The organism is Streptomyces sp. NPDC050509 (assembly GCF_044457965.1).
Taxonomy (GTDB): domain Bacteria; phylum Actinomycetota; class Actinomycetes; order Streptomycetales; family Streptomycetaceae; genus Streptomyces.
In genome coordinates this window covers 56,942-110,478 of record NZ_JBITHL010000011.1, presented here as the reverse complement: position 1 = coordinate 110,478, position 53,537 = coordinate 56,942, and the positions used below count along the sequence as shown (strand labels likewise).

Here is a 53,537-nt window from a genome sequence, read left to right as displayed (position 1 = left end):
GCCGGGGCACTCGGTGGCCGGCCGGTCCTGGTGGCCGCTGATCATCTGCACGTCCATGGTCACGCCGTCGACGGGGTTGACGAAGGTCACGGCGGCCTGGGGATCAAAGCCGTGGTACTCGGACAGGGCCGCGAGCAGGGCGGTCAGCGAGGCACGGGCCGCGGAGGTGGGGCCCTGGTCGGTGAAGGTGCCCAGGAGGGCGACGCCGCCCGATGGCGACGACGGCGCAGGCGACGGTCTCGACCAGGTGCTGTCCCAGGGGTCGTCTTCAAAACTGATCGAGTGATGGGAGATCATGTCGGGTGTGGTGCGTCGTCATGAGCTGTCGGATGCGGAGTGGGCCGTGCTGTCACGGTTGTTGCCGAGTTCGGGGACTGCGGGGCGGCCCCGGGCGGACGACCGGGTGGTGCTGAACGGGACCGTGCGGAAGCTCCGGACCGGCTCCGCCCGGCGGGACGTGCCGGAACGCTGCGGTTCCTGGCAGACCCTTTTTACACGCGTTTCCGCAGGTGGGCGCTGGACGGTACCTTCTCCCGCACGCTGAAGGCGATCCAGACGGAGAGGGACGCGGCCGGTGACATCGACTGACTGGTGTCGGTGGACTCCACGATCGTGCGGGCCCATCAGCACGCGACGGGCGGGAAAAGGGGGCGGTCGACCGGGACGAAGCGGGTGCTCACGCCATCGGCCGGTCCCGAGGAGGACTGAGCACCAAGATCCACCTGGCCTGCGACGGCCGGGGCCGCCCTCTCGGCTTCATCCTGACGGGCGTCAACACCAACGACGGCACCCGCTTCGAGCACGTTATGGACGCCGTTCGAGTCCCGCGCACCGGCCCGGGCCGGCCCCGCACCCGGCCCGACCACGTCATCGCCGACAAGGGCTACAGCTCCCGCAGGATCCGCGCCCACCTGCGTCGGCGCGGCATCCCCCACACCATTGCCGAACCCGCCGGCGGTGGCGCTGTTCGGGGACCACTCCGGCCTCCGGGGCGCTCAAGCCAGCTTCGTCCACCGGTGGTTCACCGACCCGGACGCCCGGGAGCCGTATCCCGAAGCTGATCACGGGGGCCAGTCCCGGGCCTTCGTCGCCGACCTGCGGGCAGCCGCCGCCCGACGAGATGCCGAAGACACCGAAGCCGGCTCGATGATCACCTCGCTGCTCAGCACCTCCCCCGAATTCGCTGCCCTGTGGGCCGACCACGACGTGGCGTTCCGGCGCGACGACCGCAAACGCCTCAACCACCCCGTCCTCGGTCTCATCGAGGTCAACTGCCTCAACCGGTTCAGCGAGGACGGCCGACAACGGCTCCTCTGGTTCACCCCCGCGGCCGGCACCGACAGCGCCGACTTCCTCGAACTGCTCGCCGTCCTCGGCACCCACAAGGTCACCGGTCCGACGCGCTGACGACCTGCCGCGCGTAAATCCTTCAGCGCAGTGCTGCGACGAGCAGGATCGAACCGTGACCCGATCCACGCGAGCGCCTCGATTGAACCCAACCATGAGCGATCCCGTTGTCATCCTTGAGAGCTGGGCGTCATACCACTACGCCTGAGCCCTGCCGAGGCAACCGACGGCTCACAGCCTGACCCGCGACTCCGCACAGCCGAGAGCCGCGCTCATCCGACCGAGTGATTGAGCTCGTTGCTCCCGCTGGAACCGGAAACACTGTCCAGGCGAAGCATCCGAGAGGGGGCTGTACCGGCAGTCGGTCCCGACTCCCCGGTGTGGTCGACATGATCAGGGCTGCGCTGCCGCACAGCCCGTAAGAAAGGCAATTCCGTATGTTCGCTGAAGGTACTTCCTCCCGATCGCTGCGTGTCGGGCTTTCCTCGCTGGCGACCGCTGGGGTGTTCTTGGCCGGCGCCACACCCGCGACGGCGGCCTCCTCCCCGAGCGTGGCGCCGGGCAGCGAGCTGACCTCACTGGTCGGCCTCGCCGCCGAGCGGATCCTGCTCGCCAACAAGGTCGCCGCGGCCAAGTTCGGCACCGATACGCCGATCGAGGACCCGGCGCGGGAGCAACAGGTGCTCGACCAGGCCACGGCCCTCGCCATCGAAGCCGGTCTGGACACGGGTGAGACCGTGGACTTTTTCCGGGCACAGATCGACATGAGCAAGGTCGTGCAGCAGGGACTGTACGACCTGTGGACCGAGCATCCGGACCAGGCACCGACGGAGCGTCCCGACCTGGCCACCGAGGTCCGTCCCGAGCTGGACCGGATCACTGCTGAGTTCATCGACCAACTGGTGGCCAAGCAGAAGCTGCGCGGCGGAACTCTCCGGTGCCATGTCGCGCTGGTTCGCGCCGAGAAGACCGCCGACCACCAGTACGATCTCGACCGTCTGCACGAGCGTGCCTTGTGGGGTGCGATCAAACCGGTGTGTGCCGGCTGAGTTTGAATTCTCCACCTCGCGCGTCACCCGCCCCGGCGAGAGGCTCCGCTTCTGGAGGCGTGCGGGACGGCCGTCCTCCCACGCTTCGCGATGTGGGGTAACGCGGCGTGGGAGGACGGCCGTTGTGGTCCAGGGCGCTGCCTCGCCAGGGCAGTGTGCGTAGCCAGGGCAGTGTGCGTCGCCAGGCCGTGGAGGCCGGGAGGATCGTCCCGACGATCGTCAGGTGGTGGGCGTCGCGCCGATGCGGGCAGGCCGCCGTGGTCGTGCCGGGAGTCGCCAGGGGCAGGTGTGATGCCACCCCTGGCGTTCTGCTCGATCGTCAGCGGCGGGCCTGGATCTTCAGGTCGCCGCGGGTCTGGACGCGGATGTGGTCACTCGCGAGCATGGCGTGCGGGAATCCGAGGTCGATCGCACTGACCTCGTCCAGACGAGCCGCCTGGTGCGGGGTGAGGTCGACTTCCAGAGCCCCCAGGTTTTCCCGCAGTTGCTCGGCGGTTCGAGCCCCGATGACCGGCGCTGTCACCCCCGGGTTCCGCAGGGTCCAGGCGAGCCCCACCTGAGCCGGCGTGCGACCCAGCTCATCGGCGACCTCCTTGACCACGTCCACGATGGCGAGGTTGCGCTCGGTCAATCCGCCGAGGGCCAGGTTGAGACTCTTGCGGGCGCTGTCGCTCCGGCCGGACGGCGACGTGGTCAGGTCCTGGCGGCTGTACTTGCCGGTGAGCACCCCTCCCGCCAGCGGCGACCACAGAACGGTTCCCAGCCCCAGCTCCCGCGCCATCGGGATGAGGTCACGCTCCCCGGTACGCTCCAGCAGGTTGTACTCCAACTGCAGTGCCACCAGCGGCGACCAGCCTCGTAGGTCGGCGATCGTCTGTAGGCGTGAGATCTGCCAGGCCGGGGTGTTGGAGATGGCCACATAGAGGACCTTGCCCTGACGGACCAGGTCGTCCAGACCGTGCAGGATCTCCTCCACGGGTGTGGTGGAGTCCCACACATGCAGGTAGAGCAGGTCGATGTAGTCGGTGTTCAACTGTCGCAGACTGGTTTCGACCGCCCCGAAGAGACTCTTCCGGCTCGCACCACCGGAGTTGGGGTCGTCAGGTCGGCGCAGGGTCGTGTACTTCGTGGCCAGGACCAGGCTGTCTCGCTTGTCCCGGGCGAACTCACCGAGCATGCGCTCCGATGTGCCGTTGGTGTAGGTGACCGCTGTGTCGATGAAGTTTCCGCCGCGCTCGACGTAGAGGTCGAACAACCTCCGCGCCTCGTCCCGCTCCGCGCCCCAGTTCCAGTCGTTGCCGAAGGTGGCCGCGCCGAGCGCGAGCGGCGAGACCCGCAGGCCGGAACGCCCCAGTTGCCGGTAGGTGTCGAGGGTGAGTGGCATCGTGTTCTCCAGTAGTCGTGGTTCGTGGCGTTCGAGAGGCGCGGACCGGTGGTCGGCTCGCCCGGGTTTGGTGACGTCGGCCTGCTCGTCGAACGACTCCCCCGTCCCACCGGTAACCGGTACGGGGGAGCATCCCGGCGTTGAGGAACAGCAGGTCGAGAAACCCGAAACGCTCGGACACCGTCGCCACGAGAAACGTCGGTGTCGACCAGAACGCGTGCGTCGGACTTGGACGACGAGTACGTCGCCGGGAAGCTCGGGCCCTGCTCGCGCGAGGGAATCGGGGTTCTGTCCGGTGACAGCAACCTGATAGCCACGGGCGTGCGGTAGTTCGGCGGTCGCTCCGCCGATACCGGTCGTGCTGCCGATACCGGTCGTGCTGCTGGTGATGAGCGCTGCAGGCATGGCGGGGCCTTTCGTCGAGCGGACAGGGTTCGGGCGCCACCATTAAGCGGGGAGGTCCCCGGTTACACCACTGTACACTAACCGGAGAGGTCCCCGATTCGTCCTCCACGCCCCAACCCGACACTCCCGATCGCGAAGGCCATGACACCTCCACGGAGCACCCTGCGCGCCGACGCCCAACGCAACCGAGAGCACCTGATCGCCACGGCCGCCGAGGTCTTCGCCTCCGGAAAGGCGATCTCGCTGGACGCGATCGCCAAACGCGCGGGCGTGGGAAGCGGCACCCTCTACCGGCACTTCCCCACCCGGGAGGACCTGGTCGAAGAGGTCTACCGCGACCAGATCCGCCCTCTGCGCGATGACGCGCGAGTCCTCCTGGAAACCGAACAGCCCGCGCAGGCCCTCCATGCCTGGATGCGCCGCTTCGCCGAGTGGGCGGGCGAACGGCGCGGCATCTGCGAAGCCCTGGTCGCCATGAGCGCTTCCGGACGCTTCGGCACCGGACCGGTCTGCGATGAGGTCCAGCAAGTCCTGGGGGTGGTGCTCAAGGCCGGCGCCGAAGCAGGAGAACTGCGCGGCGACATCGATCCGGTCGACGTCGGCGGCATCCTCGCCGGCGTGCTCTCCGTGGCCGGCGCGCCCGAGCAGCGCGCCCAACTCGACCGTATGCTCACCATCGTCGTCGACGGACTCAGACCGCACTGACGGCCTTACGGAGGCCCGCTCGACCGTGTGCCGGTTCGACCCGCACGATCCATCTCGCCGACGAGGGCGGACCCACACCGGCAGCACCCCGTCGCCGGACCCCACGGATCAAGTCGATGCAGAACTCGCGCGGTTCGGGATGCCCGTTCCGGCCCGCCCGCCCGAAGGGTCCCGCCACCGCGCGTCGAGGACGTGAGGAACGAGAAAGCAGCGGCAGCCCAGAGGTTGACGTTTCTCGCCGATCAGCGAGAAAGGCCGGGGTGGTCAACGCCTCAGGATCGAGATCAAGTTCTCAGATCTGGTTCTGTCCTCCGTCGACGTAGATGTTCGCGAGTCGGAGCCACCCCGCTGGACTGTCCGATCCAGTGAAGAATGAGCCTCGCCCGCGACGCTCTGAGCCGCGGCACGCGAACGATCTCCGAACTCGCCGAGGTCTCCAGCCGCTACCGCGCGATCGACCCGGCGGCGCCGGTCAGCAGCCAGTTGAGACCGAGTTCGAAGCTTGCCTCCGGATCGTCGTTGTAGAGCAGTTCGGAGAAACCGGTGTCGGCGAGGTGGGGGAGCTTGCCGGCGTCGATCTGCGCCTGGACGTATTCCGTGCCGGCCTCGCGGCGGGCGGTGTGGACGGCCTCGGTGGTGCGGCGGCGGATGCCGCCCGACAGTTCGGCCATCACATGGCCGAGCGTGAACGTGTCGACCGCGAGGATGAGCGCGCGCAGTACGGCACTGTCGGCATCCAGCGCGCGGACCGCGGCCGCGGATTCGTCCATGCGTTTGAGCGAGGCGGGGCCGCAGCAGGCGGTGCCGCCTTCGACGACCTGGACGGCGGCTGCGGCATAGCGCCGACGTACGGTCTCGCGCAGGTCAGTGCTCTGCTCAGTCATGGCGGTGACTCCTTGATGGTGGGTCGGGGTGCGAAGCGACTTGCATTGATATTTCTCGATGCAACCTTGCGTCTTGAATTGAATACCGTCAATATAGAAGTATGTCGAAACAAGAGCTGGCGGTGCTCGGCCAGGACGAGGCGGGCTGCTGCCCGACCCTGCTGACCGCGCCGATGAGCCAGGACCAGGCTGTGGAACTGGCGAAGGTGTTCAAGGCGCTGGGCGACCCGGTCCGCCTCCGCCTGCTGTCGATGATCGCCTCGCGGGCGGGCGGGGAGATCTGCGTGTGCGACCTGACCCCGGCCTTCGATCTGTCGCAGCCGACGATCTCCCATCACCTCAAGCTGCTGAAGCAGGCCGGGCTGATCGACTCCGAACGTCGCGGGACCTGGGTGTACTACCGGCTTCTGCCCGCGATGACGGACCGGCTCGCTGCCGCCCTCACCCGCGCCGGAGGGTCCGATCGCCACTCAGCGAGCGAGTCGGTCGGGGCGGCCTCGTGAACGACTCGGCCGCCGTCCCGGCCGGTTCGGTGGCCGGGAGCCTGTCGCTGGTGGACCGGTTCCTGGCGGTATGGATCCTCCTGGCGATGGCCGCCGGGCTCGGGCTTGGCCGTCTGGTACCGGGCCTTGGTGACGCACTGGCGAAGGTGACGGTCACCGGTGTCTCGCTGCCGATCGCGCTCGGTCTGCTGGTGATGATGTATCCGGTGCTGGCCAAGGTCCGCTACGACCGCCTGGAGACGGTCACCCGCGACAAACGACTTCTGACCACATCGCTGATCATCAACTGGGTACTCGGCCCGGCCGTGATGTTCGCCCTCGCCTGGATCTTCCTGCCGGACCTGCCCGAATACCGGACCGGCCTCATCATCGTGGGGCTCGCCCGCTGCATCGCCATGGTCATCATCTGGAACGACCTCGCCTGCGGTGACCGTGAGGCCGCCGCCGTGCTCGTCGCACTCAACTCCGTTTTCCAGGTGGTCACGTTCGCCGCGCTGGGCTGGTTCTACCTCTCCGTCCTGCCCGGTTGGCTCGGCCTGGAACAGACCGCCCTGGACGTGTCGGTGTGGGAGATCGCCCGCAGCGTTCTCATCTTCCTCGGCATCCCGCTGGTCGCCGGGTTCCTGACCCGCACGATGGGTGAGAAGGCCAAGGGCCGAGACTGGTACGAGACCGCGTTGGTCCCCCGCATCGCCCCGTTCGCCCTCTACGGCCTGTTGTTCACGATCGTCGTGCTGTTCGCCCTGCAAGGCGAGGCGATCGCCTCCCGGCCACTCGACGTGGTACGGATCGCGCTGCCGCTGCTGGTGTACTTCGCCATCATGTGGGCCGGGTCCATGGCCATCGGCAAGACGGTCGGCCTGGACTACCCACGGGCGACGACACTGGCGTTCACAGCGGCGGGCAACAACTTCGAGCTCGCCATCGCCGTGGCGATCGCCACCTTCGGTGCGTCCTCCGGCCAGGCCCTGGCCGGCGTTGTCGGTCCGCTCATCGAGGTGCCGGTGCTGATCGGCCTGGTCTATGTGGCCCTCGCCGCCCGCCGGTTCTTCCCCCGACCGGCTCCGGCAGGCGCCCCGTCGGCCGTTGAGGAAGGTTCCGCTCGTGTCTGACACCACCTCCGGCAAGCCGTCCGTGCTGTTCGTGTGCGTGCACAACGCCGGTCGCTCGCAGATGGCCGCGGCCTTCCTCACGCATACGTCCGGAGGCCGGGTGGAGGTCCGCTCGGCCGGGTCCGCCCCGTCCCGGACCGTGAATCCTGCTGTCATCGAGGCGATGGCCGAGGTCGGTATCGACCTGTCCGCCGAAGTGCCCAAGGTGTTGACCGTCGAGGCGGTCCAGGCGTCCGACGTCGTGATCACGATGGGCTGTGGTGACACCTGCCCGGTCTTCCCGGGCAAGCAGTACCTGGACTGGCAGCTCGCCGACCCCGCCGGTCAGGGTGTCGATGCGGTCCGCCCGATTCGCGACGCGATCGAAACGCGCATCCTCGGTCTGCTCGCCGAACTCCTTCCCGCGCGGTGATCCTGTGCCGGCGAGTGGTCAGCCGGGGATGGATACGGTCCCAGACCCTCGCGCGAGCGGTGCCATAGCGGTCGGTGACCTGAACGGTCGCGGCGTCAGGCTCGCCCCAGGTGTCAGGCTTGGAACCAGGCGCCTGCTGGCAGCCCGGTCAGCATCTGCCACGGCCGCGGTACATCGACGTTCCCGTAGTTGAGGGCGTCGTACATCGCGCCGTGCCCGCGTCGGTGCTCGGCGGTCAGCGTGAGGTCCAGTCGGAGAAGTCGTCCCGGAAGAGCGAGTGTGGTGGGGATCCACTCGGTCGCCCCCAGAGCCATCACCGGGTGATTCACATACAGGTCGATCCCTGCGATCTGCACCAACAACTCCTGCCCCATCCGTGACACTCCCGGAGGATAGGGCCCCGCACTGACAGAGGCATCAGCGACCGAGGTTGAAGAACAAGCCCAGGGCGTGTTTCGAAAGTCCCGCCTGACCCGCTACGCCTGGCACGCTCGCTGCGTTGTCGGAGTCGTCCACGCACGTCCAGGCCATCGGGGCTGACAATCCTCCGCCTTGCGATCGCGCTCGGCGTCCAAAGGACAGTTCAGTGTGCCGAGACGGAGCGAGCGGAGCGAGTGCAGTGCACCGGACGCCGCGAGCCCCGCCCTACGGGCGGACGGCACTACTTTCGAAACACGCCCTGGCGAAGGCCTCGGTCGCCAGGGGCGACCGGCTCGGGATGCGCGTCGAGCGCATCGAGCACCGCGTCGCCGTTCGCCCTCGCCCACTCGGTCAGCATGCGGATCGGATCGATCAGCGTCGCCCCGAGCGGGGTGAGTTCGTACTCGACGCGGGGCGGCACCTCGGCGTAGGCGTGGCGGCGGATGAGTCCGTGCGCCTCGAGCCGTCGGAGCGTCTGGGTGAGCATCTTGCGGGAGATGCCGCCGATCAGCTCGATCAGCTCGCCATGGCGCACCGGGCCCTCGCTGAGGCCGTAGAGCACGACCGCCGTCCACTTGTCGGCGATCAGCTCGACCGTCAGACGCCCTGGACAGTCGGCGAGAAAGGGATCACCGGGACCGAAACCGCTCATGGCGCCAACGGTACCTGCTGGTTCCTGTCGGAAACATAGCCTGGGTTCTCACCCCCTCCAAAGCACAGGAGAGTCATGCGAGTCATCACCCAGCAGACGCTCGGCGGTCCCGAGGTGCTCACCATCGTGGACGCGCCCGAGCCCCGGCCCCTGCCGACCGAGGTTCTCGTCCGCGTCAAGGCGATCGGGCTGAACCCGTTGGAGGCGCGTCTGCGTGCCGGAGAGTTCCCGCTGATCGGCCGGCCGCCGTTCGTCCTCGGCTGGGACATCAGCGGCGTGGTCGAACAGGCGCCGGGGACTTGGCGGTTCAGGCCCGGCGACGAGGTGTTCGGGATGCCGCTGTTCCCGCGGGCGGCCAACGCGTACGCCGAGGTCGTGTCGGCGCCGGCGTTGCACCTGGCACACAAGCCGGCGTCGCTCTCGCACGTCGAGGCGTCGGCGCTGCCGGTCGTCGGGCTGACGGCGTGGCAGGGCCTCGTCGACCTCGCCGGCGTGACCGAGGGCGACCGCGTCCTGATCCACGGCGGTGGCGGCGGGGTCGGCCACGTCGCGATCCAGATCGCGAAAGCGCTCGGCGCGCACGTGATCGCGACCGCCAGCGGGAGCAAGCGGAAGTTCGTCGAGGGGTTCGGCGCCGACGAGGTGATCGACTACACGGCGGTCGATTTCACCGAGGCGGTCCGCGACATCGACGTCGTGCTCGACACGATCGGCGGCGACACCGTCGAGCGGTCGCTCGAAGTGCTCCGCCCAGGCGGTCACTTGGTGACGGCGGTCGCCGAGGGGGATCCGGCGCTCACCGCCAAGTACGAGGCGGCCGGCATGCGCTTCAGCGGCATCGCGGTCGACCCCGATCCGGTCGCCATGCGAGGTCTCGTCGAACTCGTCGAACAGGGCAGACTCCGGGTCCACGTGCAGGAGACGTTCCCGTTCGAGCGCATCGCCGACGCGCACCGACTGCTCGACGGCGGTCACCTCCAGGGCAAGCTCGTCGTCACCGTCTGATCCCGTCGTGGGGGCACTGATGAACGGCCGGCGACTTCCAACCTGTGGCGACGCGGCAAGAGTTGATGAGGCGAGAGATCCGCGACGCGGCGGCTCGACTCCAGGAGAAGCCGCTGGACAACCACGACGCCACCGTTTCCTACGGAACAGTCACCGCCACATGTCCAGCCAACCGTTTGGCTCTCTTGAGATTCCGTTGCCCTGCGACCCCCTGGCGACTGATCCGGGCGGCGGACACACTCGGGCCGCCCCGTGCCCTCCCCCTTGCCATGGTGGCGGTTCCGACTGCTGCGGGGTCGACCGAGACCGTGACGACGAACGGGCTCCGGCCGCGCGCCTGGGTGGGCGTGGCCCTGAAGGCGCGCAGTGCGGGCGGCCTGCCGAAGGTGACGCGGGCTACGTCCGGCCGCATGAATCGCCCACCGTGGCCGCGCTTCGCGGGCCTGCGGGCAGCCTCGGCCGGCATCTCACCGGGGCGGGTTTTGCCCTGGTCCGTCAGGGGTGGGCCGTCCCATCATGGAGGGGCGGACCGATCGGAAGAGGTGAAGCAATGGGACGTAGGCGCAAGGTGGTTGGAAGGGTCCTGCGGAGTGCGGGGCGAGGGGAGGTGCGGATCGAAGAGGACGACAAAGGCCACCAGTGGGTGACCTGCTCCGGCTGCCGCAGAGAGGAGTACGCGCCGGGCCCCGGCTCTGCGGGGCCTCGTCAGCGCAGGCATGCGGAGGGGTGCACTCGCTGAGTGCCGGCAGTGTGTTTCGCCGGGAGGGTGATCCGGCAGTGTGTTGTCGAACGGCTCGTACGAGCCTTGCTCTATCGATCCTGGTGGGTGGGAGTCGCACGCTCGCCCCGGCCGGGTGGGGGTGTGTGGATGGCTTCAGGCGTGCAGGGTGGGCCGGTAGGTGAGTTCTTGGATGCTGCCGTCGAGTGTTCGGCTGTCGAGCAGTTCGAGGTCGAAGTCGGCCGCACCTTGGAAGATCGGGTGATCACCGGTCTGACCGGTGATCACAGGGAAGAGTGTCACCTGGACGCGGTCGACCAGGCCGGCGGCCATCAGCGTCCGGTTCAGCGACATGCTGCCGTGCGAGCGCAACGGCACCTCGGACTCCTCCTTGAGCCGGGCGACGATGTCGACGGCGTCACCGCTCACGACGGTCGCGTCCGGCCAGTCGAGAGGTCCGTCCAGGGTGGTCGACACCACCGTCGCGGGCAGGTTCATCATCCGGGTGACCCAGGGGTCACGCCCTGACTCCTCGAAGACCGGGGTCAGTACCTGCGCGAACGTCCGATAGGTGGCGGCCCCGAAGATCATCCGCTGCTCGGCCTCATACAGGGAGAGGCGGCGGTCGAGCAGTTCGGGGCCTTGCTTGCCCCAGTAGCCGCCCCAGTCGCGACTACTGGGGCGGCCGTATCCGTCGAGGGTGGAGAAGACGTCAAAGGTGTAGGTGGCGGTCATGATGCTCTCCTCGGGTGTGGTGGAGCGGGTACGTGGATTGAGACGGGACGTCACGGCGAAACTCATCGCTGTTTGACGGCGGACGTGCAGGAAGCTGTTGTGCTGAGGGGTGTTCGTCGAACGGGAGTCTCTATCGGTGATCGCTGCGGGGGCCGGGCCTGGAAGCAGGGCCCCTGGCAGCTCGGTGGGTGCGATCCGTCCGATCCGAGCCCCGGGAGGCCCTGTTGCCGCAGTTGTACGCGTCCTCCCGGGTGGAGTCGACTCGACCGGCTCGTCGTGTGGATGCCTCGCCCACCAGTACGGCAACGCCGGTGACCACGCGGAGCGTGAGCGGCGGTACCCGTCGGACATGACGGAGGCCGAGTGGTCCCGGACCCGGCCGCTGCTCCCGCTGCCTGGCCCGGCCGCAAGGCCGCGGCGGCCGGCCGGAGGGGTACGGTCACCGGCAGATGCTGGACACCCCGCGTGTCAGCAGGGCGCCGTCACCGTCCGAAGCCGGCACCACGTCAACCCGTCTGCGAGCGATCGCCCACTCCTGCCGGTCGTGCTCGGCCGCGGCCGGCTCGGCCGGGATCCGGCCGGCTTTCTCCCGCAGCTCCTCCACACGGCGACAGGCCGCAAGCTCCTGCCGCTCCAGCAGGCCGACACCGCAGCCGTGACCGCCCCCCACCGGCTGCTCGGCGGGTGGTCGCTGCCGGCGCACAGGACAGCGGTCGGCGCGCGTCCACCGGACCGACGACACGTACGGCCCCATCGGTTGCACGGAGGGGTGGTCTCGTGGGAGTCAGGAAGGTGGTGGGTCTCCGACGCGTCCGGGGACGGCCGGGAAGCGCCCGTCCCAGGCGGGCGAGCGGGGACAACGCCAGCACCGCCGGGGACAGCATCATGCCTGCGGCCGTCACCAGGAGGCTGGTGCGCAACCCCCACTCCTCAGCGAGGAATCCGCCGCAGAGAGCCGAGCGGAGCCGGCCCCATGCCCATGAACGTGATGGTACGAGGCCGGCCGAAGGGAATTCGGTACGCGGGGCATAGTCGCCGCATGGACGAACTTGATTCGGCGATCGTCCGGCATCTGCAGCTCGATGCGCGGCAAACCAACCGCGACCTCGCCCGCGCCCTCGGCATCGCCCCGTCGACCTGCCTCGAACGCGTCCGCGCACTGCGCGCCCGCGGAGTCACAGGGGCAGGTACGGCCCCGATGCCACGGCTGCGGTCCCGCTCGCTCTGCCGTTCCTCAGCCCAGTGAGAGGTCGCCCTGATCGTCCTTGATCTTCACCTTGACCCAGGCATGGCCGCTGCTGTTGCCGTCGCCGACGCCGTCGACGTTGCACTCGAACGCCCGGCCCGCCTCGACGGGGATGGAAGCGGGGCAGCTGACATCGTCGATGGTCGGGGGCTTGGCGAAGTCGGCGGAGTTGACGTTGTTCAGCACGGCCCGCGCCAGCGCGTCCTGATCCAGGACGCGCTGCGGCTGCACGGCGGGACTCCCGGCCAGCAGCATGATGGTGAAAGTGAGCGCACAACAGGCGATCAGGGCCAGGGAGAGCGCGATGACGGTACGGGCGAAGCTGCGTTGCTCAGTCACGCGGACAGTCCTATCCGGCTGTCCGTGCTCATACAACCCCCTGTGGTGACGGTCCTCGAATGGTGTCTCGAACTGGGTCGCTCACCCGGGGGTTCGCCGGACGTGGGGGCGGCCTTCGTCTGATCGTGTGCTCCGGCCAAGGTGCACGTGACCACGACGAAGGCCGTGAGGATAAGTCTGCTGCCAGATGCTGATCGGAGGGAAGCGTTCGCGGAGACGTCACGCTTCCGGGGCGAGGCCTACACGTGTCTGACCGCCCGGCGCGACGAGTTGTTCGAACTGGCGGACGCGGTGCTGTGTGCGGACGGTGCGGTGAAGTCCCCGGTGGACGTGACCCTGGTGCCCGAGCGTCGTCGTGGGCACGGAGCGATGTACGGCGGCCTGAACAACGGCCGGATCGACACCGAACGGCTGCGGACGGTGCCGGCCGGGCTGCCGCTGCCGCGCTTCGACGGCGCGCGTCTGGTCCTGGGGCCTCTCGTTTGGATCTTGCTGGGCTCGCGTGCCCGCAGTGACATCAGCCGCTGCCGCGGCGGGCGCTCCCTCACCCAGCCGGACCCCAAACGAAAGACCCTGGCGGTCGATGTGTCGCCATGGCTTCGTTCGGACGTCCCGTGCTCGGCGGAGCGCCTGTTCTGCCACGTCTACGGCCGGGCGAAGACAGCCTCGCAGTTCATCCCAACTGGGAGAAACCCGCCGCCTCCGACCCGCTCGCCCCGGCCCGCGTCCGCGTCCGCGTCCCCGTCCGCCGAGGGTTCAGGAACATCCGCGTTCACCTCGCCTGCCCGATCCGTGTTCCCAAACTCCGAGGCACCGGCCCCGGACGGCCACCCGGCTCCAAGAACAAACACCGGGCACGCCGCTACGACGTCGGCAAAACCCTCAAACGCCCCGAGACCCTCAAGGCCATCGGCAAGCCCGGACGATCCTGGTGGATGAAGAACAGCATGGGCTCAGGGGTGCATGACGATCTTTCCCACGTGCCCCCTGCGGGAGAGTTCTTCCTGGGCCTGAGCGGCCTGGTCCAGTGGGAAGGTCGCGGCGATGACGGGCTGGACCTCTGCCCGACGGGCCAGGTTCATGAGGAGGTCGAAGTGGGTGGGCGTGTGCATCGCGGATCCGATGACCTGGGCGTTGTGCAGGTAGAGGCGGCGCACATCAAAGGTCACGTCGTAGCCACCGAGTGCGCCGGCGATGACCCACCGGCCCCCTTCGCGCAGCAGCGACAGCCCCTCGCTCACCAGCTCGCCGACCACGACGTCGAGTGCGACGTCGATGCCCTCCGGGGCGGCGGCGCGGATCTGCCCGGCGATGTCTCCCGCGCGGTCGATGACTTCGTGTGCGCCTGCTTCGCGCACCGCATCGATCTTGGGTCCGCTACTGATGGCGACCACCTTCGCGCCGCGCGCACGGGCGATCTGCACCAGCGCGAGGCCGACGCCGCCGGAGGCTCCCGAGACCAGGGCGGTCTCTCCCCTCTGCAGCCGGCCTCGCTCGATCATGCCCAGCGCCGTGCCGTAGGCGGTCGGCAGCGTCGCGAGCTGGTCGTCCGTGAGCGGAGATTCCGTCACGTCGTGCACGCGCGCTACCGGCGCTGTCACGTACTCGGCGTATCCGCCGTCGCGCTCGCTCCCCATCAGTCCCACCGGGTTGGCGTCCGGCCCTTCGGTGTCGTAGATCGCGGGGTCGACGACCACGCGGCGTCCGATGAGGCTCCCCTCCACTCCGGTCCCGACGGCCACGACCCGGCCGGCCACGTCGGCGCCCTGGATGCGCGGGAAATCGATCGGGCCTCGCCATCCCGACAGCGCCTTCGGGTCGTCCGGACGGCCGTAGGCGCCCTCCCTGGTCCACAGGTCGGTGTTGTTCAGCGCTACCGCGCCGACCTGGACCAGCACCTCCCCTGCCTGAGGGGCAGGCACGGCCACCTCGGCCGGCTCAAGAACCTCAGGTCCTCCGTGTTCGGTGATGCGCACCGCACGCATGGCATCGGACACACCCATCGTTTGAACCTCCTCGCGGGTATACTGATCTGTGAACATCTCCCACCGTACACCGATCAGTGAAGGGGCCCGTCATGCAGAAAGCGCGGCCTTTGACACCGGCCGGTCGCCGCATCGTGGCGGCCGCCGAGGAGCTGTTCTACAGCCGCGGCATCACAGCGGTCGGTGTGGATCTGATCGCCGAGCACTCAGGTGTGACCAAGCGGACCCTGTACAACCAGTTCGGTTCGAAAGACCACCTCGTGGCGGCCTACCTCACGGAACGCGACCAGCGGTGGCGGTCACTTGTCCGTGCCGCCGTTGACGCCGGCAACACTCCCGCCGAGGCCGTCACCGCCCCCTTCGAGGCACTGCGGACCTGGAGCGAGACCAACACCCGCGGATGCGCCTTCATCAACGCGCTGGCCGAAATCCCGGACCCCTCGCATCCCGCGTACCGCATCGCCGCGAACCAGAAGCTCTGGCTGCTGAACCTGTTCGAGGAACTCGCCGCCGCGGCGGGCTGCTCGCACCCGGCCACCCTCGCCACTCAACTCCTCGTGCTGCACGAGGGTGCTGTCGCCACGCAGCCCCTCCCGTTCGACAGCCTTCCGGAGAGCACTGCCCTGGCACGAGTCCTGGTTCAAGCCGGCACATCGCCCCGCCGGTAGAGCGTTGGGGACAAGGTGCTGTTGTCCGGCCGGATGGGGCGGCGCGCGGAGCACCTCGCGGTTTCGGTCCGCCCAGTCCGCTCAGTCCGCCCACATACGGACCAGGAGCCGGTGCCGCAACGGCTCGTGCGGGTCGGTGAAGGCGGTTCTGCCGTGCAGCACCGCCTTGTTGCACACCAGCAAGAAGTCGCCCCGCCGCAGCGGGATTCGCAGCGCCATCCGCGGATCGGCCAGAACCCCGTCGAACGCCTCCAGGGCAGCCAGGTACTCGGCCGACAACGCCACGCCCGCCTCGCGCCGGCCACGTTCGATGTGGTGGCGGTTGTAGAACACCTCCAGCGCGTCCGACGTACTGGACCCACCGGAACGGCGCCGGAATACGGGAAAGAACCGCTCGAATCCGTCTCCCCTCCCGAAGTGCACCTTCTCGTACAGATGACGCAGGAGAGCGGGTTGTTCGGCCAGCAGCCGGTCATGGACGGCGGCTCCGCTGACCAGCATCGACTCGCCCCCGCTCGTGGCCGGCCGGACGCACAGCAGACCGAGCACGCGCGGCGGCTCCTGCTGCGGAGACCTGTCCATATGAGGTGGCAACGCGCGGTCGTCACGGTCCTGATCCGGAACCGGCACCTGTCCCCTGGCCCGCGCATCGGCCGTCACCAGCTCGTCCGTCGCTTCCCCGCAGGGCCGCACCGTACCCAGCAGCCCGCCGAACCGCCGGGCCGACTCGACGCATTCCGCGTCGGTCAACCCCTCAAGCTCCACGCCACGCACGACGGCGAAGCCGGGCCCCTCCCGCAGGCGCCGGTCGACGTACGTGGCCACATCCTCCAAGGCGTCCCGACCGGCCCTGTCGGTAACGCCGCCTCCGTACCACGGGAGTCGCACCAGCCAGTCGTCCTCCCGCAGGGACTCCCCGTCCCACAGCAAACCTCCACCAGCAGGGACGAGTTCCGTCACGCAGTGCCCCCTTGACCTTGTACGGGATCCTCAACCGACGCGGGACACAGGGATCCTGCCCCGGAAATCAGGAATGAGACCGGGCCGTCATCGTCGCGCCGGTCTACGTCGCTGTGGGGCCGGCCGCGTCAGCATGATCGAGGGTGGGCGTACCTGCCTCCTGAACTCGCCCGGGGTACGACCGTGCGCGGCGGCTGACGCCCTATGGCGCGAGCCCCACAAAGAGTGTACGTTCGTACGCTCCGGCTGTAGGGTCCCCGCATGAGTGTTGACGTACTGCGCCGGCCCGCTTCGGCCGAACGGCAGGCTCGCGTAGCCGTTGCCGTGCTCTTCTTCACCAACGGAGCTCTGTTCGCCAACCTTCTGCCGAGGTATCCGCAGATCAAGGCGGATCTCGACATCGGCAACGCCGCCTACGGGCTGGCCGTCGCGGCGTTCCCCGCGGGCGCCATCGCGGCCGGTCTCGCGGCCGGGGTGGCCATCCGGTGGCTGGGCTCGGCGCGGACGGCGGTGGCCGGAACCCTGGTGACCGGCGTGGGGATCCTCGCCGCGGGGCTGGCCGACTCGGTGGTGATGTTCGCGGCGGCGCTGTTCCTGGCCGGGGCGGCGGACTCGATCACCGACGTCGCGCAGAACGCCCACGGGCTGCGGGTGCAGCGCCGCTACGGACGCTCCATCATCAACTCCTTCCATGCCGTCTGGTCCATCGGCGCCGTCGTCGGTGGCTCCATGGCCGCCGCGGCGATCACGCTCGGTCTCTCGCGGGGGCAGCATCTGGCGGTCTCGGCCGTGGTGTTCGCGATCACCGCGTGCGTCGCCCTGCGGTTCTGTCTGCCGGGCCCCGACACCGAGCCGCCCGGGGAGACCGACGACGGCCGGGAGGCGGTCCGGCCGGAGCGTGCGGCAGCGGGGCCGCGCGCCGTTTACGTGCTGGCCGCGCTCGTCCTCATCGCCACGGCCGGCACGCTCGTCGAGGACGCGGGGAGTTCCTGGGCGACGCTCTACCTCTCCGACTCGCTCGACGCCTCGGTGACGCTCGCGGCCTGCGGCTTCATCGCCCTGGTGGGAGCTCAGTTCATCGGCCGCCTCCTGGGCGACCGGCTCGTCGACCGCTTCGGCCAGCGCACCGTGGCCCGCGCGGGCGGCCTCATCGCGGCGGCCGGCATGGGCCTGGCGCTGGCCGTTCCCACCGTGCCCGGCACGATCCTCGGTTTCGCCGCCGCCGGATTCGGGGTGGCGACGCTGATTCCCGCGGCGATGCACGAAGCCGACGAACTGCCCGGCCTCAAGGCCGGTTCGGGCCTGGCCATCGTCTCCTGGCTCATGCGCCTGGGCTTCCTGGTCTCCCCGCCCGTCGTCGGGCTGATCGCCGACGCCACCAGCCTCCGGGCGGGTCTGCTGGTGGTGCCCCTCGCCGGACTGCTCGCGCTCCTGCTCGCGGGAGTGCTGCAGGCCCGGAAACGGTAGGCCTCCCGGGCGTACGACGCTCGGGGCCGTACCCCGCCCCGAGTGTACGATCGTACGCATGCCGATGGACCACTTCGCCCAGGACCCCCGCACGAACCTCGAACGCATGCTGGCGGGCGATCCCTACATCGCCGACGACCCCGAGATCGCCCGTCGGCAGCAGCAAGCCGTACGCCTGGCCGCCCGCTACCAGGCCGCCTACGTCGAAGACGCCGACGCCGCGCGGCCGATCCTCGCCGAACTGCTCGGCTCCCTGGGCGAGGAGGCACACGTACGGCCACCGCTCCATGTCGACTACGGCAGCAACATCACCGTCGGCGCGCGCACCTTCGTCAACGTCAATCTGACCGCGCTGGACGTCGCGGCGATCACCATCGGCGAGGACTGCCAGATCGGGCCGAACGTCCAACTGCTCACCCCCACCCACCCCTTGGAACCGCGGCCCCGCCGCGACAAACTGGAAGCAGCCCGCCCGATCACCATCGGGAACAATGTGTGGCTCGGCGGAGGCGCCATCGTCCTGCCCGGCGTGAGCATCGGGGACAACTCCGTCATCGGCGCCGGCGCGGTGGTGACGAAGGACGTGCCCGCCGGCGTCGTCGCCGTGGGCAACCCCGCCCGCCCGGTCCGGACCCTCTGAGAGACTCCTGCCATGGCGACCGGACACACCGACCCGCGGCGGCGCGAACGTATCATCGCCGCCACCCTCGACCTCATCGCCGAGGAGGGGGTCGCCGGCGTCTCCCACCGGAAGATCGCCACGCGCGCCGGCGTCCCCCTGGGATCGATGACCTACCACTTCAGCGGCATGGAGGAATTGCTCCGGGACGCGTTCGGCCGCTTCGCCGACCACATCGTCGCCGTCTTCGACGCCCACCTCGCCGCCCCCACCGACCGCGACCAGGCATGCGAGGCGGTGACGGACCTCGTTCACGTCCTGTCCGAGGGAAGCCAGCGCGACCTCGTACTCTCCCAGGAGTTGTACACCCTCGCCGCCCGCCAACCCGTCTACCGGGAGATCACCCACGAGTGGATGCGCCGCAGCCGCGTCCACCTGGAGAAACACTTCGACCCCGACACGGCGCGCCAACTCGACGCGCTCATCGAGGGATTGACCCTCCACCGAGCCCTGTCGCGCGAACCCCACGACCGCGCACTGACCCGTGAGGCCATCGCCCGGATCACCACGACAGCGGGACGCACAGAGCCGGCCTGACCGGCGGCCCCCGCGGACCGCGGTCAGTCCGAGCCGGATCCGTCGGGCGGGTCGGCGGTGGTGGCCGCGTCCCGCAGCGCGTCCAACAGGCCGCGCAGGGCGGGCTGTTCCAGGGCGATCGCCCGTACGGCGGCGAAGATCACGCGGACCGGTTCGGGGTTGCGGACCGGTCGTACGACCACGCCGGGGTGCTGGTTGCGCAGCCCCAGCCGCGGCATCAGGCCGACGCCGAGACCGGCGGCGACGAAGCCCTGCGCGGTGGCGTAGTCCTCGCTCTGGATGACGAAGTCGGGGCTGAAGCCGGCCGCCGCGCAGGAGTCGATCACCGGCTCCAGGCAGGGCCCGGGCGGCTCGCTGCCCACCCACTGCTCGCCCGAGAGTTCGTTCAGGCCGATGCTCTCCCGGTCGGCGAGCGGGTGACCGAGGGGCAGTACGGCGGCGTACGGGTCGTCGAGGAGATGGACGAGCCGGAAGCCGTCGCCGACACGGTCCCGCGCCCCGACGACCACGGCCAGATCGGCCCGGCCCCGCGCCACGTCCTGGAACGGGTCGTCCGGGTCGGCGAGTTCGAGGTCGATACGGACCCCGGGGTGCTCGGCCCGGAGTCCGGCCAGGGCGGGCGCCACCAGGGTGGAACCGGCCGTGGCGAAGTAGCGGACCGACAGGCGGCCGGTGCGTCCGGCGCGCAGGTCGGCGAGGGCGCTCTCCGCCTGGGCGACCGCCGAGCTGATCAGGCCCGCGTGCTCGGTGAGCAGCAGTCCGGCGGCCGTGGGGCGCACCCCGCGGCCGACCCGCTCCAGCAGCGCCGTACCGGCCTGTTTCTCCAGCGCCGCCACCTGCTGGCTGACGGCGGACGGCGTGTAGCCGAGGTGGGCCGCGGCGGCGGTGACCGTACCGCTGGTGACCACCGCGCGCAGGACCTGCAGTCGCCTCACATCAAGCATGTAGCACAGCTTAACAGAACAGGTAGAACCATTTGCTTGTCCTCAAAGCTTGACTGAGGCACCTTCGAAGAGCCGGGAACGTCCGAACCAGGAACGACTGAACCGGGCACGACCGAACCGAAGACCACCAGAGCGAAAACACCGGACCGAGAACACCGGACCGAAAACACCGAACCGGGAATCACCGAACCGGGAATCACCGAACCGGGTGGAGGAACCATCGTGAACAGCAGCACACGGAGCCTGCGGGGCGGACTGCGGGTGGCCGTGCTCGCCCTGCTGTGGGGCTCGACGTTCCTCTGGATCGAGCTGGCGCTGCGGGGGCTCTCGCCGCTCCAGGTCACCTTCGTCCGATGCGCCCTCGGCGCGCTCGTCCTCCTCGTCGCCTGCTACGCGACGGGGCATCGGATGCCCCGGGGCCTCACCCTCTGGCGGCACATCGTCGTCGCGGCCTTCTTCTGCAACGCCCTGCCGTTCGCACTGTTCAGCCTGGGGCAGCAGAGCGTCGGCTCCGGTCTCGCGGGCGCTCTGAACGCCACGACCCCGCTCTGGTCGATCGCCCTGGGGCTCGCCCTCGGCACGGAACGCGGACTCCGCCCCGTACGCCTGGTGGGCCTCCTGCTCGGCTTCGCCGGCACGGTCGTCATCTTCGCCCCCTGGCAGACCACCGGGGCCACTGGCTGGGGCGCCCTCGCCATCCTCGGCGGCGCCGCCAGCTACGCCGTCGCCTTCACCTACATGGGGCGCACCCTGGTCCGTAAGGGCACCCCCACCCTCTCGCTCTCCGCGGCGCAGCTCATCGCCGCGAGCGGACTGACCGCCGTCGCCCTGCCGATCGGCGGCCTGGAGTCGATCGACCCCGGCCCGACGGCCGTGATCGCGGCCGTCGTTCTCAGCGTCTTCTGCACCGCGATCACCTTCCACCTCACCTACCGCATCGTCAACGACGAGGGCGCCACCAACGCCGCCGTGGTCGGCTACCTGCTGCCCGTCGTCTCCGTGCTGCTCGGCGCGGTCGTCCTGGGCGAGGTCATCGGCGTACGGGTGGTCCTGGGCATGGCCGTCGTCCTCGTCGGTGTCGGGATGACCCGGCGGCAGTCGGGACCGACCGCGAGTTCCACGAGTACGCCGACCCGCACCCTACCGGCCGTCCGATCCGACCCGGATGTCCCGCACCTTGACGAAAGGGCAGCTCTGGCGCCCGCGGAGGCAGCGGTCGGCGGCGTTACGGGGCAGGAGCACGGACGGCTGCGGCAGGCGCAGCGCGCGCTGGACCACGGCGCTGGAGGCCCGGCACACCATGGCCCTCGCCCGAACCCTCAGCGCCGGAACAACGTGAGCGTGCGGCCAACGAAAGCAACATAGGTGACAATGTCGGCACGAGCGCTGAGGAGAGGCCGGGCATGCGGGTAGCGGTGGCGGGCGGGACCGGGCTGGTCGGGCGGCTGGTGGTCGAGGAGCTGGCCGCGGCCGGTCAGGAGCCGGTGGTGCTGGCCCGGTCGCGAGGTGTGGACCTCGTCTCGGGTGCGGGGCTCGACGCGGCCATGACGGGCGTGGACGTGGTCGTCGACGTGAGCAACGTGACGACCATGAGCGGCAAGAAGGCCGTCTCGTTCTTCGACAGCGTCGGCCGCACTCTCCTGGCCGCCGGTGAGCGGGCCGGGGTACGCCACCATGTCGCGTTGTCGATCGTCGGCATCGACCGGGTCGGGCACGGCTACTACCAGGGGAAACTGCGTCAGGAGAGCGTGGTGAAGGGCGGTCCGACGCCGTGGACGGTGCTGCGGGCCACGCAGTTCCACGAGTTCGTGGAACAGACCCTCGACCTGGTCCCGAGTCCGCTCGCGGTGGTGCCCCGGATGCGGACCCAGCCGGTCGCGGCCCGCGAGGTCGCCCAGCACCTGGTCCGTCTCGCCCTGGCCCCGGCGCAGGGCATGGCCCCCGAGCTCGCCGGACCGCGGGTCGAGCAGCTCGTCGACCTGGCGCGCCGGCTGCTGCGGGCCACGCACCAGCGGCGCCTGCTGGTGCCGGTCCGGCTCCCCGGCGCCACGGGCGCGGCCATGGCGGGCGACGGCCAGCTTCCGACCGGACCGGGCCCCCGGGGCCGTCAGACCTTCGACGAATGGCTCGCCCACCGCAGGAGGAACCCCAGTGCTTCGCGGGAGGGCGAGTCGGGCGGGGCGGTGTAGGCGACGAGGAGTTGGGGTGGGTGTCGACGGTGAACTGCTGGACATCGAGGGTGAGCCTGCCGACGACCGGATGGGCGTAGGTCTTGGTGAGCTGTCGTGGCCCGCGTACCTGATGGCCGGCCCACCAGGTACGGAAGTCCGGCTCCCTGGCGCCGAGTTCATCGACCAGGGCGGCCGGCGCCGGGTCGTGCGGGGTGCGGCCCGCCGCCGTCCGCAGGACGGCGTCGCACTCGCGGGCGGTGCGGGGCCAGTCCGCGTACAGGGCCCGGAAGGGGGCGTCGAGAAAGGTACGCAGCAGTCCGCCGCGACCGCGCAGCGCCTCAACGACGCGATGAAGAGGCTGCGCGCCCAGCCTGCGCGCCGAATCGGGACAGCACGCGACCGGCCCGCCCCCGACGCCGACGCGCTCGTCGCGCGGGTCGGGGGCGCCGTCGCCGAGGTCCGCGCCGCCGGCGGCACCGTCGGCCCTGTCCGCGTCGCCTTCACCGAGGACGACTGGGCGGCGGTCCCCGCGACCAACAGGTCGTTCAGCGCGGTCGCCGCGGCGAAGATGCTGCACCACGAGGACACCGCCTGCCGGATCGACGAGCGGCTCGCGCCCGAGGACGGCGACAGCGTCGTACGCAAGGTCCGCTACGGCTCGTTCTCCACCACCGATCTCCACGGGCGGCTGAGCGACCGCGGCATCGACACCCTGGTGCTCGCGGGCATCAGCACCAGTGGTGTCGTACTGTCCACGCTCATCGACGCCGCCGACCGCGACTACCGCCTCTACGTCCTGTCCGACGGTGTCGCCGACCCCGACCCGGAAATCCACCGCGTCCTGCTCGACAAGGTGTTCCCGTCCCGGGCCCACGTCATCGACACCGCCGGGCTGCGCGCGCTGCTGCGGTCCGCCTGACACGGCGGACCGCAGCTCACCGCATGGGTGATCGTCAGGAATTCTCGATGGTGATGAAGGGGTCCCATTGGAAGTACCCCTGCAATTTCCGATGGCGGTCCAGGATCTGGAAGTAGAAGTGGTACACGACCTTGCCGGGCTTTTTGACGGTCGTCCGCCAGTAATGGTCCTCGTAGTTCTGCGTCACGAATTCCGGCCTGCCCTCGGACCCCTCTTTCGGCATCGGATAGATGCCGTCGATGACTTCGATCTCCGGGGTCCTGATGAGCTGGTGTCCGCTGTCGCTGCTCACGTATTTGTACAGCAGTGCCTTGTAGTCGCTGCTGAGCGACAGCGTCGTCTCCCGCCACCTGATGCTGTCCCCGGGTTCGGCCCGGAGGTTCAGCTCGGCCCCCGACGTCCCGACGATGTGGTCGTGGCGCGTCGTCATGTAGATCAGGGCGTGGTCGACCTGCGTCGGCGCCTCCGGGTTCCTCGACGCGTTGGGATTCCGCTCGACGATCGTGGCCGCGTCGAACGCGATCAGTACGTTGAGATCAGCCATTTCCTGTCCCTTCCGCAAACAAGACTTTCCTGACCAGGTTTTCCTGGCAGGACGTGCGGGTTGCCTGTCCTCAGGCCGCTCCGGAGGGTTTCGGCACCTTGTACGCCATCGCTCGCGGGTAGTCGTGCCGGTGCAGGCGTACGCGGACCAGCAGCGGTCCCGCGTTGACCGGGTCGGTCGGGTCGGTGAGGCGGGTCAGCAGGTCGTCCAGTTCTGAGGTGTGGGCGATGCTGATCCCGGTCGCCGGGGTCTCCTTGCCGGTGAAGACGTCCGCGAGGCGGTCGTAGTGCCACGGGTGGAGGACGTTGTAGAAGTCCGCGCGGTCCGGGGCGGCGGAGCCCTGCTCGGCGTAGTAGGACGGGTGCACCAGCATCTGCTCGATGCCGTAGAAGTGTCCGTTGTCCATGACGAACACCACCGACCGCAGCCCGAGCCGGGTGTGGGTGGAGATCTCCTGGCACGTCTCCTGGAAGGCGCCGTCGCCGACGAACACCATCGGGCGGGCGTGCCCGCGTTCGGGGGCGAGCGCGGCGCCGGTGGCCGCGCCGACCGACCAGCCGATGGAGAGCCAACTGATCTGCGACAGGAACCCGCCCGCGGGCAGGGACAGGTTCATCGAGCCGATGAGGGAGAACGCGGCGTCGGAGACGACCGTCCAGTTCTGCCGGGTCTCCTGGCCGAGGAAGTGGTTGATCCGGTCGAACAGGCCGTCGTAGGTGAGCCGTTCGGCAGGCCGGGACGACGAGCCGCTGATACGGAGCGAGGCGCGGTGGAGCTCCAGGCCGGCGGGGAGGCCGTCGGGCGCTCCGTGGTGGGCGTGGGCCTCGGCGTAGTAGTCGGCGTCCAGGCCCCCGGAGCCGTACCGGTTCACCAGCGCGTCCTGGAGGGCGGGCAGGAGCTGTTCGAGCTGGACGTCGGGGAAGTAGGAAGTGCCCACGCTGACACCGCCGTTCGCCGCCATCACCCAGTCGCCGCCGACGTACTGTTCGCCGCCCACGTTCTTCGACGTGGCCCACGCACCGAGCCCGATCCGGCAGGTGGCCCAGTCCTTGAAGATCCGGTGCACGTCCGGGTGGCTGGCCCGTCCGTTGTACACACCGTGGAACCGCGGCAGGTCCTCCTCGACGACGGCCTTGGCTCCGACGGTGGTGCAGAACGGCACTCCGGTGGCCTCCACCAGGTCGGTGAGCTGCCCGCCGAGGCGGAACCGGTCGATCTCCTCACCGGCCCACACGATCGGGCGGGGCCTGCCGTCCGGTCCCGGGTGCTCCTCGACCAGGGTGAGGATCGCGTTCACGGCGTGGTCGAGCATGGGCTGGTTGCGGGCGCTGAACGGCCGCTCGCGCCGGATGATCGGCTCCCCCGGCTCGGGGCAGGGCTCGTCCCACAGGTCCTCCATGACCTCCAGGTAGACCGGCCTGCGCTCGGAGAGGCACGCGGTGAGGGCGGCGTCGATCTGCCCGCCGGCGAGGCCCGGGTTGGAGATGACCTGCGCGTCCACGGTGACCTGCCGGTAGACGTCCAGGTTGCTCTCCGCGCGCGGGCTCATGTGGGAGGTGAGCATGCCGAGAGCACGGTAGTTCTGCCACTGCTCGTAGGGCGGGGAGGCGTTGATCGCGACGAGCGGGATCTGCTCGACGTAGGCGCCGCCGCAGGCGCCCAGCAGGTTGAACGCGCCGACGCTGTAGGTGACCGCCGCCGCGCCGATGCCGTGGATACGGGCGTAGGCGTCGGCGGCCTGGCCCGCGCCGCCCTCGGTCGGCGTACCGACCCACTCGATGTCGCCCTCGGCGCGCAGGGTGGTCAGGAACGGGCCGAGGTGGTTGCCGGGGACGCCGAACAGGTGGGTGATGCCCAACTCGGCCAGCCGCAGGGCGAGATAGCGGGCGACCGTGCACCGGGGGGTGATCGCGGTCACGAGCTGCCCTCCGTGTCCGGGCCCGGCGTGGTGACGGGCGGGGCCTGATGGACGGCGGCGGCGGCACGGACGGCGCTCTCCAAGGCGCCCTCGATCCAGGCGTGTTTGAGGGAGGTGTGCTCCCCGGCGAAGTGCACGGGGCCTTCGGGCCGGGGCACGTCCAGGTGGAAGCTGGTCATCTGGTGCGCGGTGTAGGTGGCCGCCTCGCCGAAGGCGTACGGGTCGCGGGCCCAGCTCTTGGTGGCGCCCCGCCCGGTGAAGAACACCTCGATGCGCCGGCCGTGCAGGGCCTGGAGGTTGCGCAGGGCGTAGAGGTAGCGCTCCGTGTCGCGCATGGAGTCCCAGCGCGCGGCGTCGTCGGACCAGCAGTACGCGGCGAGGACCACGCCGCCGGTGCTGCCGTCGACCCGGTGCGAGGGGTAGTACATGAACCGGTTGGGGTTGTCGGCGGCGGAGCCGCCTCCGAAGCTGCGTGTGGCGGGGCGTACGGCGGGGCCACGCAGCGGCATGGTGCTGTTGAGCTGCCGCATCTCCTCGGTGACACCGCTGTCCTTGACCGCGGCACCGAGCAGATCGGCGTCCGCGGTGGTGGGTGTGAGGGCGGGATCGGTGTCCGCCCCGGTGTTCAGCCGGTAGTTCTCGTACGCGCCCGGTGCGATGTTCTCCAGTTCGTCGCGCCAGTCGTCCTCGGTGAACTCCCACCACCGGTGGCTGAACTCCAGGAGCACCTTGGTGGCCTGGTCGTAGTGGGTCTCGATGACGGCGCGGCGCTTCTTGTACGACATCGAGGGGACGATCTCCACGAAGCGCAGGGCGGAGAACGGGATGGTGACGATCGCCAGGTCCGCGGTCCACAGGCGGGGCAGGGCCCGCGGGTCGTTCTCGGCGACGGTCTGTACGGCCACGCCCCATCCGTCGGGTCCGACGGCGCCGGTGCCCTCGGGGTCGGCGTCCCTGCTGGGGTCGTGGTATTCGAGGCGGATCATCCGGTGGCCGAGTCGCACCTCGTCGCGCAGGCCCTGGTGGAGGGCGTGCGGCAGGCGCCAACTGCCGCCGGGTATCTCCCAGTAGCGGACGGTGGGGTTGATGTCGCTGCGGCTCAGGAAGCTGTGGAAGAAGGAGAGGTGGAGCCGTGAGGACATGTTCTCCAGGGTTCCGACGGCCTCGATCGCCTCGTCGCTGAGCCCGGCGTGGTCGCGCAGGAAGCCGCCCATCGAGTAGCCGTCGAAGTCGTGGATGACGCGGGCCCAGCCCTCGACCCACGCGTCGAACGGCTTGTTGACGCGTTTCCCGTCGACGAGGTCGGAGTAGTAGTCGCGCACGCATTCCAGCGCGTCGTCGACCATCTTCACGACGGGGGCGCGGACTTCGTCGGCGGTGAGGTGGAAGCCCTCGTTGATCCGTTCCGGAGTGGTGGCGTATTCGGCCCGCCGCACCTGGACGCGGTTGGCGCGGATCCAGGAGTTGCCCCGCTTGTCGGGTTCGCGGAAGTCGGGGCTGTCGTCGCCGTAGGTCCATGTCCGGCCGGTGAAGGAGGTGTACGTGACCGGGGGGACGGGGACGTCGGGTTCGCTGCCGGTGGCGGGGTCCACGTCCACGTTGTAGAACTGGCGGCGTCCGAGCCCGAGTTTGTCGACGAGGGCGAGGACGAGCGGGTGGAAGTCGGGCAGCCGCATCGCGCCGGCCTCGGCGTACTGGGCGGGGTCGTCGAAGGGCTGGTGGTGCTTGGTGGCGCGGATGGTCTTGATGCGTCCGCCGACGCGGCCGGCGTTGGCCTCGATGATGGTGACGTCGTGGCCGGCGTCCTTGAGCAGGCGGCCGGCGACGAGGCCGGTGATGCCGGCGCCGATGACGAGGATCTTCTTGCGCGGGTGGTGGGTGGGGCCGAGGCGGCCCGTGTCGATCAGAGTGTGGAGATAGTCGAGTTTGAGGTCCTTGTCGTCCTGCCCGACGAGGAGGAGTTCGCGGGCGAGCCTGAGACATGTCTGCCAGCGCGCACGGGTGGCGGAGTTGTCCCGTGGTATGTCGGTCATAGCTGACGATCGTAGATACGAAGAAACGGTTTCCCGGTTCCTCCGGCAGGTAAAGTCCTAAAAACACCGATCGTGCTGGTTGACGGAATTTCGACTTGCTCGGATTTCCTTTATACGAACCCGAAGTTTCGCCAGAGACGGAAGGGAACGGAAGGGAACGGGGAGCGAATCCGAGGCGCGGATGCGCACGCGGAATATAAAATTCCCAAGGCCCCGACCATAACGCTCCCGACGGGGACACCGGCACATTCGGCCTTGAGCCTCCGTTTCCCCTCGGCGAGTTGGCCGCATTGCGGCCGGGTTCACCGCGCGCAGGACGGTGCGGACAGGGCGCGGCGCGGCGCGGACACGGCGTGGTGCGGTGCGTCCTGGAGCAGCCCGCGGAGCAACGCGGGTCGCCCCGGTGACGCGAGGCGCCTCGGGCGCCACGGCTGACCGCGAGGCAGCCCGCGCGAAGCGCACCGGCCGAAGACCCGGCACGCCGCCCCCGGGAAGCGTCCCCGGTCAGTCGGTGGCCGTCAGTGCCGCGCGGGCGGCGGTGAGGATCTCCTCGGAGAGCGGGGAGCCCGTCGTGGCCCGGGCCAGGACGAGCGCGCCGAGCATGGTGCACAGCCGGGCGATGCCGTCCTGGTCCTCGGTCGCGAGCCACCCGGCGAAGTCGCTCACCCCCTCGGTGTAGACGCGGTGGGCCTCGCGGTCCCCGGGGTGGCGCGCCATGTCGGCGGCGAGGGCGGCGGCGGGGCATCCGTCCGCCGCTCTGTCGCGGTGCTCGACGGAGAGGTAGGTGTCGATCAGCGCCCGCTGGGCCGCGTCGCGCTGCCCGTCGCACCGCTCCAGCCCGTCCGCATAGAGCTGGGCGAGGGTGCCGAACGCGTGGGCGGTGGCTTCGTCGATGAGCGCCTCCTTGGAGGCGAACTGCTTGTAGAAGCCGCCGTGGGTCAGACCGGACGCCTTCATGAGGTCGGCGACGCTGACGTGGGTGCCCTGCTCCCTGAACAGCCGGGAGGCGGTCTCCACGACCCGCCGGCGGTTCTCCTCCGCTTGCGCCTGCGATACGCGGCCCATCAGCCACCTCCCGATTGGATGTCGATTGCAATCTATCCTAGGCCATGTTTAGATTGCACTCATAATCTAAATAGGACGCCCTGGCCGGCGCCCGCAACACCGGGAGTGGACATGGAACTGAAGGAAACGGTCGCGGTGGTCACCGGCGCCAACCGGGGGCTCGGGCGCCATCTGGCCGCCCAGCTCGTGGAGCGCGGGGCGACGGTGTACGCGGCGGCCCGCCGCCCCGAGACGGTGGACCTGCCGGGCGTCATCCCGCTGCGCCTGGACGTGACGGACGAGGAGTCGATCCGGGCCGCGGCCCGCACCGCCTCCGACGCGACGCTGCTGGTGAACAACGCGGGCATCTCCACCGCCACACCGCTGATCGCGGGCGACCTGGACGCTGTGCGCCTGGAGATGGAGACGAACTTCTTCGGCCCGCTCACCGTGACACGGGCCTTCGCCCCCGTCATCGAGGGCAACGGCGGCGGCGCCGTACTCAACATCCTGTCGGTCCTGTCCTGGCTGCACCCCGCCGGCCTCGGGTCCTACGCCTCCGCCAAGGCCGCGGCATGGGCGCTCACCGACGCGACCCGGGAGGAACTGGCACCCCGCGGCATCACCGTCTCCGCACTGCACGTCGGGTACATGAACACCGACATGGCCGCGGGCATCCCCGCCGACCAGAAGGCCGACCCCGCCGAGGTCGCCACCCAGGCCCTGGACGGCGTCGAGGCGGGCCTGCCCGAGATCCTCGCCGACGAGACCACCCGGTACGTCCGGCAGAACCTGGCCGCGTCACCGAACGCGGCGTAAGGCACACCCCACAGCCCTGCGGCTCGCCCCTGTCGACCCTTGAGTGAGGACACCTGATGCGTTACACGACCTTCGGACACCGGACCGGACTGCGCGTGTCCGAGTACGCGCTCGGCACGGCCAACTTCGGCACCCGCTGGGGCGCCGGCGCCGAGCCGGACGAAGCCCGCGGTATCTTCGACCGGTTCGCCGAAGCGGGCGGCACCTTCCTCGACACCGCGGACTCCTACCAGTTCGGCGAGTCGGAGGAACTGACTGGGAAGTTCGTCGCCGCCGACCGGGACCACTTCGTCCTGGCCACCAAGTTCACCCTCGGGGCCGCGCCGCAGCCGGGCGTCTCCAGCACGGGCAACAGCCGCAAGAACATGGTCGCCTCCGTGGAAGCCAGCCTCAGGCGCCTGGGCACCGACCGCGTCGACCTGCTCTGGGTGCACTTCCCCGACCAGCTCACCCCCATGGAAGAGATCCTGCGCGGGCTCGATGACCTGGTGAGTTCCGGCAAGATCCACCACGCCGCCCTGTCCAACTTCCCCGCCTGGCGCGTCTCCCGAGCGGTGACCCTCGCGGATCTGAAGAACTGGGCGCCCGTCGTGGGCATCCAGCACGAGTACAGCCTCGTCGAGCGGACCGCCGACCGGGAACTGCTGCCGATGGCCGAGAGCCTCGGACTCGGCGCCGCCCTGTGGTCCCCGCTCGGCGGCGGACTGCTCACCGGAAAGTACCGCCGCAGCGCCGAGGGGCGCCTCAGCGACCTGGGGAAGGTCATCCACACGGAGAACACCGACCAGAAGACCGCCGTCGTCGACGCCGTCCTGGCCGTCGCCGAGGAGGTCGGCGTGACACCTGCCGAGGTCTCGGTGGCCTGGGTGCGGGAGCGTGCCGCCCGGTCCGCGACCTCGCTCGTACCGATCATCGGGCCGCGCAGCCTCGCCCAGCTCGACAGCTACCTGAGCGCTCTCGACGTCCGGCTGACCCCCGAGCAGTTCACCCGCCTGTCCGACGTCAGCGAAGTGCCGCTCGGAGTTCCCCACGAGGCGATCGCCCGGTCCCTCGACGGCATCCGGGGAGGCGACGCCGGCCGCGTCGTCGCCCCAGCCGCGCCGGTGGCCTGAGGCCGGGGAGGGGACGACGATGAGGGCCTTCATGATCGAGCGGTACGGCGACAAGGCCGGTGTGCGCGCCGCCGAGATGCCCGACCCCCGGGTGGGCGCCGACGACGTCCTGGTCCGGATCCATGCGGCGAGCGTCAACCCGCTCGACCTCAAGCTCCGCGACGGGGACTTGAAGTGATCCTGCCGTACGGTCTCCCGCTCATCCTGGGCAACGACCTCGCCGGGGTGGTGGTCCAGGTGGGACCGGCCGTCACACGGTTCGCGGTGGGCACGAGGTGTACGCGCGGCCCGACAAGGACCGTATCGGCACGTTCGCCGAACTCATCGCGGTCCACCAGGACGACGTGGCGGTCAAACCCGCCACGCTCACCATGGAGGAGGCCGCGTCCCTCCCCCTGGTCGCCCTGACCGCGTGGCAGGCGCTGGTGGAGCGGGCACAGGTCCGGCCGGGTCAGAAGGTCCTCATCCACACGGGCTCCGGCGGCGTCGGCACCGTCGCCGTCCAGTTGGCGAAGCATCTGGGCGCGTACGTGGCCACTACGGTGAGCACGGCCAAGGCCGGTCTGGTGAAGCAACTCGGCGCGGATGTCGTCGTCGACCACACGCAGCGGGACTTCACGACCGTCCTCGACGGCTACGACGTCGTCCTGGACACCGTCGGCGGCGAGACGCTCAAGAAGTCCCCGCGGGTCCTCAAGCCCGGCGGGAAGATCATCAGCGTCGCGGGCCCTCCCGACGCGGCCTTCGCCCGCGAACTGGGCGCGAAGGCGGGCAAGGTCGTTGTCGCGATGAGATGAGGGCAGGCCCGTCTCGTATCCGTGCGCGGCGTGGGCGTCGTCCGGTGACAGCTCGCTCGGCGGGTCACGAGAAGCGGTTCCGGAACTCGACGGGCGAGACCTGAAGGACACGGAGGAAGGAACCGCGCATGGCGGCCTCGGTTCCGAAGCCGCTCTCGCGCGCTACGGCATCCGGGCTCCGCGCGGTCTCCAGCAGTCGGCGGGAGGCGAAGGACACCCGGACGCGCTCGACGTACTCCCGGGCCGTCATACCGGCCTGTGCCCTGAACAGGCGGCTGATCTGGCGCTCGGACAGCCCCGCGCGGCGCGCGAACGACGGGAGGGACCAGTCCCCGCCGGGGTCGTCGAGGACCTGGCGCTGTACCGCGCGTAAGGCCGGGTTCCGCGCCTCACGGACGCGCGGCTCCGCGAACTGCGCCTGCCCGCCCGGTGTGCGCGGGGAGGTGGCCAGGGACGCGGCGGTGCGCCGCGCGACCTCGCGCCCCAGATCGTTCCGCACCAGGGACAGTGCCAGATCCAGGGCGGAACCCCCGCCACCGGCGGTCGTGACACGGTCGTCCTCCACCACCGTGTGCCGTGGGTCCACCGTGATGTCCGGGAAGCGGTGGGCGAGTTCCTCGGCGAACGCCCAGTGTGTCGCCGCCGTGCGCCCGTGGAGAAGTCCCGCCTCGGCGAGCAGGAAGGCGCCCGTGCCGACCGATGTCACACGCCGCGCCCCGTCCGCCGCCCTGAGGAGCGCGCGTACGGTTTCCGGCCCGGCCCCGGGAATGCCGTCGGCCCCCGGTACGACCACTGTGTCCACTGTGTCCACACCGGTCACACCTCCGGGGCCGCGATCCGGCAGCATCCCCAGCCCGCTGGAGGTGCGGACCGCCGCGCCGTCCGGCGAGACCGTACGTACGTCGTACCGGAAGCCCTGCGGCGCCCTCGCGTTCGCCCCGGAGAGGACGTCCGCGACGGCGGACACCCCGAGGCTGTCGACGCCCTCGAAGACGAGGACGAGGACCAGCACCGGGACGCCGTCCGTCACAGGCGTACGGCGCCGGAGTTGACGCACGCGAGCAGCGTACGGGCCTGGACGTTGAGGTAATGGCCGTGGGCCGCGAGGGAGTTGAGCTGTCCGATCGTCACCCAGGTGTAGCCTCCGGGGGCTTCGATCGCCGCCGTGTCCGCGTCTGCCTCCACGAACATGTATCTCACGCACGCGTCCAGGAACCGCCCGCCCTCCTCCGAGTGCGTGGCGGAGTAACGGGTCGTGCCGCGTTCGGCGGCGCGCAGGACCGTGTCCAGGAACGGTGGCCGGTCTCCTGTCGGCAGCGGCTCCCAGTCGCGGGGGGTGCACTGGACGGTCGGGGCGAGTTCGACCCGGTTGACGTATCCCGCCTCCACGCGCGCGTGGACGAGCACGTGCGGTACACCGTCCAGGAGGCGGAAGAGGAAGGCCGCCACACCGGTGCCGCACGGCTCGACCAGCGGCTGGGACCAGCCCCTGACCTCGCGGTTGCCGGCCTCGACGGTCACACCGGTGACCCGGAAGAAGCGGCCGTCGGGGCGTCGTACGGAGTCCGCGTCACGGGTCCAGCCGTCGACCTCGGCGAGCGGGATGAGCCGCACGTCGAGGTCGTGGCGGGCCCGCTCGGCGGTGACCCAGGAGAGGAGTTCGACATCGGTGTGCAGGGCGTCCGGATCGGTCGCCGGCAGCGGCAGGCAGCCCAGGACCGTACGGGCGTCCATGTTCACCACATTGTCCAGGCGCAGCAGTTCACCGATCTGGCCGAGGGTCAGCCAGCGGTAGTCGGGCGTGATCGGTATCGCGGTGCCGGCAGCCTCGACCAGCATGTTCCGGTTCGACTTGCGGTAGAACCAGGCGCCGTGCTCCGACTGGAGCGAGTCCGCCAGCACCAGGTCGGGCGGCACCTCCGTGAAGTGCTCCAGGTACCGGACCCCTGAACCGGCGTGTACGCGCTGGTAGTTGCTGCGGGTGGCCTGCACGGTCGGGGAGAGCTGGAGCAGGTTGGGATTGCCCGGCTCCATCTTCGCCTGCATCAGGAAGTGCAGTACGCCGTCGAACTCCTTGGCGAGGATGCCGAGGATGCCCACCTCCGGCTGGTGGATCACGGGTTGCTGCCATCTGCCGAGCGGCCCGCCGCCGATCCTGGCGGCCAGGCCGCGTACCGCGAAGAACCGGCCGCTGTGGTGCACCAGATCGCCGGTTCCGGGGGTGAAGGACCAGCGGTCCAGACGGTCCAGCGGCACCCGGTGCACGGTGAACCGGTGGGCACGGGCCCGCTCGGCGAGCCATCCGGTGACGTCCTCCGTACGCATCTGGTGGCCCTCGCCGGTCACGGCGGCGGACCGGGCCAGCCGCGCGGCCAGATCCTGGGCGCCGCGGGGGCGCAGGAGTGTGGCGGTGCTCATGTCCGGCCTCCCCCTGCTTCGTACGCTTCCACCGCTGCGACCGCTTCCTCTGCTGCGTATGCGAGATGGTCCACCGTCCGGCGCAGCGCCTCGCCGAACGGGACACGAGGTTCCCAGCCGGTGACGGAGCGGAACGCCGAGGCGTCGATCGTGATGCTGGAGAAGTCCCCGCCCTCCGCCTGCTCCGGTGGCTTCACCGAGACCACCGGCACGGGCGGGCGGCCGGTGCGCCGCGCGACGAGGGCGGCGACCTCCTCGAAGACCGGGCCGAGTGGCCGGCCGACGCCCGTACCGAGCAGCCAGTGGCGTCCGGCGAGGGCCTCGGCGTGGTCGAGCCCGGCGACGACGGCGCGGGCCAGGTCCTCGACGTACAGCAGGTCGCGGCGGACCGTGCCGTCGTGCCACATCGTCAGGGGCTCCCCCGCCAGGGCCCGGCGCGCCATCGCCGAGACGACGCCGCGGTCCCGGGCCGTGGGCCCGCCGGCGGGCCCGAACACGGTGGGCAGGCGCAGCGACGTCCCGCGGAGCACGCCGCGGGCGGCGGCGTCGAGCAGGAGCCGTTCGGCGGCGAGCTTCTGGCGGTCGTACGGGCCCGCGGGCCGGTCGGGTTCGGTGCCGTCGAGCACCGCCTTCGCGGTCGGGCCGACCTGGGAGGCGGCGCCGGTGAACACGACCTTGGCCGGCGGCCTGTCCCGGCGGGCGGCGAGCGCGTCGACGAGGTCGCGGACGAGGCCGACGTTGACGCGCTCGGCCGCCGTGTCGCCGTCGGTGATCCGCCAGGTGGCGGTGGCGGAGCTGTACAGCGTGGCGACGACGACCCCGTCGGCGCCGGCCACGGCGGCGGCGATCTCGCCGGGCTCGGTGAGGTCGGCGGTCCGTATCTCGATGTCGGCGCGGGCGTCGGGCGGAACGGCCGCCGGGCGCCGGGAGACGGCCCGGATCCGTACGGGCCGGGCGGCGAGTTCGCGCAGTACGGCCGAGCCGACGAAGCCGGTGGCGCCGAGCAGCGCGATCGTGGGTACGGGGGTCATGGCCACAGTGCGGCCTCCACTTCTCGGCAGGCGTCGTAGGTGGGCAACAGGCCCTTGTCCCGTGCCTCGGCGAGCGTGGGGGCGGCGCTGTCCCGGCCGGACAACCGCGGCGCGGGTCCGGCGGGCAGGGGGAGGCCGAGGGCCGGGTCCAGCGGGGAGACGGCGTGTTCGTGTTCCGGTACGTACCCCTGCGACATCACGTACACGACCATCGAGTCGTCCCGCAGGGAGAGGAAGGCGTGGCCGACGCCGACCGGGATGTACAGGGCGCGGCAGTTCTCGCCGCTGAGTTCGGTGACCTCCCAGCGGCCGAAGGTGGGTGAGCCCACCCTGAGGTCGACGACGAAGTCCCGCACCTGTCCGTACGGGCAGTAGACGTACTTGGCCCGGCCGGGAGGGGTGGCGGTGTAGTGGATGCCGCGGAGCACCCCGCCGGCGGAGAGGTTGTGGCTGATGTCCTTCACCGGGAACAGCGGACGGCCCGTGGCGCCGGTGAACGCGGCGTCCTGGTAGGGCGAGGAGAAGCAGCCGCGGTCGTCCTGGTGGACCGGGGGCGTGAACTCGCGGACCCCTTCGATGCCCAGGGTGCGGATCTGTACGGCGCTCATAGGTCTCCCTCGTCTCCCTTCGTGTCGCCGGTGATCTCCAGCAGGTACCGGCCGTAGGGCGAGTGCGCCAGGCCGAGGCCCAGCCGGTGGCAGGTGGCGCGGTCGATGTAGCCCATGCGCCAGGCGATCTCCTCGATACAGCCGATGCGTACCCCCTGCCGGTGGGAGAGCATCTGCACGTACTGACCGGCCTCGGTGAGCGCGTCGTGGGTGCCGGTGTCGAGCCAGACGAACCCCCGGCCCAACTGGACGAACTCGGCCTTCCCGCGCTCCAGATAGGTCCGGTTGACGTCGGTGATCTCCAGCTCGCCGCGTGCGGAGGGGCGCAGCCCCCGGGCGATCCCCACCACGTCGTTGTCGTAGAAGTAGAGACCGGTGACGGCCAGGTTGGAGCGGGGGGCGGCGGGTTTCTCGTCGAGCCGCAGCAGGGTGCCCGAGGCGTCGACCTCGCCGACCCCGTAGCGCTCGGGATCGCTCACCGGATAGCCGAACAGGACGCAGCCGTCGATGTTCCGGGCGGCGGTGCGCAGGATCTCGCCGAAGCCGGGACCGTGGAAGAGGTTGTCGCCGAGGACGAGGGCGACGGAGTCGTCCCCCACGTGCTCGGCGCCGACGACGAACGCGTCGGCGATGCCCCGGGGCTTGTCCTGTTCGGCGTAGGTCAGGCGCAGGCCGAGCCGGGAGCCGTCGCCGAGCAGCCGCTGGAAGCCGTGGACGTCCTGCGGGTCCGCGATGATCTGGATCTCGGTGATGCCGGCGAGCATCAGCACGGACAGCGGGTGGTAGATCATGGGCTTGTCGTAGACCGGCAGCAACTGCTTCGAGACACCGAGTGTGATCGGGTACAGCCGGGTCCCGTGGCCGCCGGCCAGGATGATCCCCTTCATTCCGTGGCCTCCCGCTGGGCCGGGACGCTCGCGTGTGCCTCGAAGTGGCTCGGCCGGCCGTCCACGTGCACCTCGCTGCCCAGACGCCTGGCCGCCGAGCGGGCCATGAGCTGCCAGGTGCCGTCGAGGTGGCGCAGCGCCACGGAGTGCCACGGCGTGGTCCAGGCGTCGGCCTCGCCGACCAGCCCGATGCCGAACTTGGGCTCGCGGCGGCTCTGCGGGTGGATGGAGAGGCGGACGTTGTCCGGGTGGTGCTGGGCGATGAGTTCGCCCCAGGCCCGGCTGCGGGCGATGACCTCGTAGGCGCGGCGGCGGCAGTCCCGCTGGAGCGCCGAGCGGGAACCCTCCCAGTTGGCCACGTCCTCCACGAGGAACCGGGTGATGCCGCGGTACATGCGCAACGTCGACTCGTCGCCGCGTACTTCGGCCCGCAGCTCCTCGACCGACGGGCCGAGGGTCCGCGCGGCGAGCGCGCGCTTCTCGTCGTACGACAGGTCGGGGCCGTACACGTCCTTCAGGTCGAAGGTGCCGAGGTGGGCGCCGAGTCCCTCGGTACGGATCATCTCGCGCAGGCCGTGTCCGTAGGCGTCGATGTGCTCGTCAGGGACCCCGATGACATCACCGAAGATATGGCCGTCGGAGCAGATCAGGATCTTCGCGCCGGGCTCGTGGAACTTGGCCATCTCCGCGCACAGGGAGCCCAGGAAACGCAGCGCGAGCCGTTCGCCGTGGTCCGGGAGACTGCCGAAGACCTTGTCCGGGTTGGGCGACTTGCAGGGGAAGCCGGGCAGGCTGAAGATCACCGGCTCGCCGCGCTCGACGAATCCGCCGATCTGGGCCAACTGCTCCGGGAAGTCGTCGGGGGTGTCGAGGTGCTGATCGGGTTCGGCGGCACGCCGGTGCGGGAGCAGCAGCTCCAGGATCTCCCGGCTGACGCGTTCGGCCGCGGAGGCCGGGTTGAAGGTGGTGGCCATCTGGGACATGGGTGTTCGACTCGCTTCCGCTGATCGTCTGACGGGTGGTGCGGTTGGGGATGGGGTGCGGGGGCTTGTCGGGGGATGAGAGAGGGAGAGAGGGAGCTACGGCGGTGCGGGGGCTCAGGCAGTGCGGTGCTGTACGGGGCAGCCGGCGGCCGTTTGCGCGGTCGCCGACGGCCCGTATGCGAGGGGGAGTTCGTCGACGCCCCGGGCGAGGACGGCGCCGATCCACCGCAGGTCCTGGTCCTCGACGGCGAGGCGTATACCGGGCAGCCGGGTGAGCACCGCGCGTAGACCGATCTGGAGTTCGATTCGGGCGAGCGCGGCACCGGGGCAGAAGTGGATGCCGTGGCCGAAGGCGAGGTGCGGGTTGGGCGTGCGGTCCAGGTCGAGGGTGTCGGCATCGGGGAACCGCTCCGGGTCGCGGTTGGCGGCGCTCAGCGACACGATGACGGAGTCGCCGGCCGGGATCCTGGTGCCGAAGAGGTCCGCGTCCTCGGCGAAGAACCGCCAGGTGGTGAGTTCGAAGGCGCTGTCGTGACGGAGCAGTTCCTCCACCGCCCGGGCAGGCAGCCCGGGGTCGGCCCCGTCGCCCTCGTGCAGGGCCGCCGTGAGCCGCCGCAGTTCGGCGGGGTGGCGCAGGAGGGCGATGAGGGCGGTGGTGATCTGGTTGGTCACCGGTTCCTGTCCGGCGACCAGCAACTGGAAGACGACGGAGTCCTGTTCCTCCTTGGTGATGTCCCCTTCGTCGCAGGCCACGACGAGCCTGGTGAGCAGGTCGTCGCCGGGGTTGCGCCTCTTGTCCTCGGTGACCTCGGCGATGTAGCCCTGCAGACCGCGCAGCCGCGCCTCGTAGACGGGCCGCTGCGGATCGGCGGGGCCGACGGGCTGTACGACCTTGCCCCAGTCCCGGTCGAACCGTGCCGCCAGGGAGGCGGGCAGGCCGATCACCTCGGTCAGGACCCGGAGCGGGAAGTGCGCGGCGAAGTTCGCGACCACGTCGATCACACCGCTCGCGCCGGTGTCCTGCTGGGTGCCCAGGGCGGCGTCGAGCAGCTCGTCGGCGATCTCCTCGAACCGGGGGCGCATGCGCTCGACATGGCGGGGCGCGAACGCCTCGGCGACCAGTTTCCGCATCACGGTGTGCTGGGGCGGGTCCTGGTGCAGCAGGTGGGCCTGGAGCTGGGAGTGCTGGGGCTCGGGCATGATGGCGGCGCGCTCGCGCCAGGCGTCGTTGCCGAGGTCGTGGTTCTTGCCGAGGCGGTCGTCGTTCAGCGCGCTGTGCGCCGCCGCGTATCCGGTGACCAGCCATGCGTTGACCCCGCTGGGAAACGTGACCCGGTGGACGGGCCCCTCCTCCCGGAGGTCGCGGTACAGGGGGTAGGGGTCGGTCTTGTAGTCCTTGCCGTAGAGGGGCAGAGGTTCGGGCTGCGGCATGGCGTGGCGGTTCCTTTCCGAGGGGTCAGCGCAGCGGGGCCAGGACCTCGCCCGTCCCGGCGTGACGTACGGTGATCGCTTCCATGGGACAGATCTCCGCGGCGTCCACCACACGGGCGTCCGGCGCGATCAGCTCCGTCACCGCGCGGGAGCGGCCGGAGTCCAGGCGCAGCAGGCCGTGTGCCGTCGCGAGACACAGTCCGGAGCCGGCGCAGGCACGCCGGTCGACCTCGATCCGCCACGCGGGCCGGTTCCGGCCGCGGTCCTCGTCCGGCTCACCCTGGGCTCCGGGGGCGGGCGGGGTCACCATGTGACCAGGAGGGACTCCGGTGCCCGTGCGATCAGGCCGGGCTTCCACGGGACGTCCGCCACCGGACCGGCCAGTCGCAGGGTGGGGAACCGGTCGAGCAGTCCCCCGATCGCGGCCTGCAACTCGGCGCGGGCCAGGGCCGCTCCGAGGCAGTAGTGGATGCCGTGGCCGAAGCCGAGGTGTGCGTTGCGTTCACGGTCGAACCGAATGGTCTCCGGGTCCGTGAAGGCGCGCTCGTCACGGTCGCCGGCGGCCCGCTGGAAGATGACCGTCTCCCCCGCGCGGATGAGCACCCCGCCGATCTCCACGTCCTCGGCGGCCCGGCGCGGGAAACTGCCCGTGGAGCGCAGGGGGACGATACGCAGCATTTCCTCGATGGCGGGACCCATGAGGGAGCGGTCCGCGCACAGTTGCTCGTACAGGTCACGCTGTGCCAGCAGGAGGAACGCGACATTGGAAATCATGCTGAGCGATGTCTCGTGTCCGGCCATGAGAATGCCGATTCCGGTCCTCACGGCCTCGACCTCCGTCATCTCACCGGCGTCCAGAGCCGAGATGAGAACGGATATGAGGTCGTCGGACTGAGTGCTTCGGCGCAGCGTGATGAGTTTACGCAGGAATTCCTCCAGGCCGTCCCTGGCTTCGTCTATCTCCTCCTTGGTGTGCGCCGAGGTGGCGACGAAGACATCGGAGTACCTGCGGAATTCGGCGCGTTCCTCGTACGGGACGCCGAACAGTTCCACGATCATGCGTACGGGAAGCGGGACCGCCAGTCTCGCCACCAGGTCGCCGGGCGGGCCGGCCGCCTCCATCGCGTCGAGTTCCGAGGTGACCAGCTCCCGCATGCGGGCGGTGAGTTCGGCGACGATACGGGGCCGGAACGCGTGCGCGACGATTCTGCGGACCCGTCCGTGGTCCGGCGGATCCATGCTGAGCAGGTTCCCGGGGCGCAGGGGCAGCGGTGTCACCCGGGCGGTGTCCGGTTCCGTCGCGGCGCGGGAGCTGAACCGGGGGTCGGCGAGGAACTCCTTCATCTCGTGGTATCCGGTGATGAGCCAGGCCTCACCGCCGTAGGGCATGGTGACCCGGGACACCGGCTCGGCGCGGCACAGTTCCGTGTAACGGGGATTCAGATCCAGCCGGACAACGGGGCCGAAGGGATATCCCGGGGGCCCGGCCTTTTCTGTGGCCGTATCCGTGACGGTCATGGTTCCACCTTCTGTGGTGCGTCCGCGGCACAGGGAAACAACAGAACCGGGGACGCTCGGTCAGGCAGGAGAGGGGAGAGCGGACCGAAGTCCCGGAAGGGGACGGATCGGTCTCGGCGGGCGGCACTTCCGACGGCGCCGCACCGGCCTTTCGCTCGGGGATCCTCTCAAAAGAACCCGTCCGGTGGAACTCTGTTCGATATCGAGGGGCTGATTCCGCGAAAACGGCGGGCGGCGCTCCCACAAGCGCTGCCCGCCGTATGTGCCGGACCGGTGCGATCCGGCCCGGAGTTCAAGTGCGGCTATTCCACGGTTGAACGTCCTTTCCCGGTCACCTGCGCGCGTAGAGCCGCATCGTGACCGGTCCGAAGACCAGCAGGAACAGCGCCGACCAGCCCAGCACCCAGGCGATGGCCGCCGAGGGCATGCCGCCGGCCATCAGGCCCCGTACCGCGTCGCACAGATGTGAGACGGGGCTGTTGTTGACGAACGCCTGGAGCCAGCCCGGCATGGTGCCCGGGTCGACGAACACATTGCTCAGGAACGACAGCGGGAAGATCACCATCATCGAGACGCCCATCACCGACTTCTCCGAGCGCAGCAGCAGACCGAACATGGTCCACACCCAGGAGAAGGCGAAGCTGAAGACGAGCAGCAGGGCCACGCCCGCCAGCACCCCGAGGGGCCCGCCGTCCGGCCGGAACCCGAGGATCAGACCGACCGTCAGGATGACGACGGCGGCGACGGTGTAGCGGAGCATGTCGCCGAGCAGGTAGCCGACCATGGGCGCGGGCCGCCAGATCGGAAGGGTCCGGAAGCGGTCGAACACGCCTTTGGCGATGTCGGTGTTGAGGGAGATGCCCGTGTACATCGTGGTCATGACGATGGACATCACCAGGATGCCGGGCAGCAGGAACTGGACGTACTCCCCCGTCGACCCCGCCAGCGCCCCGCCGAAGAGGTACGTGAACATCAGCACCATCATGATCGGCATGGCGGTGACGTCGAAGAGCTGCTCGGGCACGTGCTTGATCTTCAGCATCGCCCGCCAGCCGAACGCCATGGACGCCGTCGGCGCCCCGGCCCTCGGCCGCCGGCCGGGCGGCGGGGCCAGCAGTTCGGCCAGGGACGCCGCGGAGACCCGGGCGGGCCCCTCGGCACGGTCGTCGGTCTTCACCATGGTGGTCATGCCAGGGCCTCCTCGGCGCTGCGGCCGCGGGAGGCGGCGTCGTCGGTCAGGGCGAGGAAGACCTCGTCGAGGCTGGGCTGCCCCAGGGAGAAGGTGTCGACGGCGATACCGGCCCGGGCCAGTTCGGCCAGGGCGCGGGAGGCCTGCTCGGCCGCCTCGGCGCCGCCGGCCCCCACGACACCCACACGGGCGGTCAGGGCGACCGGGTCGGGGTCGGGCTGTACCGGGGCGCCGTCCAGGCAGAGCCTCAACAGCCGTTCGGCGTCGGGTCGTTGGGCGGCGTCCCGCAACCGCAGGTGCACCGAGCCGCCGCCCACGGAGGCCTTCAGCTCGCCCTTGGTGCCCTCCGCGATCACCTTGCCGCTGTCGATCACCGCGATCCGGGCGGCCAGTTGGTCGGCCTCGTCCAGGTACTGGGTGGTGAGGAGCACCGTCGTGCCCTGGTCGACGATGGCCCGCACGATGTCCCAGACGTGGTTGCGGCTGCGCGGGTCGAGTCCGGTGGTGGGCTCGTCCAGGAAGAGCAGGTCGGGGGTGTTGAGGAGGGAGGCCGCGATGTCGAGCCGGCGCCGCATGCCGCCGGAGTACGTCCTCACCTGCCGGTGCGCCGCGTCGGTGAGGACGAAGGCCTCCAGCATCCGTTCGGCGCGGGTACGGGCGCCGGCCTTGCCGTGGCCCAGCAGGCGGCCGAGGAGGACGAGGTTCTCGGCGCCGGTCAGGTCCTCGTCGAGCGAGGCGTACTGCCCGGTGAGGGAGACACACGCACGCACCTCGTCCGCCTCGCGTACGACATCACGGCCGAAGACGCGGGCCTCGCCGCCGTCCGGCCGCAGCAGGGTCGCGAGCATCTTCACGAAGGTCGTCTTGCCCGCCCCGTTGGGGCCGAGGACCCCGTAGACCGTACCGGCGGGGATGACGAGGTCGATGCCGTCGACCGCCCTCTTGCCTCCGAAGGTCTTCACCAGTCCCGTGGTCTCGATGGCCGCGGTCGTGCTGCCCGTCCTCATCGTGTCCTCCCCCGTCCTGCGCCGTCCGCTGCGCACGTGTCGTCCGCGTACATGCCGTCCGCGCACGTGTCGTCCTTCGTGCGGCCGAGGCGGACGGATAGCAGCGCCTTGGTCACTGTGGACCCCTTCGTCGTGGTCGTGCTCGTGGTCGTGCTCGTCGTGGTCGTTCGGAGATCCCGGAAGCCATCGGAGCCGTCCGAGCCAATGCGTTGGCTACCAATAGATAACACAGCAATACTTCTCTTGTGTAGGCTGGCAACTCATGAGACACGATGCGGTGCGAGGCCACCTGGACGGACTCCTGCTCGCCGTGCTGGAGCCCGCTCCTCTGCACGGCTACGCGATCATCACGGCCGTCCAGCAGCGCAGCGGTGGCGCCCTGGAGCTGCGCACGGGGACGATCTATCCGGCGCTCAACCGCCTGGAGCGCGTCGGCCTGCTGCGCAGCAGTTGGGAGTCGGCCGGCGAGCGGCGGCGGCGTTGTTACGAACTCACCGACGCCGGACGAGGCACTCTGGCACGCGAGCGAACGGCGTGGCAGGAGTTCACCACCGCGATCGGCTCGGTCCTGAACCCCGTCACACCGCCCGGAGCCGTCACATGAGCACCGTCAGCCCGCAGAGCGATCCCGTCGAGGACTACGTCGCCTCCCTGGCCGCGGCCCTGCACGGCCCGGCGCGCGCCAAGGACCGGATGGTGGCGGAGGTACGGGAAGGCCTCACGGACGCGGTGTCGGAGCGCACCCGGGCGGGGCTGACGTACCAGCGGGCGGCCGACCAGGCGATGCGCGAGTTCGGGACGACGGACGAGCTCGTGGTGAGCTGGCAGCGTGAGCTGACGATCGCCCAGGCCCGGCACACCGCGCGGGCCGTCGCCCTCACCATTCCCTTCGTGATCGCCTGCTGGTACCTGGTCCGGCAGGCCGGCGACGAGGGGACCTGGCAACTGCCGCGCACGGCCCAGTTACTGGCGGTCCATCTGGCCGGGGTCTCGGCCGCCGCCGCGCTGCTCGCGGCGGTGACCCTGGCGGCCACCGGCACGCTCGCCCGCTGGCTGCCCACACCGGACCGGCTGCCCCTCACCGTCGCGTGGGCGGGCACCACCGCCAGCGTCTCCATGGCGGTCGCCACGCTCGCCCTGGCCATCGCGGCGGCGCTGGGCACCAACTGGCTGCTGCTGGCCTTCGCCGGCGCGCTCGCCGCCACCTCCCACGGCCTCATCGCGAGCTCGGCCCGCTCCTGCAGACGCTGCGCCCGGCTGCCGCTGGGCGAGCCCTGACCGTGAACGGCCCCGGTACACGAAGGGATCCGCCGCCTCCCCGGCCCATCAGGCCGGGGAGGCGGCGGATCCCTTCGCCGTTCACTGCAGGTAGGCCTTCTCGCGGACCGCCTCTTCGGATGTCTTCTCGATCCGCCGCATCGCCATGTTCAGGATCGGCGGCGCCATGAGCGAGGTGACGACGGCGATCAGCACGATGATGGTGAAGGACTCGGTGGTGAGCACCCCGAGCCGCAGTCCCGCCATCGCGATGACGACCTCGACGACGCCCCGGGCGTTCAGGCCGGCGCCGAGGGCCAGCCCCTCCCATCGCGTCAGCCTGCTGAGCCGGGCGCCGAGGTAGGCGCCGAGGAACTTGCCCACCACCGCGACGACGAGCAGCAGGATCGCGGTCCCCAGGACCACCGGGTCGGCGAGCCCGGTCAGATCCATGCGCAGTCCGGCCGCGGCGAAGAAGACCGGCGCGAACACGGCCATCACCACCGTGCGCAGGGCGGCCAGCCGGGCCGGCGCCAACGCCCCCGTACAACTGATGATCAGGCCGCCCACGAACGCGCCGAAGATGGGTTCCTGCTTGAGCGCGTGGGCGGCGGCGGCGAACAGCAGCACGATCACCACCACCGCGGCGACGGACGATCCCGGATCGGCCGCCCTCGCCGTTCTGCGCAGCACGGCCCCGACGGCGGCGCGGCCGGCGGTGAAGGCGACGAGGAGGAAGAGCAGCAGGGAGGCGAGCGTCAGGGCGACGTTCCCCGCGGTCAGACCGACCGTCGCCAGCGCCGTCACCATCGACAGCAGGAACCACGCCACCGTGTCGTCGATCATCCCCGCCGTCAGGATGAGCTGCCCCATGTCGCGGTGGAGGAACCCCATGTCGGCCAGGGTCTTGGCGATGACGGGCAGCGCGCTGACGGACATCGCCACCCCGAGGAAGAGCGCGAACACCGTACGGTCGACGTCCCCCGGCACCAGCACCGCGGGCAGCAGGAAGGCGACGCCGACGCCGAGGAGCAGCGGTACGACGAGACCGCCCGCGCTGACCCGCACGGCCGTGCCGCCCTGCCGGCGGATCAGCCCGAGGCTCAGTTGGGTTCCGGTGACGCCGACCAGGAGCAGCAGACCGATCTGGCTGAACGCGTCGAGGAGATGGAACTGGGCGGCCTCCTTCGGGAAGAGCCACTCGGTCACCGCCGGCGCGAACCGGTCGAGCAGCGAGGGGCCGAGCACGACACCGACCAGCAGTTCACCCACGACGGCGGGCATCCCCCAGCGCACCGCCAGCCGCCCGAAGAGCGACGCGAGCGCCAGCAACACCGCGACCTGGGTCAGCAGCAGGAGGAAGGAGTGTGCGCCGAGCGGCGCGATCGGCGCGGCGGCCATGGTCATGGCCGGCCCCTCGTAGGGAGTCAACGGGCGGCGGCCGGCGCCTGGAACAGCGCCTGCCAGTACCAGGTGAAGGGTGCCGCCCACGCGTCGGCGACACAGCTCCAGCCGGAGCCCGGTCGGTAGGCGTCGACGAATTTTCTGGCCTGGCCGCGCACCGCACGGTTGTCGTGGACGTCGATGACCTCGGTCAGCGGTCCCGCGTCGAGCGCGCGGGCGAGGGCGTCGTCACCGCGCGCGTGGTCGTCGAGGCTCTTGTCCATGTACTTGCCGACCGGATTGTTGGTGTAGAAGAAGCGGCAGCGCCCGGCGATCAGCGCCATGTAGTACCCGAAGGTTCCCCGGTCCATTTCGGCGAGCGAGTCGATATTGATGGCGAGATCGAACCCGTCGCCGAGCGGAGCCGTCTCCAGTTCATCGATGGGGATGAACGTCACCTTGCCGAACTGTTCCTCGGAAAGGACGGTCCGCAGGTATTTCCTGGAGAGGGCCATGGTGGTCGGCAGGTCGATGATCGTGTACGAGGCGATGTCCTGGTTCGACATGAGCGTGTGGCAGGTACGGCCGTACCCCGCGCCGATCTCCAGCACCCGCGCGCCGTCGAGCTCGACGTTCTTCCCGATGAACTCCAGGTCCCGCACGGCCCGCAGGTAGTCGAGGCACACCTGCTCCCCGTCGTACGTGACGGAGTACGGCTGCCCGAGTTCGCGCCCGGTGATCCGGCGCAGCCGCTCCCAGTCGTCCGCGCTCAACTGGCCGGCCAGGTTGTAGACGAGCGTCTTCAGGTAGCGGACACCGTTGGTGCGGACGTCGAAACAGGTCAGCCGGTAATTGACCTGGCTTCTCTTGAAGTCGGCGAGGTCACCGATCCGTTCTTCGTTGACCTCGTTCTCGCCGATGTATTTCCAGAGTTCGTTCACCTGCGGCTGCGCACCCATCGAACACCTTTCCCGAAATGAATCCAACACGTCGGAGAATATGGGCCGGTAATCATCGGTGACAAGATTGAACATGGGTGCACAAAAAAAAGCAAGGGGCGCCCTGATGGGGAATCAGGGCGCCCCTGCGGCTTTTACCGTCGAAAGGTCAGCTCCTGGTGCGCGGCCCGACGGTGAAGCCGGGGCTGGCGCCGACCGCCGCCGCGGCGAAGGGCTCCAGCGCCCAGCCGGGGTTGCTCTGTTCCCAGGCCGCGGCGGGGTGCGAGACGGACACGCACGGGTCCACCGGGGCCACGGCCGCGAGAAGGTAGCGGGCGTCGCGGCCCACCACGGTGTCCGGGACGGCGGGCGGACGGGCCAGGGCGCCGCCGAGATGACGGATGTTCATGATCACCATGGTGGGTCCGGTCAGCCGGGCCAGGGACTCCAGGGCCGTCGGGTCCAACGAGTCGACCAGGAGGTTCTCCCCGATGTACGGGCCGGGGTTGTCCGGCTCGGCGTGCACCCGGGCGTAGTCGGCGAACCGCATCGGCGCCAGGCTGTCCTCGATCGGCCGCGCGATTCCGCGCAGCGGTGCGACGAGCCCGTCGGCCTCCTCCTTCGTACCGCGCAGGGCGACGGCGATGCGGGCGATCCGGCGACCGCGCAGCTTCGGGGGCAGGTAGTCGAGGTCGGGGAAGGACATCACCCGTAGCGTGGAGGTGAGTTCGTCCGGCAGGCCTGCCGTCGTCCACTCCCGGAACGCGTGCAGCACGGCCGGGTCGCCGTCGGTGCCCGTCGTACCGATGTCGAAGGTGAGCCCGCCGCCCTGGAGGGCACCCTCCGGCAGCAGGCCGATGGTCATCCCGGTGACGACGAGCCCGTCCACCGGTCCGCTGCCGCGCAGGCCGGCGAAGAGACCGGCGTCGTCCGGGCCGACCTCGCGCTCGACGCCGACCTCGGTGACGACCGTGAAGGAGCGGACGAGGTCGCTGGCCCAGCCGTCCGAGCGGGCCAGCAGGCTGATCCCCCCGCTCAGGGTGTAGCCGACGGCTCCCACGGAGCCCATGCTGCCGCTGGGCGGTATGAGTCCGTGCGGGGCGGCGGCCTCCATGACGTCGCGCCATGTCGCGCCGCCCTGGACGCGGGCGGTGCGCGCGGCGGGATCGACGTGGACACCGTTCAGCCGGCGCAGCGCCAGCAGGACTCCCCCGTCGGCCGCGTGGCGCATGCCGTGCCCGGTGTTGTGCACCGTGACCGGAACGCCGTGCTCACCGGCCAGGCGCAGCACGGTCCGTACGTCGGAGGCGTCGCGCGCCCCGACCACGACGTCCGGCTGATGGCGCAGCGCGAGCTGGAAACTGGCGAGTTCCTCGGTGAAACCGCTGTCCTCGGGTTGCAGCACCGGGCCGGTGACGGCGTCGGCCAGGGCCTTGGCCAGGCTGGATGCTTCGTTGGAGAGGGTCATGTCCGTCCTTGTCATCGACGTGCTCGACTGCGCTCGGTGGGGCGGGGTCCGTCCGGGATCGTCCGGCCGGTCAGGCTCCGGTCGTGGAGCCGGGGCGGACGATCATCAGGACGACGACGGTGGCCCAGAGCAGGTTGAAGATGCCGGTGACCATGGCCAGCCGAGCCGCGCCCGCGCGGGTCGTCGCGGCGGTGGTGGTGGCTGTGCCCCCGGCGGTCGTGGGGGCGGTGCCCGTGGGGGCGGCTTCCGTGGGGGCGGTGCCCGTGGGGGCGGTGTCCGTGGGGACGGTGTCCGTTCCCGTACCCGCGGGCTCGGGCTGGGGCAGCAGCCGCTCCTGCCCGGGCAGGATGACCGCCAGCAGCAGAGCCGCGGCGATCGCGGTGAGAACGATCGAGACGACGAGCCAGGCATCGGTCAGCACACCCATCTGGGCGCCGGTGGCGATACCGAAGACCGGTACGGCGACGCCGACGACGGTGTATCCGCGGCAGATCCGGTGCAGGAGCGCCGCGGTCTGGGGGGTGCGCTCCTCCGTGCTCTGCTCGTCCGCGGCCTGCGGACGCACGAAGCGGGGGAACATCGATGCCGCCACCGTGATCGGCCCGATCGCCAGAATCGCCGCCAAGACATGCACGGAGAGCAGGAATTTGGTCACCAGAAGCCCCTTCGAGAGCTGGATTGCGTGGCAATACGTTGGCTGCCAACCAATAGGTAGCACACTCAGCGGTCTCTACGTAGGCTGCCTACTCACCCAGGGCGGGTTTCGGCCACCGACGAGCGCCGGCCAGACACCCGCCCGGCCCTCGACCGGTCCACGGCGCCGACGCTGACCGGTCGTCGGTACGCGGCCCTCGTCCCGGTCTGAACAGCCCGCCGCTGGGCTAGCGTTCCGCCGTATCCACAACGGACGAGGAGAAAGGCAGAGCCTTGGCGAACGTTCTCGTGGCCACCGCGCCGGCCGAGGGCCATGTCAATGTCATGGCGCATCTGGTGAAGGAACTCGTGCGGCGCGGAAACACGGTGACCTGGTACACCGGCAAGGTGTTCCAGGAGCGTGTCGAAAGGACCGGTGCCCGGTTCTCCCCGATCGTCTCCGGGTTCGACTACGGCGGAATGACGCACGAGGAGGCGTTCCCCGAGCACAACGGCCTGACCGGCGTCAGGGGAATGACCGCGGTCTTCCGGGACGTCTTCCTCGGAACCGCCCCCGACCAGCTACGGGACCTCTCGGCGCTGGCGCGGGAGGTGCGGCCGGATGTCGTGGTCACCGACGAGACCACCTACGCGGGCGGCTTTCTCAGCGAGCTGACGGGGGTTCCGCTGGTGTGGATGGCCACCTCGATCTACACGCTCAGCAGCCGGGACACCGCCCCGTTCGGCATGGGGCTGAAGCCGAGCGCCACCGTCCTCGGGCGGCTGCGCAACCGGGTCCTGAAGTGGACCGCGGATCATGTCCTCATGCGCGAACTGCGCCGGGAGGCCACCCGTACGCGCTCCCTGGTGGGTCTGGCGCCGCTGGACGCCGGGGCGTTCGAGAACATCATCCGGATGCCGTCGCTGTATCTGCTGGGGACGGTTCCGTCCTTCGAGTACCCGCGCGGCGATCTGCTTCCGCAGACCCGGTTCGTCGGCCCCATCACCGGTGCGGTCACCGACGCGTTCGACCCGCCGCCCTGGTGGGACGACCTCTCGGCGTACGGCACGGTGGTGCACGTGACGCAGGGCACCGTCGCCAACGAGCCGGAGCGTCTGCTGCGGCCCGCGATCCGCGCGCTGTCCGGACTCGACGCCCTCGTCGTCCTCACCACCGGGGTTCCGCCCGAGAAGCTCGACCTGGGGCCGCTCCCGGACAACGTACGGGTGGAGCGGTTCGTGCCGTACCACCATCTCCTCCCGCACGCGGACCTGCTCGTCACCAACGGCGGGTACGGCGGTGTGACCGCGGCGCTGACCAACGGGGTGCCGCTCGTCGTGGCCTCGGCGACCGAGGACAAGAACGAGGTCGGCGCGCACGTCGGCTGGTCCGGGGCCGGCGTGCACCTCAAGGCCGGTGACGACCTGGAGCGCCGGTTGCGCACGGCGGTACGCCGCGTCCTCGCCGAGCCCGCCTACCGCGAGCGCGCCCGGCGGTTCGGCGAGGAGTACCGCGCGCTCGACGGGCCCCGCCGGGCCGCCGAGCTCATCGAGGAACTGGTGGCCGGCGCCGCCCCGCAGGACCGGGCGGGCCACCCCTCGCCCCGTCACCCGTAGCGGACGGCGGCCGCGATCACGTCGCAGATCCGGTCGACGTCCCCCGGCGAGACCGCCAGGCCCGTGGGCAGGGCGAGCACCCGCTCCGTCAGTGTCTCGGTCGCCGACAGGTCCACCGGCGTGTGCACCGCGTCCGCCCGGTAGGGCGGCATGCGGTGGCAGCCCGGTGCGAAGTACCTCTTGGCGCGGATGTTCTCCGCGCCGAGAATGTCGCACAGCCGGTCCCGGTGGAGGCCGGCCACCGCCGGGTCCACCTGTACGACGACGTACTGGTGGTTGTGGGTCTGCCCTTCCGGGCCCGCCATCAGCGTCACGCCGGGCACGTCCCGCAACCCCTCCTCGTACCGCAGGTGGATCGTCCGGTAGGCCCTCAGCGTCTCGTCGAGGCGCTCGATGGACGCGATGCCCATCGCCGCCGACGACTCGTTCATCTTCGCGTTCGTGCCCGGCCCCGCCACCTCCATCGCCTCGTCGAAGCCGAAGTTGTGGAGCGACCTGACCCGCGCGTGGACCTCGGCGGAGTCGGTGGCGACCAGCCCGCCCTCGAAGCAGTTGAGGACCTTCGTGGCGTGGAAGCTGAACACCTCCGCCGTCCCGGTGGGACCCGGCCGCAGGGGCCGGCAGCCGAAGGCCTGGGCCGCGTCGAGGACGAGCGGCACACCCGCCCCTCGGGCGACGTCGTCCAGTCCTGCCAGGTCGCACAGGTTGCCCCAGAGGTGCACGCCCAGGACCGCGCCCGTACGGGAGTTGACCGCCTTGGCGACCGAGCGGGGGTCCAGGGTGCCCGTCCCGGGATCGATGTCGCAGAACACCGGCGTGAGGCCGATCCAGCTCATCGCGTGCGCGGTCGCCACGAAGGTGAACGACGGCATGATCACCTCGCCGGTGACCCCGCACGCCTTCATGGCGACCTGCAACGCGGTGGTGGCGTTGTTCATCGCCGTGTTGTGCCGGCGCAGGGTCCGCCGCGCCGTGAGCTCCTCGAACCGCCGCACCAAAGGGCCGAGGTTGCTGAGCCAGCGGCGGTCGATGGCCTCGCTCACCAGCTCCAGGTAGCGGTCCTTCGCCGGTACGTTGGGCGTTCCGACCCGGATGTCCTCGGCGAAGCCCGGCGTACCCCCGAAGTACGCCAGGTCGTCGCGGGTCCGTTTGGTCCGTACGGCGCCCCCGCCGCCGGTCATGTCGCCGGCCAGACGGCATAGCCACGCAGCCCGTACATCAGGGGCCGCGGGGCCGGCGACCAGGTGGCCGACCGCTCGACCCGGCCGAGGACCACCGTGTGGTCGCCGACCGTGTCGGCCTTCACCAGGCGGCAGTCGGCCACCGCGTGCGCGTCCTCGGGCAGATACGGGCCGCCGCGGCCCGGCGCGCCCTCCCAGCGCACCCGGTCGAACCGGTCGGCCGCCCCAGAGGCGAACAGCTCGGCGACCGGGCGACCGGAGTCGCCCAGCAGGTTCACCGAGAAGCGTTCCGCCTCCAGCACGGCGGCCAGGGTCGGGCTGCCGTTCCTGAGGCACACCAGGAGGGTCGGCGGGTCGAGGGTGACACTGCACAGGGACGAACAGGTCATCCCCCAGGGCCGGTTCGCCGCGTCGAAGGCCGTGACCACCGTGACACCGGTGGGATACGCGGACATCAACTCGCGGAACGCACCGGGGGCGAGAGTGGCCGCCGATGAGGTGTCGTGCGCGATCATCCCGGCATCACCAGGTCTTCCTTCCGTTGTACGGGCGTGTCCTGACGTCAGCGCATCCGGGCGAGGTACTCGTACTGTCCCGGCAGGCTGCGGACCAGTTCGGCCGCCGTGGCGCGCACCCGCGCGAACTCCTCGGCCGCGGCGGTGGGATCCATCAGGTCCAGCGCGCCGGGCGCGCGCAGCGGGATCCCCTTGAGGCCCATCAGCATCGCCACGTACGAGTACGCCTCGAAGCCGTGGTAGTGGGGGAAGATGTTCTCGGCGTCCGGTGTCTTGTGCTGCCACTGCTCCAGCCGCGCGGCCAGCCCGTCGGGCACCGCACGGGTCTTGGCGTCCCGCCAGTACGCGTTGTCGTCGCGCGCCGCGCCCTTGTAGTGGAGCACGAGGAACTCCCGTACGCCGTCGAGGCAGTTGTTCACCGCGCGGTTGTACGAGTCGCGCAGCCGCGGCGACCAGTCCTCCTGCGGGAAATGCTTCACCAACTGCTCGATGCCGTGCTGGATGAAGAAGATCCCGGTCGACTCCAGCGGCTCGACGAAGCCGCTCGCCAGACCGATGGCCACGCAGTTCTTCGTCCAGGAGTTACGGCTGCGGCCGATCCGCATGCGGATGTGGTTCGCCTCCATCCCCTCCGCGGCGGGCCCCACGAACGCGCGCAGCGTCCGCTCGGCCTCCTCCGGCCCGCAGTAGTCGCTCGCGTACACGTAGCCCGTACCGACGCGGTCGAAGAGCGGGATCGTCCAGATCCAGCCGGCCTCCTGGGCGGTGGCCCGGGTGTACGGCGGCATGCCCGCCTTCGCCGTGTCCACCGGGACCCGCAGCGCCACCGCCCGGTCGTTGGGCAGGGTGTCCTGGTAGGAGACGAACGGCTCCTCAAGGGCCTCGTTCACCAACAGCCCCTTGAAACCGGTGCAGTCGACGAAGAGGTCGCCCTCCAGGTCCCCGTGGTCGCGCGTGGCCACCGTCTTGATCCAGCCCCGGTCGTCGAGCGTGACGTCGACCACGTCGTCGACCACGTGCCGTACGCCACGGCTGACGCCGTACTCGGTGAGGTACTTCGCGAGCAGCGCCGCGTCGAAGTGGTAGGCGTACGGGAACTGGGTGTCCTGCTCGCTCAGGGTGGACCGGAAGGCGGCGGACCCGGGCCCGAGGTCGTTCTCGGACCGTTCGAAGATGGTGCCGTCGAGGTAGCGCGGCGAGCGCATGGAGTCGCCCAACGCCGCCATCACGAAGTTGTCGGCGTCGAACCGGTCCGACGGCCGCAGCTTCAGCCACCAGTCCGTCAGCGGGAAGCCGTCCACGACGCGCAGCCGCTCGAAGGGGTGGTAGAAGTGCGTTCCGGGGGCCGACCAGTCCTGGAAGCGGATGCCCAGCTTGTAGGAGGCGTTGCAGGCGGGCATCCAGTCGGTCTCCTTGAGACCGAGGAACTCGAAGAAGTGGCGCACCGTGCTGAACGTGGCCTCGCCCACGCCGATCGTGGGCACCCGGTCGGACTCCACGACGGTCACCGATATCCGGTCGCCGAATGCGGCCTTGAGATAACCGGCGCTCATCCAGCCGGATGTGCCGCCGCCCACGATCACTACCTTGTCGAGCATGCTCGTCACCTTTCTGTTGTTTTCCTGACGGTTCTGAGTACGCCGGATTCCCGCACGTGATTGACGGGTTCTCAGGCGCGCGGAATGCCGCGCAGTGCATCGGGCAGGCGATCGAGATTCACCATGTTGCACCAGGTGCTCGCAGGTTCGTCCAGGTCGTGGAGGGCGCCGTATTCCTCGCCGGCCCGGGTCAGCATGAAGTGCAGATCACTGGCCAGTCCGAGGAAGGTGAACCCGTCGTCGATACGGTCCCGGACGGAGGCGGAGTCCCGGCACAGGGTGCCGAAGGGAACACCGTGCTCGCGGCAGGCTTCGGTCACGGTCCGTACGGCGTCGAGGAACGCCGGTTCCGCGCTCCAGAA

Annotated in this window: 53 protein-coding genes and 7 pseudogenes (2 of these 60 running past the window's edge); 24 read left to right on the top strand and 36 right to left on the bottom strand. The window is 70.2% G+C overall.

The window, feature by feature from the left end:
• Positions 1 to 297, bottom strand: the 5' portion of a protein-coding gene (locus ACIBJC_RS29305; RefSeq protein ID WP_399297534.1) for a hypothetical protein. The gene continues 57 nt to the left of window position 1, outside the view; only the first 297 of its 354 coding nucleotides appear in the window; it begins with the start codon at positions 295 to 297; its stop codon lies off the left edge, out of view.
• Between ACIBJC_RS29305 and ACIBJC_RS29300 the strand changes: the two genes are divergently transcribed.
• From ACIBJC_RS29300 to aroQ, 4 genes and pseudogenes are all read left to right on the top strand, one after another.
• Positions 296 to 544, top strand: a complete 249-nt coding sequence (locus tag ACIBJC_RS29300; RefSeq protein ID WP_399297532.1) for a transposase — start codon at positions 296 to 298, stop codon at positions 542 to 544. The genes ACIBJC_RS29305 and ACIBJC_RS29300 overlap by 2 nt on opposite strands.
• Before the next feature lie 40 nt (positions 545 to 584).
• Positions 585 to 884: pseudogene (locus tag ACIBJC_RS29295) on the top strand (transposase); the annotation flags it as partial.
• Positions 885 to 933: 49 nt separating this feature from the next.
• A pseudogene (locus ACIBJC_RS29290) lies at positions 934 to 1,407 on the top strand (transcriptional regulator); the annotation flags it as partial.
• 443 nt (positions 1,408 to 1,850) lie between these two features.
• Positions 1,851 to 2,396 (top strand): gamma subclass chorismate mutase AroQ, encoded by a 546-nt coding sequence (gene aroQ, locus ACIBJC_RS29285; protein ID WP_399297530.1) that lies wholly within the window; start codon positions 1,851 to 1,853, stop codon positions 2,394 to 2,396.
• A 319-nt stretch (positions 2,397 to 2,715) separates the two neighbouring features.
• Here the strand turns inward: aroQ and ACIBJC_RS29280 are convergent, their stop codons facing one another.
• The gene (locus tag ACIBJC_RS29280) at positions 2,716 to 3,780 is read right to left on the bottom strand and encodes an aldo/keto reductase (RefSeq protein WP_399297528.1); all 1,065 of its coding nucleotides are present in this window, start codon (positions 3,778 to 3,780) and stop codon (positions 2,716 to 2,718) included.
• A gap of 546 nt (positions 3,781 to 4,326) precedes the next feature.
• Here ACIBJC_RS29280 and ACIBJC_RS29275 point away from each other — a divergent pair.
• Positions 4,327 to 4,890 (top strand): TetR/AcrR family transcriptional regulator, encoded by a 564-nt coding sequence (locus ACIBJC_RS29275; protein WP_399297526.1) that lies wholly within the window; start codon positions 4,327 to 4,329, stop codon positions 4,888 to 4,890.
• Between the two features lie 443 nt (positions 4,891 to 5,333).
• Here ACIBJC_RS29275 and ACIBJC_RS29270 read toward each other — a convergent pair whose 3' ends face one another.
• A complete protein-coding gene (locus tag ACIBJC_RS29270; RefSeq protein ID WP_399297524.1) occupies positions 5,334 to 5,774 on the bottom strand; it encodes a TetR/AcrR family transcriptional regulator C-terminal domain-containing protein in 441 nt (146 codons plus the stop codon).
• 101 nt (positions 5,775 to 5,875) lie between these two features.
• Here ACIBJC_RS29270 and ACIBJC_RS29265 point away from each other — a divergent pair, with 101 nt between their 5' ends.
• The 3 genes from ACIBJC_RS29265 to ACIBJC_RS29255 are packed head-to-tail and all read left to right on the top strand — an operon-like array spanning position 5,876 to position 7,801.
• A complete protein-coding gene (locus tag ACIBJC_RS29265; protein WP_399297522.1) occupies positions 5,876 to 6,277 on the top strand; it encodes an ArsR/SmtB family transcription factor in 402 nt (133 codons plus the stop codon).
• Positions 6,274 to 7,389: an ACR3 family arsenite efflux transporter gene (arsB, locus tag ACIBJC_RS29260; protein ID WP_399297520.1), complete on the top strand. Its 1,116-nt coding sequence runs from the start codon at positions 6,274 to 6,276 to the stop codon at positions 7,387 to 7,389. Before ACIBJC_RS29265 ends, arsB begins: the two co-directional genes overlap by 4 nt.
• Complete coding sequence (locus ACIBJC_RS29255; RefSeq protein WP_399297518.1) at positions 7,382 to 7,801, top strand: arsenate reductase ArsC; 420 nt, start codon at positions 7,382 to 7,384, stop codon at positions 7,799 to 7,801. Before arsB ends, ACIBJC_RS29255 begins: the two co-directional genes overlap by 8 nt.
• 113 nt (positions 7,802 to 7,914) lie before the next feature.
• On the opposite strand, the gene ACIBJC_RS29250 is transcribed toward ACIBJC_RS29255, so the two are convergent.
• Entirely contained in the window at positions 7,915 to 8,175 is a 261-nt protein-coding gene (locus ACIBJC_RS29250) for a hypothetical protein (protein ID WP_399297516.1), read from the bottom strand.
• Between the two features lie 287 nt (positions 8,176 to 8,462).
• Entirely contained in the window at positions 8,463 to 8,873 is a 411-nt protein-coding gene (locus ACIBJC_RS29245; RefSeq protein ID WP_399297514.1) for a winged helix-turn-helix transcriptional regulator, read from the bottom strand.
• A gap of 75 nt (positions 8,874 to 8,948) precedes the next feature.
• On the opposite strand from ACIBJC_RS29245, the gene ACIBJC_RS29240 reads away from it, so the two are divergent.
• Entirely contained in the window at positions 8,949 to 9,878 is a 930-nt protein-coding gene (locus ACIBJC_RS29240; RefSeq protein ID WP_399297512.1) for an NADP-dependent oxidoreductase, read from the top strand.
• Between the two features lie 874 nt (positions 9,879 to 10,752).
• On the opposite strand, the gene ACIBJC_RS29235 is transcribed toward ACIBJC_RS29240, so the two are convergent.
• From ACIBJC_RS29235 to ACIBJC_RS29225, 3 genes and pseudogenes are all read right to left on the bottom strand, one after another.
• The gene (locus ACIBJC_RS29235) at positions 10,753 to 11,331 is read right to left on the bottom strand and encodes a dihydrofolate reductase family protein (protein WP_399297510.1); all 579 of its coding nucleotides are present in this window, start codon (positions 11,329 to 11,331) and stop codon (positions 10,753 to 10,755) included.
• Between the two features lie 439 nt (positions 11,332 to 11,770).
• Positions 11,771 to 12,034, bottom strand: coding sequence for a hypothetical protein (locus ACIBJC_RS29230; protein WP_399297838.1), 264 nt, complete (start codon positions 12,032 to 12,034; stop codon positions 11,771 to 11,773).
• A 112-nt stretch (positions 12,035 to 12,146) separates the two neighbouring features.
• Positions 12,147 to 12,324: pseudogene (locus tag ACIBJC_RS29225) on the bottom strand (MFS transporter); the annotation flags it as partial.
• Positions 12,325 to 12,370: 46 nt separating this feature from the next.
• Here ACIBJC_RS29225 and ACIBJC_RS29220 point away from each other — a divergent pair.
• Positions 12,371 to 12,508: pseudogene (locus tag ACIBJC_RS29220) on the top strand (Lrp/AsnC family transcriptional regulator); the annotation flags it as partial.
• 57 nt (positions 12,509 to 12,565) lie between these two features.
• Here ACIBJC_RS29220 and ACIBJC_RS29215 read toward each other — a convergent pair.
• Positions 12,566 to 12,916, bottom strand: a complete 351-nt coding sequence (locus ACIBJC_RS29215) for a DUF4333 domain-containing protein (RefSeq protein ID WP_399297508.1) — start codon at positions 12,914 to 12,916, stop codon at positions 12,566 to 12,568.
• 171 nt (positions 12,917 to 13,087) lie between these two features.
• Between ACIBJC_RS29215 and ACIBJC_RS29210 the strand changes: the two are divergent.
• Positions 13,088 to 13,384: pseudogene (locus tag ACIBJC_RS29210) on the top strand (transposase); the annotation flags it as partial.
• A gap of 485 nt (positions 13,385 to 13,869) precedes the next feature.
• Here the strand turns inward: ACIBJC_RS29210 and ACIBJC_RS29205 are convergent.
• Positions 13,870 to 14,919 carry a zinc-binding dehydrogenase gene (locus tag ACIBJC_RS29205; protein ID WP_399297506.1) on the bottom strand — a complete coding sequence of 350 codons (1,050 nt, stop codon included), beginning with the start codon at positions 14,917 to 14,919 and terminating at the stop codon, positions 13,870 to 13,872.
• A 74-nt stretch (positions 14,920 to 14,993) separates the two neighbouring features.
• On the opposite strand from ACIBJC_RS29205, the gene ACIBJC_RS29200 reads away from it, so the two are divergent.
• On the top strand, positions 14,994 to 15,569 hold the full coding sequence (locus tag ACIBJC_RS29200) for a TetR/AcrR family transcriptional regulator (RefSeq protein WP_399297504.1): 576 nt from the start codon (positions 14,994 to 14,996) through the stop codon (positions 15,567 to 15,569).
• 81 nt (positions 15,570 to 15,650) lie between these two features.
• Here the strand turns inward: ACIBJC_RS29200 and ACIBJC_RS29195 are convergent, their stop codons facing one another.
• Entirely contained in the window at positions 15,651 to 16,529 is an 879-nt protein-coding gene (locus ACIBJC_RS29195) for a TauD/TfdA family dioxygenase (RefSeq protein ID WP_399297502.1), read from the bottom strand.
• Between the two features lie 261 nt (positions 16,530 to 16,790).
• Between ACIBJC_RS29195 and ACIBJC_RS29190 the strand changes: the two genes are divergently transcribed.
• From ACIBJC_RS29190 to ACIBJC_RS29180, 3 genes are read left to right on the top strand one after another with little or no spacing between them, the layout of a single operon-like run.
• Positions 16,791 to 17,996 carry an MFS transporter gene (locus ACIBJC_RS29190; protein ID WP_399297500.1) on the top strand — a complete coding sequence of 402 codons (1,206 nt, stop codon included), beginning with the start codon at positions 16,791 to 16,793 and terminating at the stop codon, positions 17,994 to 17,996.
• Positions 17,997 to 18,054: 58 nt separating this feature from the next.
• The gene (locus ACIBJC_RS29185) at positions 18,055 to 18,636 is read left to right on the top strand and encodes a sugar O-acetyltransferase (protein WP_399297498.1); all 582 of its coding nucleotides are present in this window, start codon (positions 18,055 to 18,057) and stop codon (positions 18,634 to 18,636) included.
• A gap of 12 nt (positions 18,637 to 18,648) precedes the next feature.
• A complete protein-coding gene (locus tag ACIBJC_RS29180) occupies positions 18,649 to 19,212 on the top strand; it encodes a TetR/AcrR family transcriptional regulator (RefSeq protein WP_399297496.1) in 564 nt (187 codons plus the stop codon).
• A 23-nt stretch (positions 19,213 to 19,235) separates the two neighbouring features.
• Here ACIBJC_RS29180 and ACIBJC_RS29175 read toward each other — a convergent pair whose 3' ends face one another.
• Positions 19,236 to 20,156, bottom strand: coding sequence for a LysR family transcriptional regulator (locus tag ACIBJC_RS29175; protein ID WP_399297494.1), 921 nt, complete (start codon positions 20,154 to 20,156; stop codon positions 19,236 to 19,238).
• Positions 20,157 to 20,378: 222 nt separating this feature from the next.
• On the opposite strand from ACIBJC_RS29175, the gene ACIBJC_RS29170 reads away from it, so the two are divergent.
• Both ACIBJC_RS29170 and ACIBJC_RS29165 read left to right on the top strand, forming a co-directional pair.
• On the top strand, positions 20,379 to 21,521 hold the full coding sequence (locus ACIBJC_RS29170; protein WP_399297492.1) for a DMT family transporter: 1,143 nt from the start codon (positions 20,379 to 20,381) through the stop codon (positions 21,519 to 21,521).
• Positions 21,522 to 21,559: 38 nt separating this feature from the next.
• Positions 21,560 to 22,345 (top strand): SDR family oxidoreductase, encoded by a 786-nt coding sequence (locus tag ACIBJC_RS29165; RefSeq protein ID WP_399297490.1) that lies wholly within the window; start codon positions 21,560 to 21,562, stop codon positions 22,343 to 22,345.
• Between the two features lie 70 nt (positions 22,346 to 22,415).
• On the opposite strand, the pseudogene ACIBJC_RS29160 reads toward ACIBJC_RS29165, so the two are convergent.
• Positions 22,416 to 22,607: pseudogene (locus ACIBJC_RS29160) on the bottom strand (transcriptional regulator); the annotation flags it as partial.
• A gap of 69 nt (positions 22,608 to 22,676) precedes the next feature.
• On the opposite strand from ACIBJC_RS29160, the gene ACIBJC_RS29155 reads away from it, so the two are divergent.
• A complete protein-coding gene (locus ACIBJC_RS29155) occupies positions 22,677 to 23,246 on the top strand; it encodes a cysteine hydrolase family protein (protein WP_399297828.1) in 570 nt (189 codons plus the stop codon).
• A gap of 34 nt (positions 23,247 to 23,280) precedes the next feature.
• Here the strand turns inward: ACIBJC_RS29155 and ACIBJC_RS29150 are convergent, their stop codons facing one another.
• The 4 genes from ACIBJC_RS29150 to ACIBJC_RS29135 all read right to left on the bottom strand — a co-directional run bounded on the left by ACIBJC_RS29150 (position 23,281) and on the right by ACIBJC_RS29135 (position 28,806).
• A complete protein-coding gene (locus ACIBJC_RS29150) occupies positions 23,281 to 23,790 on the bottom strand; it encodes an inclusion body family protein (protein ID WP_399297488.1) in 510 nt (169 codons plus the stop codon).
• Positions 23,791 to 23,860: 70 nt separating this feature from the next.
• Complete coding sequence (locus tag ACIBJC_RS29145) at positions 23,861 to 25,708, bottom strand: thiamine pyrophosphate-binding protein (protein ID WP_399297486.1); 1,848 nt, start codon at positions 25,706 to 25,708, stop codon at positions 23,861 to 23,863.
• Positions 25,705 to 27,741: a flavin monoamine oxidase family protein gene (locus tag ACIBJC_RS29140; protein WP_399297484.1), complete on the bottom strand. Its 2,037-nt coding sequence runs from the start codon at positions 27,739 to 27,741 to the stop codon at positions 25,705 to 25,707. The genes ACIBJC_RS29145 and ACIBJC_RS29140 overlap by 4 nt, the downstream gene beginning before the upstream one ends.
• Positions 27,742 to 28,245: 504 nt before the next feature.
• Positions 28,246 to 28,806, bottom strand: a complete 561-nt coding sequence (locus ACIBJC_RS29135; protein ID WP_399297482.1) for a TetR/AcrR family transcriptional regulator — start codon at positions 28,804 to 28,806, stop codon at positions 28,246 to 28,248.
• A 111-nt stretch (positions 28,807 to 28,917) separates the two neighbouring features.
• Between ACIBJC_RS29135 and ACIBJC_RS29130 the strand changes: the two genes are divergently transcribed.
• The 3 genes and pseudogenes from ACIBJC_RS29130 to ACIBJC_RS29120 all read left to right on the top strand — a co-directional run.
• On the top strand, positions 28,918 to 29,604 hold the full coding sequence (locus ACIBJC_RS29130; RefSeq protein WP_399297480.1) for an SDR family oxidoreductase: 687 nt from the start codon (positions 28,918 to 28,920) through the stop codon (positions 29,602 to 29,604).
• Between the two features lie 56 nt (positions 29,605 to 29,660).
• Positions 29,661 to 30,716, top strand: a complete 1,056-nt coding sequence (locus ACIBJC_RS29125; protein WP_399297478.1) for an aldo/keto reductase — start codon at positions 29,661 to 29,663, stop codon at positions 30,714 to 30,716.
• A gap of 19 nt (positions 30,717 to 30,735) precedes the next feature.
• Positions 30,736 to 31,480, top strand: a pseudogene (locus ACIBJC_RS29120) (NADP-dependent oxidoreductase); the annotation flags it as partial.
• Between the two features lie 97 nt (positions 31,481 to 31,577).
• Here the strand turns inward: ACIBJC_RS29120 and ACIBJC_RS29115 are convergent.
• The 11 genes from ACIBJC_RS29115 to ACIBJC_RS29065 all read right to left on the bottom strand — a co-directional run bounded on the left by ACIBJC_RS29115 (position 31,578) and on the right by ACIBJC_RS29065 (position 42,585).
• Positions 31,578 to 32,570 carry a GlxA family transcriptional regulator gene (locus ACIBJC_RS29115; RefSeq protein ID WP_399297476.1) on the bottom strand — a complete coding sequence of 331 codons (993 nt, stop codon included), beginning with the start codon at positions 32,568 to 32,570 and terminating at the stop codon, positions 31,578 to 31,580.
• Positions 32,540 to 33,931, bottom strand: coding sequence for an NDP-hexose 2,3-dehydratase family protein (locus ACIBJC_RS29110; RefSeq protein WP_399297474.1), 1,392 nt, complete (start codon positions 33,929 to 33,931; stop codon positions 32,540 to 32,542). The genes ACIBJC_RS29115 and ACIBJC_RS29110 overlap by 31 nt, the downstream gene beginning before the upstream one ends.
• Entirely contained in the window at positions 33,928 to 34,962 is a 1,035-nt protein-coding gene (locus tag ACIBJC_RS29105) for an NAD-dependent epimerase/dehydratase family protein (RefSeq protein ID WP_399297472.1), read from the bottom strand. Before ACIBJC_RS29105 ends, ACIBJC_RS29110 begins: the two co-directional genes overlap by 4 nt.
• The gene (locus ACIBJC_RS29100) at positions 34,959 to 35,570 is read right to left on the bottom strand and encodes a dTDP-4-dehydrorhamnose 3,5-epimerase family protein (protein WP_399297470.1); all 612 of its coding nucleotides are present in this window, start codon (positions 35,568 to 35,570) and stop codon (positions 34,959 to 34,961) included. The genes ACIBJC_RS29105 and ACIBJC_RS29100 overlap by 4 nt, the downstream gene beginning before the upstream one ends.
• Positions 35,567 to 36,457 (bottom strand): glucose-1-phosphate thymidylyltransferase RfbA, encoded by an 891-nt coding sequence (gene rfbA, locus ACIBJC_RS29095; RefSeq protein ID WP_399297468.1) that lies wholly within the window; start codon positions 36,455 to 36,457, stop codon positions 35,567 to 35,569. Before rfbA ends, ACIBJC_RS29100 begins: the two co-directional genes overlap by 4 nt.
• Positions 36,454 to 37,431: an L-tyrosine/L-tryptophan isonitrile synthase family protein gene (locus ACIBJC_RS29090; protein ID WP_399297466.1), complete on the bottom strand. Its 978-nt coding sequence runs from the start codon at positions 37,429 to 37,431 to the stop codon at positions 36,454 to 36,456. Before ACIBJC_RS29090 ends, rfbA begins: the two co-directional genes overlap by 4 nt.
• A gap of 123 nt (positions 37,432 to 37,554) precedes the next feature.
• A complete protein-coding gene (locus tag ACIBJC_RS29085; protein WP_399297464.1) occupies positions 37,555 to 38,871 on the bottom strand; it encodes a cytochrome P450 in 1,317 nt (438 codons plus the stop codon).
• A 25-nt stretch (positions 38,872 to 38,896) separates the two neighbouring features.
• A complete protein-coding gene (locus tag ACIBJC_RS29080) occupies positions 38,897 to 39,181 on the bottom strand; it encodes a ferredoxin (RefSeq protein WP_399297462.1) in 285 nt (94 codons plus the stop codon).
• Complete coding sequence (locus tag ACIBJC_RS29075) at positions 39,175 to 40,389, bottom strand: cytochrome P450 (RefSeq protein ID WP_399297460.1); 1,215 nt, start codon at positions 40,387 to 40,389, stop codon at positions 39,175 to 39,177. The genes ACIBJC_RS29080 and ACIBJC_RS29075 overlap by 7 nt, the downstream gene beginning before the upstream one ends.
• Positions 40,390 to 40,720: 331 nt before the next feature.
• Positions 40,721 to 41,578 (bottom strand): ABC transporter permease, encoded by an 858-nt coding sequence (locus ACIBJC_RS29070; protein ID WP_399297458.1) that lies wholly within the window; start codon positions 41,576 to 41,578, stop codon positions 40,721 to 40,723.
• On the bottom strand, positions 41,575 to 42,585 hold the full coding sequence (locus ACIBJC_RS29065) for an ATP-binding cassette domain-containing protein (protein WP_399297456.1): 1,011 nt from the start codon (positions 42,583 to 42,585) through the stop codon (positions 41,575 to 41,577). Before ACIBJC_RS29065 ends, ACIBJC_RS29070 begins: the two co-directional genes overlap by 4 nt.
• A 262-nt stretch (positions 42,586 to 42,847) precedes the next feature.
• On the opposite strand from ACIBJC_RS29065, the gene ACIBJC_RS29060 reads away from it, so the two are divergent.
• Positions 42,848 to 43,189: a PadR family transcriptional regulator gene (locus ACIBJC_RS29060; RefSeq protein WP_399297454.1), complete on the top strand. Its 342-nt coding sequence runs from the start codon at positions 42,848 to 42,850 to the stop codon at positions 43,187 to 43,189.
• Positions 43,186 to 43,863, top strand: a complete 678-nt coding sequence (locus tag ACIBJC_RS29055) for a permease prefix domain 1-containing protein (RefSeq protein ID WP_399297452.1) — start codon at positions 43,186 to 43,188, stop codon at positions 43,861 to 43,863. Before ACIBJC_RS29060 ends, ACIBJC_RS29055 begins: the two co-directional genes overlap by 4 nt.
• A gap of 81 nt (positions 43,864 to 43,944) precedes the next feature.
• Here ACIBJC_RS29055 and ACIBJC_RS29050 read toward each other — a convergent pair whose 3' ends face one another.
• From ACIBJC_RS29050 to ACIBJC_RS29035, 4 genes are all read right to left on the bottom strand, one after another.
• A complete protein-coding gene (locus ACIBJC_RS29050) occupies positions 43,945 to 45,249 on the bottom strand; it encodes a cation:proton antiporter (RefSeq protein WP_399297450.1) in 1,305 nt (434 codons plus the stop codon).
• A 20-nt stretch (positions 45,250 to 45,269) separates the two neighbouring features.
• Positions 45,270 to 46,184, bottom strand: a complete 915-nt coding sequence (locus tag ACIBJC_RS29045) for a putative sugar O-methyltransferase (RefSeq protein ID WP_399297448.1) — start codon at positions 46,182 to 46,184, stop codon at positions 45,270 to 45,272.
• A 148-nt stretch (positions 46,185 to 46,332) separates the two neighbouring features.
• Positions 46,333 to 47,631, bottom strand: a complete 1,299-nt coding sequence (locus ACIBJC_RS29040; protein WP_399297446.1) for an FAD-binding oxidoreductase — start codon at positions 47,629 to 47,631, stop codon at positions 46,333 to 46,335.
• Between the two features lie 70 nt (positions 47,632 to 47,701).
• Positions 47,702 to 48,286, bottom strand: a complete 585-nt coding sequence (locus tag ACIBJC_RS29035) for a hypothetical protein (RefSeq protein ID WP_399297444.1) — start codon at positions 48,284 to 48,286, stop codon at positions 47,702 to 47,704.
• Between the two features lie 272 nt (positions 48,287 to 48,558).
• Here ACIBJC_RS29035 and ACIBJC_RS29030 point away from each other — a divergent pair, with 272 nt between their 5' ends.
• On the top strand, positions 48,559 to 49,881 hold the full coding sequence (locus ACIBJC_RS29030; RefSeq protein WP_399297442.1) for a glycosyltransferase: 1,323 nt from the start codon (positions 48,559 to 48,561) through the stop codon (positions 49,879 to 49,881).
• Here the strand turns inward: ACIBJC_RS29030 and ACIBJC_RS29025 are convergent.
• The 4 genes from ACIBJC_RS29025 to ACIBJC_RS29010 form a co-directional block, all read right to left on the bottom strand.
• Positions 49,872 to 51,062 carry a DegT/DnrJ/EryC1/StrS family aminotransferase gene (locus ACIBJC_RS29025; protein ID WP_399297440.1) on the bottom strand — a complete coding sequence of 397 codons (1,191 nt, stop codon included), beginning with the start codon at positions 51,060 to 51,062 and terminating at the stop codon, positions 49,872 to 49,874. The two genes, ACIBJC_RS29030 and ACIBJC_RS29025, sit on opposite strands and share 10 nt — an antisense overlap.
• Positions 51,059 to 51,577, bottom strand: a complete 519-nt coding sequence (locus ACIBJC_RS29020) for a flavin reductase family protein (RefSeq protein WP_399297438.1) — start codon at positions 51,575 to 51,577, stop codon at positions 51,059 to 51,061. Before ACIBJC_RS29020 ends, ACIBJC_RS29025 begins: the two co-directional genes overlap by 4 nt.
• Before the next feature lie 47 nt (positions 51,578 to 51,624).
• Positions 51,625 to 53,175, bottom strand: a complete 1,551-nt coding sequence (locus ACIBJC_RS29015) for a tryptophan halogenase family protein (RefSeq protein WP_399297436.1) — start codon at positions 53,173 to 53,175, stop codon at positions 51,625 to 51,627.
• A 71-nt stretch (positions 53,176 to 53,246) separates the two neighbouring features.
• On the bottom strand, positions 53,247 to 53,537 hold the end of the coding sequence (locus tag ACIBJC_RS29010) for an HpcH/HpaI aldolase/citrate lyase family protein (RefSeq protein WP_399297434.1). It continues 573 nt past the right edge of the window; only the last 291 of its 864 coding nucleotides appear in the window; its start codon lies beyond the right edge, outside the window; its stop codon occupies positions 53,247 to 53,249.

What these genes read in the sequence shown, in the direction of transcription:
- ACIBJC_RS29250 (WP_399297516.1), bottom strand. Translation starts at nt 8,175, where the DNA reads ATGGGGCAGGAGTTGTTGGTGCAGATCGCAGGGATCGACCTGTATGTG.
- ACIBJC_RS29270 (WP_399297524.1), bottom strand. Translation starts at nt 5,774, where the DNA reads ATGACTGAGCAGAGCACTGACCTGCGCGAGACCGTACGTCGGCGCTAT.
- ACIBJC_RS29080 (WP_399297462.1), bottom strand. Translation starts at nt 39,181, where the DNA reads ATGGTGACCCCGCCCGCCCCCGGAGCCCAGGGTGAGCCGGACGAGGAC.
- ACIBJC_RS29165 (WP_399297490.1), top strand. Translation starts at nt 21,560, where the DNA reads ATGCGGGTAGCGGTGGCGGGCGGGACCGGGCTGGTCGGGCGGCTGGTG.
- ACIBJC_RS29065 (WP_399297456.1), bottom strand. Translation starts at nt 42,585, where the DNA reads ATGAGGACGGGCAGCACGACCGCGGCCATCGAGACCACGGGACTGGTG.
- ACIBJC_RS29245 (WP_399297514.1), bottom strand. Translation starts at nt 8,873, where the DNA reads ATGAGCGGTTTCGGTCCCGGTGATCCCTTTCTCGCCGACTGTCCAGGG.
- ACIBJC_RS29020 (WP_399297438.1), bottom strand. Translation starts at nt 51,577, where the DNA reads ATGATCGCGCACGACACCTCATCGGCGGCCACTCTCGCCCCCGGTGCG.
- ACIBJC_RS29040 (WP_399297446.1), bottom strand. Translation starts at nt 47,631, where the DNA reads ATGACCCTCTCCAACGAAGCATCCAGCCTGGCCAAGGCCCTGGCCGAC.
- ACIBJC_RS29235 (WP_399297510.1), bottom strand. Translation starts at nt 11,331, where the DNA reads ATGACCGCCACCTACACCTTTGACGTCTTCTCCACCCTCGACGGATAC.
- ACIBJC_RS29150 (WP_399297488.1), bottom strand. Translation starts at nt 23,790, where the DNA reads ATGGCTGATCTCAACGTACTGATCGCGTTCGACGCGGCCACGATCGTC.
- ACIBJC_RS29265 (WP_399297522.1), top strand. Translation starts at nt 5,876, where the DNA reads ATGTCGAAACAAGAGCTGGCGGTGCTCGGCCAGGACGAGGCGGGCTGC.
- ACIBJC_RS29180 (WP_399297496.1), top strand. Translation starts at nt 18,649, where the DNA reads ATGGCGACCGGACACACCGACCCGCGGCGGCGCGAACGTATCATCGCC.
- ACIBJC_RS29025 (WP_399297440.1), bottom strand. Translation starts at nt 51,062, where the DNA reads ATGACCGGCGGCGGGGGCGCCGTACGGACCAAACGGACCCGCGACGAC.
- ACIBJC_RS29105 (WP_399297472.1), bottom strand. Translation starts at nt 34,962, where the DNA reads ATGACCCCCGTACCCACGATCGCGCTGCTCGGCGCCACCGGCTTCGTC.
- ACIBJC_RS29070 (WP_399297458.1), bottom strand. Translation starts at nt 41,578, where the DNA reads ATGACCACCATGGTGAAGACCGACGACCGTGCCGAGGGGCCCGCCCGG.
- ACIBJC_RS29045 (WP_399297448.1), bottom strand. Translation starts at nt 46,184, where the DNA reads ATGGGTGCGCAGCCGCAGGTGAACGAACTCTGGAAATACATCGGCGAG.
- ACIBJC_RS29275 (WP_399297526.1), top strand. Translation starts at nt 4,327, where the DNA reads ATGACACCTCCACGGAGCACCCTGCGCGCCGACGCCCAACGCAACCGA.
- ACIBJC_RS29110 (WP_399297474.1), bottom strand. Translation starts at nt 33,931, where the DNA reads ATGAGCACCGCCACACTCCTGCGCCCCCGCGGCGCCCAGGATCTGGCC.
- ACIBJC_RS29050 (WP_399297450.1), bottom strand. Translation starts at nt 45,249, where the DNA reads ATGACCATGGCCGCCGCGCCGATCGCGCCGCTCGGCGCACACTCCTTC.
- ACIBJC_RS29100 (WP_399297470.1), bottom strand. Translation starts at nt 35,570, where the DNA reads ATGAGCGCCGTACAGATCCGCACCCTGGGCATCGAAGGGGTCCGCGAG.
- ACIBJC_RS29085 (WP_399297464.1), bottom strand. Translation starts at nt 38,871, where the DNA reads ATGCCGCAGCCCGAACCTCTGCCCCTCTACGGCAAGGACTACAAGACC.
- rfbA (WP_399297468.1), bottom strand. Translation starts at nt 36,457, where the DNA reads ATGAAGGGGATCATCCTGGCCGGCGGCCACGGGACCCGGCTGTACCCG.
- ACIBJC_RS29190 (WP_399297500.1), top strand. Translation starts at nt 16,791, where the DNA reads ATGAGTGTTGACGTACTGCGCCGGCCCGCTTCGGCCGAACGGCAGGCT.
- ACIBJC_RS29280 (WP_399297528.1), bottom strand. Translation starts at nt 3,780, where the DNA reads ATGCCACTCACCCTCGACACCTACCGGCAACTGGGGCGTTCCGGCCTG.
- ACIBJC_RS29125 (WP_399297478.1), top strand. Translation starts at nt 29,661, where the DNA reads ATGCGTTACACGACCTTCGGACACCGGACCGGACTGCGCGTGTCCGAG.
- ACIBJC_RS29155 (WP_399297828.1), top strand. Translation starts at nt 22,677, where the DNA reads ATGAAGAGGCTGCGCGCCCAGCCTGCGCGCCGAATCGGGACAGCACGC.
- ACIBJC_RS29175 (WP_399297494.1), bottom strand. Translation starts at nt 20,156, where the DNA reads ATGCTTGATGTGAGGCGACTGCAGGTCCTGCGCGCGGTGGTCACCAGC.
- ACIBJC_RS29140 (WP_399297484.1), bottom strand. Translation starts at nt 27,741, where the DNA reads ATGACCGACATACCACGGGACAACTCCGCCACCCGTGCGCGCTGGCAG.
- ACIBJC_RS29130 (WP_399297480.1), top strand. Translation starts at nt 28,918, where the DNA reads ATGGAACTGAAGGAAACGGTCGCGGTGGTCACCGGCGCCAACCGGGGG.
- ACIBJC_RS29240 (WP_399297512.1), top strand. Translation starts at nt 8,949, where the DNA reads ATGCGAGTCATCACCCAGCAGACGCTCGGCGGTCCCGAGGTGCTCACC.
- ACIBJC_RS29135 (WP_399297482.1), bottom strand. Translation starts at nt 28,806, where the DNA reads ATGGGCCGCGTATCGCAGGCGCAAGCGGAGGAGAACCGCCGGCGGGTC.
- ACIBJC_RS29060 (WP_399297454.1), top strand. Translation starts at nt 42,848, where the DNA reads ATGAGACACGATGCGGTGCGAGGCCACCTGGACGGACTCCTGCTCGCC.
- ACIBJC_RS29300 (WP_399297532.1), top strand. Translation starts at nt 296, where the DNA reads ATGTCGGGTGTGGTGCGTCGTCATGAGCTGTCGGATGCGGAGTGGGCC.
- ACIBJC_RS29075 (WP_399297460.1), bottom strand. Translation starts at nt 40,389, where the DNA reads ATGACCGTCACGGATACGGCCACAGAAAAGGCCGGGCCCCCGGGATAT.
- ACIBJC_RS29200 (WP_399297504.1), top strand. Translation starts at nt 14,994, where the DNA reads ATGCAGAAAGCGCGGCCTTTGACACCGGCCGGTCGCCGCATCGTGGCG.
- ACIBJC_RS29015 (WP_399297436.1), bottom strand. Translation starts at nt 53,175, where the DNA reads ATGCTCGACAAGGTAGTGATCGTGGGCGGCGGCACATCCGGCTGGATG.
- ACIBJC_RS29185 (WP_399297498.1), top strand. Translation starts at nt 18,055, where the DNA reads ATGCCGATGGACCACTTCGCCCAGGACCCCCGCACGAACCTCGAACGC.
- ACIBJC_RS29090 (WP_399297466.1), bottom strand. Translation starts at nt 37,431, where the DNA reads ATGGCCACCACCTTCAACCCGGCCTCCGCGGCCGAACGCGTCAGCCGG.
- ACIBJC_RS29055 (WP_399297452.1), top strand. Translation starts at nt 43,186, where the DNA reads ATGAGCACCGTCAGCCCGCAGAGCGATCCCGTCGAGGACTACGTCGCC.
- ACIBJC_RS29205 (WP_399297506.1), bottom strand. Translation starts at nt 14,919, where the DNA reads ATGGGTGTGTCCGATGCCATGCGTGCGGTGCGCATCACCGAACACGGA.